At 63.3% G+C, this 46,705-nt stretch carries 45 protein-coding genes (1 of these 45 cut by a window edge); 13 read left to right on the top strand and 32 right to left on the bottom strand.

The genetic code is table 11. The features are described 5' to 3' along the window. Nucleotides 1-240 precede the first annotated feature (240 nt). From Q2M23_RS06110 to Q2M23_RS06040, 15 genes are all read right to left on the bottom strand, one after another. Complete coding sequence (locus Q2M23_RS06110) at nucleotides 241-768, bottom strand: carboxymuconolactone decarboxylase family protein (protein WP_168855695.1); 528 nt, start codon at nucleotides 766-768, stop codon at nucleotides 241-243. A 580-nt stretch (nucleotides 769-1,348) separates the two neighbouring features. Then, a complete protein-coding gene (locus Q2M23_RS06105; protein WP_316394968.1) occupies nucleotides 1,349-1,708 on the bottom strand; it encodes a Zn-ribbon domain-containing OB-fold protein in 360 nt (119 codons plus the stop codon). Continuing rightward, complete coding sequence (locus Q2M23_RS06100) at nucleotides 1,705-2,841, bottom strand: thiolase family protein (RefSeq protein WP_316394967.1); 1,137 nt, start codon at nucleotides 2,839-2,841, stop codon at nucleotides 1,705-1,707. The genes Q2M23_RS06105 and Q2M23_RS06100 overlap by 4 nt, the downstream gene beginning before the upstream one ends. A 57-nt stretch (nucleotides 2,842-2,898) precedes the next feature. Beyond that, on the bottom strand, nucleotides 2,899-4,065 hold the full coding sequence (locus Q2M23_RS06095; RefSeq protein ID WP_229191238.1) for an acyl-CoA dehydrogenase family protein: 1,167 nt from the start codon (nucleotides 4,063-4,065) through the stop codon (nucleotides 2,899-2,901). 11 nt (nucleotides 4,066-4,076) lie between these two features. Then, entirely contained in the window at nucleotides 4,077-5,276 is a 1,200-nt protein-coding gene (locus Q2M23_RS06090) for a CoA transferase (RefSeq protein ID WP_316394966.1), read from the bottom strand. 162 nt (nucleotides 5,277-5,438) lie between these two features. Further along, nucleotides 5,439-5,648 (bottom strand): hypothetical protein, encoded by a 210-nt coding sequence (locus Q2M23_RS06085; RefSeq protein ID WP_057019739.1) that lies wholly within the window; start codon nucleotides 5,646-5,648, stop codon nucleotides 5,439-5,441. 143 nt (nucleotides 5,649-5,791) lie between these two features. Further along, nucleotides 5,792-7,330: a class I adenylate-forming enzyme family protein gene (locus Q2M23_RS06080; RefSeq protein ID WP_316394965.1), complete on the bottom strand. Its 1,539-nt coding sequence runs from the start codon at nucleotides 7,328-7,330 to the stop codon at nucleotides 5,792-5,794. Between the two features lies 1 nt (nucleotide 7,331). Further along, nucleotides 7,332-8,501: an acetyl-CoA acetyltransferase gene (locus Q2M23_RS06075; RefSeq protein ID WP_028344634.1), complete on the bottom strand. Its 1,170-nt coding sequence runs from the start codon at nucleotides 8,499-8,501 to the stop codon at nucleotides 7,332-7,334. A gap of 45 nt (nucleotides 8,502-8,546) precedes the next feature. Beyond that, nucleotides 8,547-9,197 (bottom strand): bifunctional 4-hydroxy-2-oxoglutarate aldolase/2-dehydro-3-deoxy-phosphogluconate aldolase, encoded by a 651-nt coding sequence (gene eda / locus Q2M23_RS06070; protein ID WP_316394964.1) that lies wholly within the window; start codon nucleotides 9,195-9,197, stop codon nucleotides 8,547-8,549. Continuing rightward, nucleotides 9,194-10,150: a sugar kinase gene (locus Q2M23_RS06065; RefSeq protein ID WP_057019736.1), complete on the bottom strand. Its 957-nt coding sequence runs from the start codon at nucleotides 10,148-10,150 to the stop codon at nucleotides 9,194-9,196. Before Q2M23_RS06065 ends, eda begins: the two co-directional genes overlap by 4 nt. A 156-nt stretch (nucleotides 10,151-10,306) precedes the next feature. After that, nucleotides 10,307-11,293 (bottom strand): D-erythronate dehydrogenase, encoded by a 987-nt coding sequence (gene denD, locus Q2M23_RS06060; protein WP_316394963.1) that lies wholly within the window; start codon nucleotides 11,291-11,293, stop codon nucleotides 10,307-10,309. Nucleotides 11,294-11,345: 52 nt separating this feature from the next. Then, nucleotides 11,346-12,269, bottom strand: a complete 924-nt coding sequence (locus tag Q2M23_RS06055) for a carbohydrate ABC transporter permease (RefSeq protein WP_057019735.1) — start codon at nucleotides 12,267-12,269, stop codon at nucleotides 11,346-11,348. Further along, nucleotides 12,262-13,221: a carbohydrate ABC transporter permease gene (locus Q2M23_RS06050; RefSeq protein ID WP_057019734.1), complete on the bottom strand. Its 960-nt coding sequence runs from the start codon at nucleotides 13,219-13,221 to the stop codon at nucleotides 12,262-12,264. The genes Q2M23_RS06055 and Q2M23_RS06050 overlap by 8 nt, the downstream gene beginning before the upstream one ends. Nucleotides 13,222-13,330: 109 nt before the next feature. Further along, entirely contained in the window at nucleotides 13,331-14,650 is a 1,320-nt protein-coding gene (locus tag Q2M23_RS06045) for an ABC transporter substrate-binding protein (protein WP_057019733.1), read from the bottom strand. 76 nt (nucleotides 14,651-14,726) lie between these two features. After that, nucleotides 14,727-15,794 (bottom strand): ABC transporter ATP-binding protein, encoded by a 1,068-nt coding sequence (locus Q2M23_RS06040; RefSeq protein WP_028334988.1) that lies wholly within the window; start codon nucleotides 15,792-15,794, stop codon nucleotides 14,727-14,729. Nucleotides 15,795-16,000: 206 nt separating this feature from the next. On the opposite strand from Q2M23_RS06040, the gene Q2M23_RS06035 reads away from it, so the two are divergent. From Q2M23_RS06035 to Q2M23_RS06020, 4 genes are all read left to right on the top strand, one after another. Then, the gene (locus Q2M23_RS06035; RefSeq protein WP_076826532.1) at nucleotides 16,001-17,029 is read left to right on the top strand and encodes a LacI family DNA-binding transcriptional regulator; all 1,029 of its coding nucleotides are present in this window, start codon (nucleotides 16,001-16,003) and stop codon (nucleotides 17,027-17,029) included. Nucleotides 17,030-17,238: 209 nt separating this feature from the next. Then, entirely contained in the window at nucleotides 17,239-19,077 is a 1,839-nt protein-coding gene (locus tag Q2M23_RS06030; protein WP_141339954.1) for an IlvD/Edd family dehydratase, read from the top strand. 111 nt (nucleotides 19,078-19,188) lie between these two features. Then, nucleotides 19,189-19,923: an SDR family oxidoreductase gene (locus Q2M23_RS06025; RefSeq protein ID WP_316394962.1), complete on the top strand. Its 735-nt coding sequence runs from the start codon at nucleotides 19,189-19,191 to the stop codon at nucleotides 19,921-19,923. Nucleotides 19,924-19,935: 12 nt separating this feature from the next. Next, on the top strand, nucleotides 19,936-20,682 hold the full coding sequence (locus tag Q2M23_RS06020; RefSeq protein ID WP_316394961.1) for an SDR family NAD(P)-dependent oxidoreductase: 747 nt from the start codon (nucleotides 19,936-19,938) through the stop codon (nucleotides 20,680-20,682). Here the strand turns inward: Q2M23_RS06020 and Q2M23_RS06015 are convergent. Then, nucleotides 20,679-21,551, bottom strand: a complete 873-nt coding sequence (locus Q2M23_RS06015) for a LysR substrate-binding domain-containing protein (RefSeq protein ID WP_316394960.1) — start codon at nucleotides 21,549-21,551, stop codon at nucleotides 20,679-20,681. The two genes, Q2M23_RS06020 and Q2M23_RS06015, sit on opposite strands and share 4 nt — an antisense overlap. A 92-nt stretch (nucleotides 21,552-21,643) precedes the next feature. Here Q2M23_RS06015 and Q2M23_RS06010 point away from each other — a divergent pair, with 92 nt between their 5' ends. The 4 genes from Q2M23_RS06010 to Q2M23_RS05995 all read left to right on the top strand — a co-directional run bounded on the left by Q2M23_RS06010 (nucleotide 21,644) and on the right by Q2M23_RS05995 (nucleotide 25,252). Then, entirely contained in the window at nucleotides 21,644-22,546 is a 903-nt protein-coding gene (locus Q2M23_RS06010; protein ID WP_316394959.1) for a DMT family transporter, read from the top strand. A gap of 85 nt (nucleotides 22,547-22,631) precedes the next feature. Then, nucleotides 22,632-23,312 (top strand): site-2 protease family protein, encoded by a 681-nt coding sequence (locus Q2M23_RS06005; RefSeq protein WP_316394972.1) that lies wholly within the window; start codon nucleotides 22,632-22,634, stop codon nucleotides 23,310-23,312. A 102-nt stretch (nucleotides 23,313-23,414) separates the two neighbouring features. Further along, complete coding sequence (locus tag Q2M23_RS06000; protein ID WP_316394971.1) at nucleotides 23,415-23,822, top strand: hypothetical protein; 408 nt, start codon at nucleotides 23,415-23,417, stop codon at nucleotides 23,820-23,822. A 236-nt stretch (nucleotides 23,823-24,058) separates the two neighbouring features. Beyond that, nucleotides 24,059-25,252, top strand: coding sequence for an ABC transporter substrate-binding protein (locus Q2M23_RS05995; RefSeq protein ID WP_410469695.1), 1,194 nt, complete (start codon nucleotides 24,059-24,061; stop codon nucleotides 25,250-25,252). A gap of 139 nt (nucleotides 25,253-25,391) precedes the next feature. On the opposite strand, the gene Q2M23_RS05990 is transcribed toward Q2M23_RS05995, so the two are convergent. From Q2M23_RS05990 to Q2M23_RS05960, 7 genes are all read right to left on the bottom strand, one after another. Next, on the bottom strand, nucleotides 25,392-26,186 hold the full coding sequence (locus tag Q2M23_RS05990; RefSeq protein WP_316394957.1) for a TonB family protein: 795 nt from the start codon (nucleotides 26,184-26,186) through the stop codon (nucleotides 25,392-25,394). Nucleotides 26,187-26,197: 11 nt separating this feature from the next. Then, nucleotides 26,198-26,662 carry a TonB system transport protein ExbD gene (gene exbD / locus Q2M23_RS05985; RefSeq protein ID WP_076826519.1) on the bottom strand — a complete coding sequence of 155 codons (465 nt, stop codon included), beginning with the start codon at nucleotides 26,660-26,662 and terminating at the stop codon, nucleotides 26,198-26,200. A gap of 3 nt (nucleotides 26,663-26,665) precedes the next feature. Continuing rightward, nucleotides 26,666-27,709: a tonB-system energizer ExbB gene (gene exbB, locus Q2M23_RS05980; protein ID WP_316394956.1), complete on the bottom strand. Its 1,044-nt coding sequence runs from the start codon at nucleotides 27,707-27,709 to the stop codon at nucleotides 26,666-26,668. 3 nt (nucleotides 27,710-27,712) lie between these two features. Further along, nucleotides 27,713-28,402, bottom strand: a complete 690-nt coding sequence (locus Q2M23_RS05975; protein WP_076826517.1) for a Fe2+-dependent dioxygenase — start codon at nucleotides 28,400-28,402, stop codon at nucleotides 27,713-27,715. Nucleotides 28,403-28,422: 20 nt separating this feature from the next. Next, the gene (locus Q2M23_RS05970; protein WP_316394955.1) at nucleotides 28,423-30,990 is read right to left on the bottom strand and encodes a TonB-dependent receptor; all 2,568 of its coding nucleotides are present in this window, start codon (nucleotides 30,988-30,990) and stop codon (nucleotides 28,423-28,425) included. Nucleotides 30,991-31,249: 259 nt separating this feature from the next. Next, entirely contained in the window at nucleotides 31,250-31,489 is a 240-nt protein-coding gene (locus Q2M23_RS05965) for a hypothetical protein (protein ID WP_028344615.1), read from the bottom strand. Nucleotides 31,490-31,616: 127 nt separating this feature from the next. Further along, complete coding sequence (locus tag Q2M23_RS05960) at nucleotides 31,617-32,078, bottom strand: MarR family winged helix-turn-helix transcriptional regulator (RefSeq protein WP_016841339.1); 462 nt, start codon at nucleotides 32,076-32,078, stop codon at nucleotides 31,617-31,619. A gap of 182 nt (nucleotides 32,079-32,260) precedes the next feature. Here Q2M23_RS05960 and Q2M23_RS05955 point away from each other — a divergent pair, with 182 nt between their 5' ends. The 3 genes from Q2M23_RS05955 to Q2M23_RS05945 all read left to right on the top strand — a co-directional run bounded on the left by Q2M23_RS05955 (nucleotide 32,261) and on the right by Q2M23_RS05945 (nucleotide 37,190). Next, nucleotides 32,261-33,430: an efflux RND transporter periplasmic adaptor subunit gene (locus tag Q2M23_RS05955; protein WP_076826513.1), complete on the top strand. Its 1,170-nt coding sequence runs from the start codon at nucleotides 32,261-32,263 to the stop codon at nucleotides 33,428-33,430. After that, the gene (locus tag Q2M23_RS05950) at nucleotides 33,427-36,579 is read left to right on the top strand and encodes an efflux RND transporter permease subunit (protein ID WP_316394954.1); all 3,153 of its coding nucleotides are present in this window, start codon (nucleotides 33,427-33,429) and stop codon (nucleotides 36,577-36,579) included. Before Q2M23_RS05955 ends, Q2M23_RS05950 begins: the two co-directional genes overlap by 4 nt. 104 nt (nucleotides 36,580-36,683) lie before the next feature. Then, nucleotides 36,684-37,190 (top strand): invasion associated locus B family protein, encoded by a 507-nt coding sequence (locus Q2M23_RS05945; protein ID WP_225160697.1) that lies wholly within the window; start codon nucleotides 36,684-36,686, stop codon nucleotides 37,188-37,190. Nucleotides 37,191-37,212: 22 nt separating this feature from the next. Here Q2M23_RS05945 and Q2M23_RS05940 read toward each other — a convergent pair whose 3' ends face one another. Further along, nucleotides 37,213-37,620, bottom strand: a complete 408-nt coding sequence (locus Q2M23_RS05940; protein WP_018271115.1) for a GNAT family N-acetyltransferase — start codon at nucleotides 37,618-37,620, stop codon at nucleotides 37,213-37,215. 317 nt (nucleotides 37,621-37,937) lie between these two features. On the opposite strand from Q2M23_RS05940, the gene Q2M23_RS05935 reads away from it, so the two are divergent. Next, nucleotides 37,938-39,761, top strand: coding sequence for a site-specific integrase (locus tag Q2M23_RS05935; protein ID WP_316394953.1), 1,824 nt, complete (start codon nucleotides 37,938-37,940; stop codon nucleotides 39,759-39,761). A 22-nt stretch (nucleotides 39,762-39,783) separates the two neighbouring features. Here Q2M23_RS05935 and Q2M23_RS05930 read toward each other — a convergent pair whose 3' ends face one another. The 4 genes from Q2M23_RS05930 to Q2M23_RS05915 form a co-directional block, all read right to left on the bottom strand. Further along, nucleotides 39,784-41,601 (bottom strand): ATP-binding protein, encoded by a 1,818-nt coding sequence (locus Q2M23_RS05930; protein WP_316394952.1) that lies wholly within the window; start codon nucleotides 41,599-41,601, stop codon nucleotides 39,784-39,786. A 108-nt stretch (nucleotides 41,602-41,709) separates the two neighbouring features. Continuing rightward, nucleotides 41,710-41,910 carry a hypothetical protein gene (locus tag Q2M23_RS05925; RefSeq protein ID WP_316394951.1) on the bottom strand — a complete coding sequence of 67 codons (201 nt, stop codon included), beginning with the start codon at nucleotides 41,908-41,910 and terminating at the stop codon, nucleotides 41,710-41,712. A gap of 2 nt (nucleotides 41,911-41,912) precedes the next feature. Then, nucleotides 41,913-42,215 (bottom strand): hypothetical protein, encoded by a 303-nt coding sequence (locus Q2M23_RS05920; protein ID WP_316394950.1) that lies wholly within the window; start codon nucleotides 42,213-42,215, stop codon nucleotides 41,913-41,915. Nucleotides 42,216-42,370: 155 nt separating this feature from the next. Next, on the bottom strand, nucleotides 42,371-42,712 hold the full coding sequence (locus tag Q2M23_RS05915; RefSeq protein WP_316394949.1) for a hypothetical protein: 342 nt from the start codon (nucleotides 42,710-42,712) through the stop codon (nucleotides 42,371-42,373). A 248-nt stretch (nucleotides 42,713-42,960) separates the two neighbouring features. Here Q2M23_RS05915 and Q2M23_RS05910 point away from each other — a divergent pair, with 248 nt between their 5' ends. Then, nucleotides 42,961-43,164, top strand: coding sequence for a hypothetical protein (locus Q2M23_RS05910; RefSeq protein ID WP_316394948.1), 204 nt, complete (start codon nucleotides 42,961-42,963; stop codon nucleotides 43,162-43,164). A gap of 462 nt (nucleotides 43,165-43,626) precedes the next feature. Here Q2M23_RS05910 and Q2M23_RS05905 read toward each other — a convergent pair whose 3' ends face one another. The 4 genes in view from Q2M23_RS05905 to Q2M23_RS05890 are tightly spaced (at most 59 nt apart) and all read right to left on the bottom strand, a layout consistent with a single transcriptional unit that may run on beyond the window. Then, nucleotides 43,627-43,977: a hypothetical protein gene (locus Q2M23_RS05905; RefSeq protein ID WP_316394947.1), complete on the bottom strand. Its 351-nt coding sequence runs from the start codon at nucleotides 43,975-43,977 to the stop codon at nucleotides 43,627-43,629. 59 nt (nucleotides 43,978-44,036) lie between these two features. Beyond that, the gene (locus Q2M23_RS05900) at nucleotides 44,037-46,169 is read right to left on the bottom strand and encodes a hypothetical protein (protein ID WP_316394946.1); all 2,133 of its coding nucleotides are present in this window, start codon (nucleotides 46,167-46,169) and stop codon (nucleotides 44,037-44,039) included. Further along, a complete protein-coding gene (locus Q2M23_RS05895) occupies nucleotides 46,150-46,494 on the bottom strand; it encodes a GTA-gp10 family protein (RefSeq protein ID WP_316394945.1) in 345 nt (114 codons plus the stop codon). The genes Q2M23_RS05900 and Q2M23_RS05895 overlap by 20 nt, the downstream gene beginning before the upstream one ends. Beyond that, nucleotides 46,487-46,705, bottom strand: partial view of an HK97-gp10 family putative phage morphogenesis protein gene (locus Q2M23_RS05890; protein ID WP_316394944.1) — the 3' portion only. The gene runs 189 nt beyond the window's last position; the window shows 219 of its 408 coding nt (coding positions 190-408); its start codon lies off the right edge, out of view; its stop codon occupies nucleotides 46,487-46,489. Before Q2M23_RS05890 ends, Q2M23_RS05895 begins: the two co-directional genes overlap by 8 nt.

Raw genomic sequence — 46,705 nt, 5'->3', positions numbered from 1 at the left:
CAGAAAAGACCGATTTGCCTCGGTCCTGCCGAGCATGCACCGCGACACAGTGAATCATTCCCCGGACACCCCTGCGCCCTTCGCGGGGAGAGGGTCGGGGTGAGGGGCTGCATCCGCAAAATAACTTCGAGTTAGACTCGCGGAGATTCCCCCTCACCCGGACCACATTCCGCTTCGCTGCATGCGCTCCGGCCTCTCCCCGCAGGCGGGCGAGGCGAAGGACTCCGCGACGCGATCCGCTCAGCTTACCACTTCCGTCACCGGCTGCATGTCGATCTCGAAGGTCTCGAGAAATTTCGACGTCATGATGTAGAAGCCGACCGAGAGTTGCAGCTCGATCAGCGCGGCCGGCGTCAGCTTCGCCGCGATGGTCTTGAAGGTCGCGTCGGTCGGCTTCTTGAGCTTGACGATCTCGTCGGTGAAGGCGAGCGCAGCGCGCTGCACCTCGTTGAAGCAGGTCGCGGACCGCCAATCCTCGAGCGCGGCGTTCTGCTCGTCGGTGACGCCGACATTCTTGCCGATCCGCTTGTGCGCGACGATCTCGTAGGGCGCCTCGCAGAGAATGCCGGTGCGCGTGATCGCAAGCTCGCGGACGACGGGATCGAGCTCGCCCTTGTGGCGGATCGCGCCGCCGAGCCGGCAATACTGTTCAAAGTAGCTTGGCGAATGCGCCATCATGCGAAAGATATTGGCGTTGCGGTTCTTGTCGAGGATCTCGCGGGTCCGCGGGCTTGCCTTCGCGGGATCGGAGTAGTCGATACGGGCCATTTCCTAACCTTGATCTTGCTGTCGTTTCTATCGGGTTCCGAAACACTAGAGCCTTTTCCGTTCCGATGAAATCGGAACGGGGCTCTAGATCCTTGTTTTGACGCGTTTTCTTCACGCGAACCGGCGTCCACTTCGCTCGAAAACGCTCTGCACGGGCTGCTGTCGCAGGAGCAACACGCGCGAGTCAAATTGCCGCCGCATTCCCAGACAACGCTGTCACAGTCGATATTCGCTGAGTGGGGACTCGTCAAAAGCGAATACTTGACGCGGGGTGTTCCGAGTAAAAAATCCGGCCGTCTTGCGCGCAATTCGCGCAACGATGAGTCACGCCCAAGTCTAGGGGAAACGCATGAAGGAAGCCACCAAGAGGGCGGCCTCGGAAGCGCTTGCGCAAATGCTGGCGGTGACGGCAATGCTCGTCATCGCCAGCTTCATCTTTTATTGGCACTGAGGCATGATCCGGAAAAGTGTGTAGCGGTTTTCCGAAAGATCATGCCCAAACAGGTTATCCGCAAACTATGAGGGGCAAGAGCGAACCTGTTCAGCCTGGTCTTGCGTTCTGATTGGATCGTTCAGCCCCTCATTTCGCCTTTGCGAAATACGGAACCAGCCGTCCCGCGAATTGCGTGAAGCGCGCCGCGACCTTGTCGCCGATGGCAAGGTCGTTGTCGCCATGGGCCATCATGCGAAAGCCCTCGTCGGCATCGACAAGCACGATGTTGTAAGGCACATGCGCCCGCGTCTCCGGCGTCGCGGCGCGGCAGACCAGCGAGGTCGCATACACCGTCCCTGCCCCACTGGCGCGATGCTCGGCAAGATCGGGCGAACCGCATGCGGCGCAAAAGCTGCGGCGGAAATATTGCCGCGCGCCGCAGCCGTTGCAGGACAGGTAGACGATGGCTTCCGCGCCCTTGGTCCAGTCGGCGATCGGTCCGCTCATCGCACGCGCTCCAGGAACATGCTGACATGTGACGACAGCACCCCGCCGTCGCCGTGCAGCAGCGCCACCGAGGCGTCGCGCACCTGACGATTTTCGGCGCGGCCGGTCATCTGCAGATGGGTCTCGACCAGGTGCGCCATCGCGCCGCCGACGCCGCAATGGCCATAGCTGAGCAGGCCGCCATGGGTGTTGAGCGGCATCTCGCCATCCTGATTGAAATAGCCGGCGCGCACCCGCGCCGCCGCCTCACCGCGCCCGGCAAGGCCGAGATCCTCCAGCAGCATCGCGAGCGTGATCGTGAAGCTGTCATAGACCGCGGCGTAGCGCACGTCGGGGATCGCGACGCCCGCCGCCTGCTTCGCTTTCGCGATCGAAATCTCGGCGCCGAGTTCGCTCAGCGCAGGCGCTGCGGTGACGTGTTGATGGGTGTGTGCCTGGGCGCAGCCGCGGACGCGGACCTGCCGCTCGCCGGTCGGCTCGCGGCTGATCACGCAGGCCGCACCGCCGTCCGACACCGGGCAGCAGTCGAGCAATTTGAGCGGCATCGCCACCGGCTTGGAGGCCATCACGTCGGCAACCGTGATCGGCTCGTGGAATTGCGCGCCGGGATGCGTCAGCGCGTGCTTGCGCATCAGCACCGCGAACTCGGCGAGGTCTTCCTGCGTGAGGCCGTATTCATGCATGTAGCGCGCCGCGACCAGGCCGTAATAGGCCGGGATCGTCGGCCCCAGCGTCACCTCGTAGTCGGGATGCCCGACCTGGGCCAGCGCCTGGATCGAGGCGTCGCGGCTCTGCCCGGTCAGCCGGTTCTCGCCGCCGACCACCAGCACGTGTTTTGCAACACCGGCGTCGACCAGGTGATGCGCCAGCATGGTCATCGCAAGCCCGGTGGCGCCGCCGACCTGAACGGCGTGCGCATAAGACGGGCGAATGCCGAAGTGCTCGGCGAAGACCGTGGCCAGCATGATATGCGGCGAGACCGTGGAGTAGCCGCAGAGGATGCCGTCGATCTCGGAGCGCTTCAGCCCGGCATCCGAGATCGCAAGCTCGGCCGCCTTGCTCATCAGGTCGAGCGAGGACAGGCCCTCATGCTTGCCGTAGGACGTGAGGCCGACGCCGGTCACGAAGCTCATTTCAGCGCACCTATTCGGACCATCCCGGAATGACGACCTACAATGACTTGCGTCATCTCAATACGACTTCGGAAGGCCGAGCACCTTCTCGCCGATGAAGCTGAGGATCAGCTGTGGACTGATCGGCGCGATGCGCGGGATCAGCGATTCCCGCAAGTAGCGCTCGACGTGGTACTCCTTGGCGTAGCCGAAGCCGCCATGGGTCATCACTGCCTGCTCGCAGGCACGGAAGCCGGCTTCCGCCGCGAGATACTTTGCGGAGTTCGCCGCGGGGCCGCAGGGCAGGTTCTGGTCATACTGCCAGCCGGCGCGCAGCACCATCAGCCAGGCTGCCTCCAGTTCCATCCAGCACTTCGCCAGCGGATGCTGGATCGCCTGGTTCATGCCGATCGGCCGGTTGAACACGATGCGGCCCTTGGCATATTCCGACGCCCGCTTCAGCGCGATCTGGCCGAGGCCGACCGCTTCAGCCGCGATCAGGATGCGCTCGGGATTCATGCCGTGCAGGATGTATTCGAAGCCGCGGCCCTCCTCGCCGATACGGTCTTCGACCGGGATCTCGAAATTCTCGAAGAACAGCTCGTTGGAATCGACCGGCTTGCGGCCCATCTTCTCGATCTCGTGCACGGTGACGCGCTTGCGGTCGAAATCGGTGTAGAACAGGCTGAGGCCATGGGTCGGGCTGCGCACCTCCTCCAGCGGCGTGGTGCGCGCGAGCAGCAGGATCTTGTTGGCGACCTGGGCGGTCGAGATCCATACCTTCTGGCCGTTGACGATGTATTTGTCGCCCTGGCGCACCGCCCGGGTCTTGAGCTGCGTGGTGTTGAGGCCGGTGTTCGGCTCGGTCACCGCGAAGCAGGACTTGTCGCGGCCGTCGATGATCGGCGGCAGCATGCGCTGGCACTGCTCCTTGGTGCCGAACACCACCACCGGATTGAGCCCGAACACGTTCATATGCACCGCGGACGCGCCGGACATGCCGGCACCGGATTCGGAGATCGTGCGCATCATGATCGCGGCATCGGTGATGCCGAGCCCGGAGCCGCCATATTCCTCGGGGATGCAGATGCCGAGCCAGCCGGCATCGGCCAGCGCGCGGTGGAAGTCGGCCGGATAGCCGCCCTCCTTGTCCTTCTTCAGCCAGTAGGCTTCGTCAAAGCGCGAGCAGATCTTGGCGACGGCATCGCGGATCGATTCCTGGTTGGCGGAGAGTGCGAAATCCATCTGTCGTGCTCCTATGCCTGCACCGCTTTGGCCGCGCCGTCGCGCACCATCGCCGCGATCTCCTCGGTGGAGAAGCCTGCCTCCCGCAAAATCTCCGCGCTGTGCTCGCCGAGCCGTGGCGCCAGCCGGCTCGGCTCGACCTTGGTCTCCGACCACCGCGCCGACGGCGTCATGCTGCGGATCCGCCCCTCGGTCGGATGATCGACCACGGGGAAGACGCCGGTCGCGACCATATGCGGGTCCTCCAGCAGGCTCTCGAGATCGTGCATCGGCATTACCGGCACGTCGGCCTTTTCGAGGATCTCGTTCCACTCGGCTGTCGTCTTGGTCTGCAGGATGCGCGCGAGCTCGGCGTAGACGACATCGATATTGGTGGCGCGGCCGGCGAAGGTCGCGAATTTCGGATCGCTGCGCAGATCGTCGCGGCCGGTCGCCTTGAAGAAGTTCTCCCACTGCTTGTCGTTGTAGACGATCACGCAGATATAGCCGTCGAGCGTCTTGTACGGCCGCCGGTCCGGCGACAGATGGCGCGCATAGCCGCCCTTGTCGAGCGGCGGATCGTAGGTCAGGCCGCCCATGTGATCGCCCATGACGAAGCCGGCCATGGTCTCGAACATCGGAATATCGACGCGCTGGCCCTGCCCGGTGCGGTCGCGATGCACGATGCTCGCACAGATCGCGCCGACCGCGGTGAGGCCGACGATGCGATCCACCAGCGCGTTCGGCACATAGCGCGGCACGCCGTCCGAGGTTTGCGCCATCAGCGCAGGCAGCGCGGTCGCGCCCTGGATCAGATCGTCATAGGCGGGCTTGGCGGCATAAGGTCCCTCCTGGCCAAAGCCGAACACGCCGGCATAGATCAGCCGCGGGTTGACCTTGGAAACGACGTCATAGCCGAGCTGCAGCCGCGCCATCGCCTGCGGGCGCACATTGTAGACCAGCACGTCGGCCTTCGCGATCAGCCGCAGCACCGCCTCGCGCCCCGCCGGCTTCTTCAGATCGAGGCAGACCGAGCGCTTGCTGCGATTGGTGTTGAGGAACACCGGTCCCATGCCGGGATGCCGCGTCGGACCGATCTGCCGCGTCACGTCGCCGTCGGGGGATTCCACCTTGATGACGTCGGCGCCGTAATCGCCCAGCATCTGCGTGGCGTAGGGTCCCATCAGCACGGTCGTCATGTCGACGACCTTGATACCCTGCAGTGGTCCCATCGTCTTGTTCGCTCCCGGATGTCGTGGTTATGGAGCTAGTAACGGGAGCTTTTCAAAGAGATCAAGCTGCGCCGGGCGTATGGGCGTATGCATGGCTGCGGCCGGGCCGCTTCCGTGCGGCGGAACGCGGCTGGGCAAAACGAAGCGTATTCACCGCCGCCCTTATGCCGGCGACTGCCCCGTCATCACCTCGCGCGCCTTCAGGAGCTTTTCCAGTTCCGCATTCTGCTGCTCGAGCCGCTCGGCGATGCGCTCCTCGACTTCGGCGCCGGCTGCGCCTGCGGCCTGCTCGATCAGCTGCCTGATATTGTCCCGGAGGATCGCGATGCGATCGTTCACTTCCGACAGCGACAGAGACGTCTCGATTCCCATGGTCCGTTCTCCCGGTGACAAGCACAGGCAGCTTAGCGCGGCGGGAGGTCCGGGCATATCCCTTAACCGCCTTAGTGACCCCAATCCCTACTGTGCATGGGGTTGTCTTCGATGTTTTCGATTCAACCCAGGCTCGCCCCGCTTTAGCCCATGCCTTTGGCCAGCATCTCCCGCAGCGCGGTCTTCAGCACCTTGCCGTAATTGTTCTTCGGCAGGGCATCGAGATAGACATAGCGCTTCGGCCGCTTGAAGCGGGCGATCGAGGCAAGGCAATGCGCGTCGAGCTTGCCGTCGTCGGCGGCGGCGCCGTCCGCGAGCACGACGCAGGCGACGACGATCTCGCCCCATTCCGGATCCGGCACACCGACGGCCGTGACCTCGCTGACATCGGGATGGGTCAGCAGGGCTTCCTCGACCTCGCGCGGATAGATGTTGGTGCCGCCGGAGATGATCACGTCCTTGGAGCGGTCCGACAGCGTGAGGAAGCCGTCGGCGTCGAGCCGGCCGACATCGCCGGTGCGCAGCCAGCCGTCCTTCAATGTCTCGGCATTGGCCTTCGGATTGTTCCAGTAGCCGAGCATCACGGTCGCGCCCTTGACCTCGATCTCGCCGGTCTCCCCGGGAGGCAGCGGCGTGCCGTCCTTGTCGGTGATGCGCACGGTGACGACGCTCTGCGCCAGCCCGACTGAAGCCAGCCGTTCGAGATAGCGCGGATGATCGCTCCGGGCGTGCCAGCCGCGCGACAGCGCCGTGATGGTCATCGGCGACTCGCCCTGGCCATAGATCTGCACGAAGCGCTGGCCCATCGTCGCCATCGCATCGGTGATGTCGGCCGTGTACATCGGACCGCCGCCATAGATGATGGTGCGCAGCCCCTCGCCGTTCTCGCCGCGCTTCTTCGCGGCATCGACGAGGCGGCGCACCATCGTGGGGGCCGCGAACATCACGACATTGTCAAGCTGGCGGCCGAGGTTGAGCACCTCGTCAGGATCGAAGCCGCCGGACTCCGGCACGACGTGGCGGCCGCCCATCCGGACGTGCGGGAAATTGTAGAGGCCGGCGCCATGCGAGATCGGCGCGGCATAGAGCGAGGCATCGTGCGGCGTCGCCGGATCGACGTCGGCGAGATAGCACAGCGACATCGCGACCAGATTGCCGTGGCTGAGCATCACGCCCTTGGGACGGCCCGTGGTGCCCGATGTGTAGAACAGCCAGGCGAGATCGTTGTTTTCGCGCGGCAGCGGTGCAGGTGGCCCCTCGCCGCTTCGCATCGTCTTGTAAGCGTCGCTGTCGACCGACAGCGTGGTCATGCCGGCGGGGCAGTCGTCCTTCGCCTTGTTCAACGCACCGATCGTGTCATCGGAGACGAAGGCGAGCTCGGCACCGCCATTGCCGCAGATCCACGCCGCCTCGCGGCCGTGCAGCTTGGCGTTGATCGGGATCGCGGCGGCGCCGATCCACCAGATGCCGTAGAGGCATTCGAGATATTGCGTGCAGTTCGACGCAAACAGCGCGATGCGGTCGCCGGCGGCAATGCCGTGATCGCGCGCCAGCGCCGCCCCGATCGAGGCGGCGCGGCGGGCAAAGGTGGCGTAGTCGGCGTCGAGATCGAAACCGGTCAGCAGCGCCGGCGCGTCGGGACGCGCCCGTGCCGTCGCCGCCAGCCATTCGGCAATGTTCAAGCTACTTCGCCGGCTCGAGGATCGAGACGTAGTTGGCGACCGCGGCGCCGCCCATGTTGAAGATGCCGCCGATCTGCGGGTTCTTGAGCTGCATGCCCTCGGGCGCTTGCCCCGTGAGCTGCATCGCGCTCATCACATGCATGGAGACGCCGGTGGCGCCGATCGGGTGGCCCTTGGCCTTGAGGCCGCCGGACGGATTGACCGGCAGCTTGCCGTCCTTCTGGGTCCAGCCTTCCATGATCGCGCGCGCGCCCTGTCCCTTCGGCGTCAGGCCCATCGCTTCATATTCGATCAGCTCGGCGACGGTGAAGCAGTCATGGGTCTCGACGAAGGACAGGTCGGAGAGCTGCAGGCCGGCCTTCTGCAGCGCGCGCTGCCAGGCGGTGGTGCAGCCTTCGAACTGCAGGATGTCACGCTTGGACATCGGCAGGAAATCCTGCGCATGCGCGGTGGCACGGATGTTCACCGCCTTGCCCATGGTCTTGGCGGTCTCGGCATCGGTCAGCACCAGTGCGGCGGCGCCGTCCGAGACCAGCGAGCAGTCGGTGCGCTTCAAGGGACCGGCGACGAACGGGTTCTTGTCGCTCTCGGCGCGGCAGAACTCGAAGCCGAAATCCTTGCGCATCTGCGCATAGGGATTGGCGACGCCGTTCTTGTGGTTCTTGGCGGCGATCATCGCCAGCGCATCCGACTGGTCGCCGTATTTCTGGAAATAGGCCTGCGCGATCTTGCCGAACACGCCGGCAAAGCCGCCGACCGTGTCGCCGTCCTCGGGTAGATACGACGCCTTGAGCAGGTTCTTGCCGATCTCCGGGCCCGGCGTCTTCGTCATCTGCTCGACGCCGACCACCAGCACGATCTTCGCGGCGCCGGCTTCGATGGCGCGAATGCCCTGATGCACGGCAGCCGATCCGGTGGCGCAGGCATTCTCGACCCGGGTGGTCGGCTTGAAGCGCAGCGCCGGATTGGCCTGCAGTACCAGCGAGGCCGTAAAATCCTGCGGCGAGAAGCCGGCGTTGAAATGACCGAGCATAATTTCGTCGACATCGGACGCGGCGATGCCGGCGTCAGCCAGCGCCTCGTTGGCGACCTTGACCACGAGACCCTCGACGGTCTCCGCGTCGAACTTTCCGAATGGCGTGTGCGCCCAACCCACGATGCTGGCGGTCATGGCTGTATCTCCCTGTTCCTGTTCGGAGAGTTATGTAGCGTATCTTCAGGCGGCTTTCAGCGTTTTCATCGCCGTCGCGCACATGGCGGTTATGCCCGCCCAATTGGCGGCGCGGATATCGGCCGCGGGGCACAGCCAGGAACCGCCGACTGCCAGCACATTCGGTTCGGCGAGCCAGGTCACCGCATTGGCCTCGCTGACCCCGCCGGTCGGGCACATCCTGACCTGCGGAAATGGCCCGGCCAGAGCCCGCAGTGCCTTGATACCGCCCGCCTGCTCGGCCGGGAAGAATTTGACGACGTCGAAGCCGTGGGCCAGCGCCTGCATCAACTCGGAGGCGGTCGCGATCCCCGGCGCGAAGGGCAGCTGGCTGGAGGCTGCCGCCGCCAACAGCTCGGGCGTCGCACCCGGGCTGATGCCGAATTTGGCGCCCAGCGCCTCGGCGCGCATCAGGTCGTCACCATTGAGGATCGTGCCGATCCCGACGATTGCCTCCGGCACACCGGCGATGATGGCCCTGGCCGCGTCGACCGCGACCGCCGTCCGCAGCGTCACCTCGAGCGTCCGCACGCCGCCGGCGACCAGCGCCTTTGCAAGCGGCACCGCGTCCTCGAGCCGCTCGATGGTCAGCACCGGGATCACGGTGGCCTGACGGATCAGCTCGGCGATCCGGTCCTGCTTCGATGTCGTTGTCATTGCGAGGCCTTACGGGATGGTGGGAGACGAAGCGCCTTTTTCGGCGGCATGGCGTAGCGCGGAATGATCGCGCCGGGATAGCACACCACGACACCGGCCAGCCGATGGCCGGCGCGCGCCGCCTCCTCTGGCTCGGCGCCGCCGAGCCGCGCGGCGAGATAGGCGGCGGCAAAGCTGTCGCCGGCCGCGGTGGTATCGACCACCGGCTTGGTAAGCTGCTCCGCCTTCACCTCGCGCGTTCCGCCGGCCGAGCGCACGATGCAGGCCGGCTCGGCCAGCTTCAGCACCACCTCGGGGCTCGAGATGCCGGCCAGCAGCGCCGTGTTGCTCTCGCCGGGATAAAGCGGCGCCAGATCCTCGGTCGAGGCAAGCACGATATCGGCCGTCTCGAACGCGCTGCTGAAGACCTTCCGCGCGACGTTCAGGTCCGGCCAGCCGCGGGCGCGGAAATTGGTGTCGAACGCAAACCGCGTCCCCAACAGCCGCGCACGCTTCAGCGCCGCCAGCAATCGCTCCTGCCCGTCCTCGCGCAGGATCGAGAGCGTGATCGCCGAGAGATAGACGACGTCATAGGTCGCGAGTGAGTTCAGGATGTCTTCCGTTTCGGGCAGATCCATCAGGTCGCGGGCGGCGGCGCTGTCACGCCAGTGGAAGAAGCGCCGCTCGCCCTTGTCGTCGGTCTGGATCAGATAGAGGCCGGGCAGCTTGCCCGCCGATCGCGCGACATGCTTGGTGCCGATGCCTTCGCTCGCCCAGCCCGCGATCATCTCATCGCTCAGCGCATCATCGCCGAGCGCCGTGAAGTAATCGACGTGGATGCCGAGCCGGGACAGATAGACCGCGGTGTTGAGCGTGTCGCCGCCATAGGAGCGCGAATACAGCCCGCCGAGCTGGCCGCCAGGAGCCTGGCGCAGCTCGATCATGCATTCGCCGATGCTGGCAACTCTGGTCATCTCAAGCGCCGCGCTAAAGCGCGATGAAGCCTGGTTGAATCATCATCGCGTCTTAGCCCCTTGTCTGAGCATGATCTTCGCGCAAACGCGTTCCGCGTTTGTCGCGAGGGAAACCGCTTCGCACTTCTCCGGATCATGCTTTGGCTCGGACGTTGCTCAGGCGGCGAACTTGCCGCCGAGTTCGTCCTCGATATGGATCTGGATGATGTCGTCGAACGTCTTCTCGGCCGTGGTGAAGCCGAGCTTCAGCGCGCGGTCGGTGGCGAAATCGCGCGGCCAGCCCGAGACGATGCTGATGATGGTCGGATCGGGCACCCGCTTGATCCGCGCGGTGACGTTCTTGCCGGCGACGCGCTCCAGCGACGCGATTTGCTCGCCGACGGTGACGGACATCCCGGGCATGCTGAGATTGCGCCGCGGCCCCATCGCATTGAGATCCATCGTGCCGGCGTGAACCAGAAAGCCGACCGCCGATTTCGGCGAGGCGTGCCAGTGCCGGACGTCCTCGGAGACCGGCAGCACTGCCTCCTCGCCCGCCAGCGGCTCGCGGATGATATTCGAGAAGAAGCCGGACGCCGCCTTGTTCGGCTTGCCCGGACGCACGCAGATTGTCGGCAGGCGGATCGAGATCCCGTCGAGCAGACCCTTGCGGGTGTAGTCGTTGATCAGGAGCTCGCAGATCGACTTCTGCGTGCCATAGCTCGTCAGCGGCGTATGGAAGAACTCGTCGCCGATCTTCTCGGGGAACGGCGCGCCAAACACCGCGATCGAGGACGTGAACACCAGCCGCGGCTTGTAGCCGCCGCCGACGGCACGGATGGCGTCGATCAGATAGCGGGTGCCGTCGAGGTTGATCCGGTAGCCCTTGTCGAACTCGGCCTCGGCCTCGCCCGAGACGATCGCGGCGAGATGGAAGATCACCTCGGGACGCTCGGCGATCAGGGGCGCCGCGGCGCCGGCATCGGCGAAATCGGATGCGACCACATTGACCGGGATCGAGGCATTGGCGGGCTTGGCCGGCGCGACCACGTCCTGCAGCGTCATCCGGGTGATCTCTTGCTTGCCGAGGCGGCCCTCGCGCAAGAGACGCTCGGTCAGCTTGCGGCCGACCATGCCGGCGGCGCCCAGAATCAGAATGTGCACGACCCTGCTCCTTTTCTTGTCTTGTTCGAATTCAGCTGCGGGCCTTGCGCGCTCATTCCTTCACGGCACCCGTCATCGCCGAGACATAATGCTCTACGAAGAACGCGTAAAGAATAACCAGCGGTAGCGAGCCGCATAGCGCCCCTGCCATCAGGGACCCCCAGCGATAGATGTCACCGTCAACGAATTCGTTGACGATGGCGACCGGCACGGTCTTGTTCGGGGTCGATTGCAGGAACGTCAGCGCATAGATGAATTCGTTCCAGCACAGCGTGAAGCAGAAGATGAAGGCCGAGATCAGGCCGGGGACGGCGAGCGGCAGCACGATCTTGATCAGTATCTGCCAGCGGCTGGCGCCGTCGATCAGCGCGCATTCCTCGAGCTCGAACGGGATGGTCTTGAAATATCCCATCAACAGCCAGGTCGAGAACGGAATCAGGATCGTCGGATAGGTCAGGATCAGCGCCAGGGGCGAGTCGAACAGGCCGTACTGAAACACGACGGTCGCGAGCGGAATGAACAGGATCGACGGCGGCACCAGATAGGCCAGGAAGATCAGGCCGCCGACGACGTTGGCGCCCTTGTAGCGCAGCCGCACGATCGCATAGGCCGCGAGCACGCTCGCGATGATCGACAGCACGGTGGCGCCCACCGCCACATACATCGTGTTCCAGAGCCAATGCGGATAGTAGCTCTCGAACAGCAGCTTGTGGACGTGCTTGAAGGTCGGATTCCAGGTCCAGAACGGATTGTACTTGTCGAGATCGAGCAGTTGCTCGTCCGGCTTGATCGCCGTCAGCCCCATCCAATAGAACGGGAACAGCAGGATGATCACGATGATCGACAGCGGGATGTAGAGCGTCACGATCCGCCGCGGCACCGACTGCAGGTAGCTCATGCCCTCGCTGTTGTCGACGCGCGACGGCGTCGACAGGATGCTCTTGAGGTCGACCTTGGAGGCGGGAAGATCAGTCATTGCTCTCTCCCTGCTGCCACTTCCTGCGTTGCAGGCCGAACCATGACACCATGATCGCGGCGAGCAGGAACGGGATCATCGCGCTCGAGATCGCAGCGCCCTCGCCCAGCTGCCCCGCGATGATCGCGCGCTGATACGACAGCGTCGCCATCAAATGAGTGGCGTTGACCGGGCCGCCGCGCGTCATCGCCCAGATCAGCTGGAAGTCGGTGAAGGTGAACAGCACCGAGAACGTCATCACGACGGCGATGATCGGCGTCAGCAAGGGATAGGTGATGTAGCGGAACATCTGCCAGCGCGAGGCGCCATCCAACGTCGCCGCCTCATACAGCGACGGCTGCACGGTCTGCAGGCCCGCCAGCAGCGTGATCGCCACGAACGGTACGCCGCGCCAGATATTGGCGAAGATCACGCAGATCCGGGCCCAGGTGGTGTCGCCGAGGAAATTGATGTTCTGGGTGATCAGGCCGAGATGCTTGAGCGACCAGGAGATGATCGAGAACTGGGAATCGAAGATCCACCAGAACGCCAGCGCCGACAGCACGGTCGGCACGATGAAGGGGATCAGCACCGCGGCCCGCAACAGCGCCTTGAACGGCATGCGCTCGTTGAGCAGCAGCGCCAAATAGAGTCCGACCGCGAACTTCACGGCGCTCGCGATGAAGGTGTAGAGCAGCGTGTTGAAGACCGACAGCCAGAAGATGGCATCGTCCCACAACCATTCATAGTTCTCAGTGCCGATGAAATGACCGACGCGGCCGATGCGGGTGTCGGTGAAGGACAGCCAGATGCCGAGCCCGAGCGGATAGGCCAGGAAGAAGATCAGGAACGCCATCGCCGGCAACATGAACCAGAAGCCGAGCCAGTTCTTGTTGTGGCGGAGCTGATCCCAGGTGGTCGCTTCGCGGATTTCGGTTTTCGCACGTCGCGGCGCAAGGGCGATGTCAGCCATAGGCGATGTCCCGATTGCTCAACGGATTGAGCATGACTACGCAATATTCCAATGATGGCATTCCAATGATGACGCGGGCGGCGGCTCTCCGCCGCCCGCGGCCATCACATCAGCGATAGATGCGCTTCAGCTGCCGTTCGGCTTCCGCCATCGCGGCCTTGCCGTCCTTGGCACCGGTGCAGTAGTTCGCGAACATGTCGACCACAATGAAGTCGGCGATCGCGGTCGCGGCCTTCTCGCCGGGCGTACCGATGCCGGAGGCCGGCAGCGCGCGCTTCGAGGCCTGGCCGAACACCGCGTTCTTCGGATCGGCGGTCCACACCGGAGCCGAGTCGTAGGCATTGAGCGTGTGGGTGAGATAACCCCGCGCGCCCGACAGCCACTTCTCGAAATTCTCCTTCTCCAGCATGAAGGCGATGAACGCCTTTGCCGCGTTCGGATATTTGCAGAAGTTGAAGGCGAGGATCGGAACCGCGAGTTGCAATTCGGTCGGCTTGCCGATCGAGCCGACCGGCCACAATGCGTGGTCGATGTCCTCGGCGAGCTCCTTCTTGCTCGGATCGTCCTTGGCCGCGACGTAGATCGAGATGCCGTTCGAGGTCAGGAACAGCTCGCCGGACAGGAAGGCCTTGTTGTTGGAGGAGTCGTTCCAGGACGCGACACCCGGAATGAAGGTCTCCGACAGCGCCTTGGCATATTCCAGCGCCTTCATCGTCTCCGGCGAGTTTATGATGACCTTGTCGTCCTTGTCGACAGTCCAGGCGTTGTGGCCCCAGAGGATGTTGTGCACCCAGGCATTGGCGTCGCCGGTGGCGTGGCCGAGCGCGAAGCCGGCCGGCGTGTTGTTCTTCTTCAGCGCCTTGCACAGTTCGAGATAGGCCGGGAAATCGGACGGCACCTGCTTGAAGCCGGCCTTCTCGACCGCCGACTTGCGATAGGTCAAATAGCCGCCGATGGTCGCGACGGGAATGCCGAGCCAGTCATTGCCCTGCTTGCAGGTTTTGGCCGCGGCTTCGGTCCAGCCGCCATACTTGTTGCCGAGATAATCGGCAACGTCGTTCATCTTGAGAACCTTGGTCGGGAACAGCTGCGGCAGCGTGTGCAGGCCCCAGGCGAGGTCGAGACCCGAGCCGGTGTTGGCGGCGACCGAGGCCTTCGGCTGCACGTCCTCGAAGGACTCGCTGAACACGTTCATCTCGGTGCCGGTTGCCGACTTGAAGGCCGCGACCATGGCGTTGAATGCATCGTCTTCCGCGGGCACGAAGCGCTTCCAGCGCATCACGGTGAGCTTGGCGCCGGGCTCCGCCTTCCAGGGCGCGCTCTGCGCCCAGGCCTTGGCGAAGTCAAACAGCGCCGGCCCGGTGAGCATGCCGGTTGCAGCCAGCGCCGTGCCGCCCTGAAGTAGCGAGCGGCGAGTAAAATCGTGCATCGTCCTTCTCCCTATGATTGTGTTTTTGTTGTTTTTGATCTGGCCTGTTGGTCGGCCATTAAGATCGATCGGTCCGTCAGCTGTTCAGTCGCTTCCCCGTCGAATCGTCGAACAGATGGACCAGCGACGGATCCGGCTTGAGCCGAACCTTGTCGCCCGGGTTGAACAGATGGCGCTCGCGGAACACGGCGACGACCTGCTCGCCGCCGAGCTTGGCGAACACCTGGGTCTCCGACCCGGTCGGCTCGACCACCACGATCTCGGCCTCGGCGCCGTCATCGGCGATGGTGAAATGCTCGGGCCGCACGCCGTAGACCGCGGGCTGGCCGTCGGAATTGGCCGGCGCCGATTTCAGCGGCAGCTTGACGCCGTTCGGTCCCTCGAAATAGGCGGCGCCGTTCACCTTCACATTGCCCTTGAGGAAATTCATCGCCGGCGAACCGATGAAACCGGCCACGAACTGGTTCGCCGGCGTGTCATAGAGTTCGAGCGGCGAGCCCATCTGCTCGACGATGCCGTCATGCATCACGACGATCTTGTCGGCCATCGTCATGGCCTCGATCTGGTCGTGGGTGACGTAGACGGTCGTGGTCTTCAGCCGCTGGTGCAGCTCCTTGATCTCGGTGCGCATTGCAACACGCAGCTTGGCGTCGAGGTTCGACAGCGGCTCGTCGAACAGGAACACCTGGGGATCGCGCACGATGGCGCGGCCCATCGCGACGCGCTGGCGCTGGCCGCCCGAAAGCTGGCGGGGATAGCGCTCGAGCAGCGGCGTAAGCGCAAGGATTTCCGCGGCGCGCTTGACGCCGGTCGAGATCTCCTCGGGCTTGGCGCCGCGCAGCTTGAGCGAGAAGCCCATATTGTCGGCGACCGTCATGTGCGGGTAGAGCGCGTAGTTCTGGAACACCATTGCAATGTCGCGCTCTTTGGGCTGGACATTGTTGACGACGCGGTCGCCGATCGAGATCGTGCCGGAGGTGATGTTCTCGAGCCCCGCCAGCATGCGCAGCAGGGTCGACTTGCCGCAGCCGGAGGGGCCGACCAGAACGACGAACTCGCCGTCCTCGATCGGGATCGACACGCCGTGCAGGACCTCAAAATTGCCGAACGATTTCCGCACGTCGCGAATCTGGACCGACGACATCCACTTCCCTCCCTCAAGTTCCCGACGACGTACGACGAGTGCCGCCACCGCTCTGTTTTGTTCCGGCCGCGCTGGGTGCGCGGCGCTGTTGGACTGACGTTATTGTCCGCAGTTTATCCGGTTTTGGCAATCGTTCGATTAGCAATCGCTTGGTAGCGCTGTCAATATCAGTTTGTCTGCGACGAACGTCGTGATATGAGCGGCAAATGGCCCGAAAGCGCATCACGCCAGGCAAGATCCGGCTCGCCGAAGTCGCGAAGCTCGCCGGTGTCAGTCCCATTACGGCCTCACGGTTCTTCAGGAATCCGGAAGCACTTTCGGCCGGCAAGCGCGCGCGGGTCGATAGTGCGGCAAAAGAACTCGGTTACGTGCCCAATCTCGCGGCACGCGCGCTTGCGTCGCAGCGCACCGAGGTGATCGGTGTCCTGATCCCGTCGCTGACCAACAACGTGTTCTCCGACGTGCTGCGCGGCATCTATGACGCGCTCGACGGCAGCCGCTACAGCATTCAGCTCGCCAACACCCGCTACAGCATCCTGCAGGAAGAGCGCCTGCTGCGTCTGTTTCTGGCACAGAAGCCGGCCGGGCTGATCATTACCGGCATCAACCAGACCGCCGATTCCCGCCGCATCATGGAGACGGTCGATTGTCCGATCGTCCAGATCATGGAGGTCGGTCCCTCCCCGATCGACATGATGATCGGATTCTCGCATTTTGACGCCGCAAAAGCCGCCATCGCCCACCTGCTGGCGCAGAGCTACCGGCGGATCGGATTCCTCGGCGCGCGGATGGATCCGCGGGTGCAGCGCCGGCTCGACGGCTATCGCTCCGCGATGACCGACGCTGGGCTGTTCGATCCACAGCTTATTGTGACAACGGCGATCCCGACCTCGGTCACGCTCGGCGGCACGCTGTTTGCCGACCTGCTCGCCAAGGCGCCCGACATCGACGCCGTGTTCTGCGTCAATGACGACCTTGCGCTCGGCGCGCTGTTCGAATGCAAGCGGCGGCACATGGCAGTGCCGGAGCAGATGGCGATCGTCGGCTTCAATGACCTCGAATTCATGGCGTCGAGCGAGCCGACCTTGAGCAGCGTGCGTACCAACCGCTACGAAATGGGCAGAAACGCTGCCGTGATGGTGATCGAGACGCTGGAAGGGCGCCGGCCGACCGAACCCGTCGTCGATCTCGGCTTCAGTGTCATGGAACGGCAAAGCTCGGCGCGACGCAATTGACGTCGCCCGGCAGCTGCCTGTCATAAGGGACGCGAAAATGATAAAATGATAGCGCAACCAAGACCCTTCAACTAAGGTCCAATCCATCACACGAAACACCTGTGCGTGATCGGTCGGGTTTGTAATGCATGACGATTTGCGCAAGGTAGAAACGACCTTGAACCAGAGCCCTTGAATGGGCCCACAAGTTTGCATTGCGGGAGAAACCAATGACAAAACCCCCCACCAACGGGCACGACGCCGCAGGCGCGACCAGCAAGGGCAAGGGCCGCAGGCTCCGCTCCCAGGAATGGTTCGACAACCCGCACAATCCGGGCATGACCGCGCTCTATCTCGAGCGCTATCTCAATTACGGCCTGACGCGAGAGGAATTGCAGTCGGGTAAGCCGATCATCGGCATCGCGCAGACCGGCAACGACCTCTCGCCCTGCAATCGGCATCACCTCGAGCTCGCACACCGCGTCCGCGAGGGCATCCGCGCCGCCGGCGGCATCGCGATGGAGTTTCCGACCCATCCGATCCAGGAGACCGGCAAGCGCCCGACTGCGGCGCTCGACCGCAACCTCGCCTATCTCGGCCTGGTCGAGGTGCTGTTCGGCTATCCGCTCGACGGCGTGGTGCTGACCACCGGCTGCGACAAGACCACGCCGGCCTGCATGATGGCGGCGGCGACCGTCAACCTGCCGGCGATCGTGCTGTCGGGCGGCCCGATGCTGAACGGCTGGCACGAGGGCCAGCGCACCGGCTCCGGCACCGTGGTGTGGAAGGCGCGCGAACGGCTCGCCGCCGGCGAGATCGACTATGAGCAATTCATCGAGATCGTGGCCTCTTCGGCCCCCTCGGTCGGCCACTGCAACACGATGGGCACCGCCTCCACCATGAACTCGCTCGCGGAAGCGCTCGGCTTCTCGCTGCCGGGCTGCGCGGCGATCCCGGCGCCGTATCGCGAGCGCGGCCAGATCGCCTACGAGACCGGCAAGCGCATCGTCGACATGGTCTGGGAGGATTTGAAGCCGTCGGACTTCCTGACGCGCGAGGCGTTCGAGAACTGCATCGTGGTCAACTCCGCGATCGGCGGCTCGACCAATGCGCCGATCCATATCAATGCGTTGGCGCGCCATGTCGGCGTCGAGCTGTCGATCGACGACTGGCAGAAATACGGCCATGACGTCCCGCTGCTGGTGAACATGCAGCCGGCCGGCTTCTATCTCGGCGAGGAATATCACCGCGCCGGCGGCGTGCCCTCGGTGGTGCGCGAGCTGATCAAGCACAAGCGCATCCACGAAGGCGCCCTCACCGTCAACGGCCGCACCATGGGCGAGAATTGCAAGGAAGCACCTGCGCCCGACGGCGACGTGATCTGGGGCTACGACAAGCCGCTGGTGAAGGACGCCGGCTTCATCGTGCTGCGCGGCAATCTCTTTGATTCCGCGATCATGAAGACCAGCGTGATCTCGAAGGAATTCCGCGACCGCTATCTGTCCAACCCGAAGGACCTCAATGCCTTCGAGGGCCGCGCCATCGTGTTCGAGGGGCCGGAGGATTATCACAACCGTATCGAGGATCCCGCGCTCGACATTGATGAGCACTGCGTCCTGTTCGTCCGCGGCACCGGCCCGATCGGCTATCCCGGCGGCGCCGAGGTGGTGAACATGCAGCCGCCCGCCGCGCTGATCAAACGCGGCATCCTGTCCCTGCCCTGCATCGGCGACGGAAGGCAGTCCGGCACCTCGGGCTCGCCCTCGATCCTCAACGCCTCGCCCGAGGCCGCCGCCGATGGCGGGCTCGCAATCCTGAGGACTGGCGACAAGGTGCGCATCGACCTCAACAAGGGCAGCGCCAACATCATGATCTCGGAGGATGAGCTGCGCACCCGCCGCGCCGAGCTGAAGGCCAAGGGCGGCTTCCCGCATCCGGCCAACCAGACGCCGTGGCAGGAGCTCTACCGCAAGACCGTCGGCCAGCACGCGACCGGCGCCTGTCTCGAGCTCGCGACGCGCTACCACGACATCGCCGGCAAGGTCGGCGTGGCGCGCGACAATCACTAGGACGCAAACCGTCATTGCCGGGCGCGGCCCGGCAATCCATCGTTCTTCGAAAGATGGATGCGCGGGTCAAGCCCGCGCATGACTGCCAATCGCCAAAGAAGGAAGAAACGCATGTCAGACCGCCTGAAGGGCAAACGCGCATTCGTAACCGCAGCGGCCGTCGGCATCGGCCGCGCCTGCGCGCTGGCCTTTGCCCGCGAGGGCGCGAGCGTGTTCGCGACCGATATCGACGAAGGCAAGCTTGCGCTGCTCAGGCAGGAAGGCGCCGCCGATGTTGCGAAGCTCGACGTGCGCGACACCGCAGCGGTCGAGGCAATCGCAAAGCGCGCCGGCAAGACCGACATCCTGCTCAATGCCGCGGGCTTCGTGCATCACGGCACGGTGCTGGAGTGTTCGGACGACGACTGGGACTTCTCCTTCGACCTCAACGTCAAGTCGATGCACCGCACCACGCGCGCTTTCCTGCCGGGCATGCTGGCGCAGGGCGGCGGTGCCATCGTCAACATCGCCTCCGCCGCCGGCGCGGTGAAGGCGGCGCCGAACCGCTACGTGTATAGCGCCACCAAGGCCGCGGTCGCGGCACTGACGCGCTCGGTCGCGGCCGACTTCATCACCAAGGGCATCCGCTGCAACTGCATCTGCCCCGGCACCATCGAGACGCCTTCGATGCTTGAGCGTGCGGCGGCTGCCGGCCCGCAGGGACGCGAGATGTTCGTTGCGCGCCAGCCGATGGGCCGGCTCGGCACCGCCGAGGAAATCGCCGCGCTCGCCGTCTATCTCGCCAGCGACGAAAGCTCGTTCACCACAGGCGTCGCCCATGTCATCGACGGCGGCTGGACACTCTAATCGGGAGGCAGCATGAACAAGATCGATCTCAACGGCCGCTATGCCGTCGTCACCGGCGGCGCGCAGGGATTTGGCCGCGCTATCACCGAGCGCTTTGTCGCGTCGGGCGCCAAGGTCGCGATCTGGGATTTCGACCAGCCGCTGGCCGAGAAGACCGCGCGGGCGATCGGCGAGAACGTGATCGCGATCAAGACCGACGTCACCAATCCCGACGCGGTCGACGCCGCGCGCGATCAAACGCTGCGGGCGTTCGGCAAGATCGACATTCTCGTCAACAACGCCGGCATCACCGGAGCCAACAAGCCGGTATGGGAAACCGATCTCGACGACTGGCGCAGGGTGATGCGCATCAATCTCGAGGGGCCCTTCATCTGCTGCAAGGCGATCGTGCCGACCATGATCGGCCGGAAGTACGGCCGCATCGTCAACATCGCCTCGATCGCCGGCAAGGAGGGCAATCCAAACGCCGCGCATTATTCGTCGTCGAAGGCGGGCCTGATCGCGCTCACCAAATCGCTCGGCAAGGAGCTCGCGCAGCACGACATCCTGGTCAATGCGGTGACGCCGGCCGCGGCGAAGACCGCGATCTTCGACCAGATGACCCAGCAGCACATCGATTTCATGCTGTCGAAGATCCCGAAGGCCCGCTTCGTCCAGGTCGAGGAGCTCGCCTCGATGGTGGCATGGCTGGCGTCGGAGGATTGCGCCTTCTCCACCGGCGCGGTGTTCGACATCTCCGGCGGCCGCGCGACCTATTAAACCGCCGCTCGCCTCGCCGGCTCCCGAAGCGCCGCGACGAGATGATCGGCCAGGAGTGACGCCGCGTGCGGCAGGTTTTGCGCGCGATGCAGCCGTATCTCGGCCCGCGGCAGCAGGGGCATGCCGTCGCGCGCGGTCAGCCGACGCAGCGTCGGCGGAAACGTCCCCGACTTGACCACGGTCACGGCGAGACCCTGCGCCGCGATCGCCTCGACCGCGGACAGGCTGTGGCTGACAAAGGCGAGCCGCCACGGCCGGTTCGCCTCGTCCAGCGCCTGCATCGCCCAGTTCCGGAACAGGCAGCCCTGCGGATAGAGCGCGACCGGCAGCGGATCGAGCTCCTCGACGCGATGCTCAGCGCTCGCGGCCCACACCGCCTGCTCGGTGCGCAGCAACTCGCCCTCGCCGCGTCCCTCGGGGTGCATCGCGATCACGAGGTCATAGGCTTCGCCGAGCCGATCGGTCATCGTCGACGTCAACCCGGTCTCCATCTCGAGATGGATCAGCGGATAGCTGGCGATGAAGTCCTTGAGCAGCGGCGGGACGATCATCGTCCCATAGTCGTCCATCACGCCAAGGCGAACCCGTCCATCCGTGCCATGCTCGCGCACCCGGCCGACCGCCTCCGCGTTGAGGCTCAGGATGCGGCGGGCATAACCGAGCAATCCCTCGCCGGCTGCACTCAGGTCGACACTGGACGTGCTGCGGTGAAACAGTTCGGCCTGCAGCCGCTCTTCCAGCCGCTTCACCTGCATGCTGACGGCGGATTGGGTCCGGTTCAGCGCTGAGGCCGCGCGGGTGAAGGAGCGATGCTCCGCCACCGCGATAAAGGCCTGCAGAAGATCCGGGTCCAGGATGGGCGCGCTCATAACGATCCGTGATTTAGTCGATCAAATCTATTCCATTTCCTGATTATGTCCCCGTCCCTAGATTGCGCAAGCAAAACCAAGGGACGGACGGAATGGGCGAGATCTGGGGGGTGTTGGCGGCGGTGGCATCGAGCGCGCTCGGCGGCACCTCGATCGGGGCGACGCGGTTTCTGGTCGGCGCCATCGACCCGCTGGCGATCGGCGCGTTCCGCTTCGGCATCGGCGTCCTGCTGCTGCTGCCGCTGGCACTGCTGCAACGCCGGAACTGGCCGACGCGGCACGATTGGCTCGGCGTTGCCGGCCTCGGCCTGCTGTTCTTTGCGGCGTTTCCGGTCCTGTTCAATGCCTCATTGATCTTCACCACCGCCGCGCGCGGCGCACTCGCGCTGTCGACACTGCCGCTTCTGACCATGCTGGTCGGCGCGGTGCTGGGCGCCGAAGCGCTCACCGCGCGCAAGACCGCAGGCGTCCTGATCACCATCCTCGGCGTCTCGATGGCGCTGCTCTCCGGCCTCGCCACGGCGCCGCCTGGTGCCTGGCGCGGCGACCTCTTGATGATCGCAGCCGCGCTGTGCATGGCGCTCTACAGCATCTGGTCAAAACCCTATATCCGCCGCGCCGGCCCGATCCCCTTCACCACGCTCGCGATGGCCGCCGGGGCGGTGGTGCTCATTGTCGCCTCGCTGCTGCGCGGCAGTTTTGCGCCGGTTGCCGATTTCGGCGCGCCGCAATGGTCCGGCGCGATCTATCTCGGCGCCTTCGGCGCTGCGCTTACCTTCTATCTCTGGGCCTTCGCGCTGGAGCGGACGACGCCGACCCGGGTGGCGATCTCGGTCACCGTCAATCCGATCGCGGCATCGCTGGTCGGCGCAGCCCTGCTCGGCGAGCCGCTGAGCTGGAATCTTTTGGCCGGCATCGTCACCGTGTTCGCCGGCATCTGGATCGCGACCACCCAGCCGCCTCTGGCGCACGCGGTCGCCCCCGACATGCGCTGACCTGCGGCAACGCTCGCCAGCAAGGCCTTCCGCGAATCCGTGCTAGCCTGAGGTCCGGTCCCAGCGAACCCGAGGCGGCATGCCATTGAACATCTCCCTCTATGACATCTCCGTCTGGGTATTGCCGGTGGTCATTGCGATCACGTTTCACGAAGCCGCGCACGGCTTCGTCGCTCATCGGCTCGGCGACGACACCGCCTGGCAGCTCGGCCGCGTCAGCTTCAACCCGCTGAAGCACATCGATCCGTTCGGCACGCTGATCCTGCCTGCAGTGCTGCTGTTCGCGCATTCGCCGTTCCTGTTCGGCTACGCCAAGCCGGTGCCGGTGAACTTCCGCAAGCTCAATCATCCCAAGCTCGATATGGTGTGGGTGGCGCTGGCCGGCCCGGCCACCAACATCATCCTGGCGATCGCCGCGGCGCTGGCATTCCACGCAGTGCCATTGGTGCCGGCCGATGCCGCAAAATGGACCGCGGACAATCTGAAAAACGCCTTCCTGATCAATATCGTGCTCGCGATCTTCAACATGATGCCGATCCCGCCGCTGGACGGCGGCCGGGTCGCGGTCGGGCTGTTGCCAAGGCCGCTGGCGATCCCGCTCGCCCGGCTGGAGCCCTACGGCATGCTGATCCTGATCGGGCTGTTGATCCTGCTGCCGGTGATTGGCCAGCAAGTCGGCCTAAATCTTGATGTTATTTCAACGATACTGCGAACTCTGACCGGCTATGTAATCAACGCCCTTCTCCTCATTACCGGAAACACATAGCCTTGATCTGCGCACGACCCGACCGAAAACCGGTAGCCATTTTTCCGGGTCGCGCGTTGAGGACAGGAACGCTTCGAGGCCATGGTGATCAAAGCTGCCGATATGCTGATTGCACGACGCGCCGACACCCGAGCGCGGGCCGACTTTGCGACCTGGAAGATGATGGCCAAGCTGAACGGCGCCTCCGCCTTGCCGCCTGAGGCGCAGAATTTCCTGGCCATTTACAACAAGCTGCTGGGACAGATGAGCGAAGCCGACGCCGGCGAGGCGACCATCCAGGAGATGTACCGCACCTACTATGTCGAGATGGGCGGCGCCGGCAAAGCGCCGGAGGTTCCGGCGCGCGCGCGCGAGCCGGTCGCCGACAATGGCAACGTCACGACGTTCCGCCGCCTGCCCCCCAAGAAGACGAGCACCTCCGACCCGAACGCCAAGCGTTCGATGCCGGTGGCACTGATCTTCGCCTGCCTCGTCGTGATCTACGTCGCGATCCGGTACTACTGGAAATAGCGCCGTCCGCGCTTCACCCTATCCGCGTCTGATGATCGAACTCCGCGCACCGCGGCATCCCGTCGCGCGTCACCGGCTGCGCAATCGCCGCGGCGCGGAATATAGCGCACGATCAAACGCGCCGGCGCTCTAGGCGATGCACCCGATGCCGGGCATAATCCGGAACTCAAAAGCAAAATCATACTGGAGGGAAGATGAAGCGTTCCATTGCAGCCTCGGTCACGACGGCCTTGGTCATGGCCACGAGTCTTGCGTTCTGCGGCGGTGCGTCGGCGCAGACGATGGACAAGATCGCCAAGGTCGGCGCGCTCGGCGATCAGTCCGGCCTCTATCAGGATATCGGCGGTCCCGGCTCGACGGTGGCGGCGCAGATGGCGATCGAGGATTCCGGGCTGCTGGCGAAGGGCTGGAAGATTGATCTGATCTCGGCCGATCACCAGAACAAGCCCGATGTCGCAGTCAACATCGGCAAGCAATGGATCGATGTCGAGAAGGTCGACGTGTTCGTCGACCTCGCGGCCTCCAATGTCGGACTCGCGATCGCCAACCTCTCGAAGGAGAAGAACGTCGTCAACCTGAACTCGGGCTCCGCCTCGTCCGACCTCACGGGCGCGCAGTGTTCGCCGAACACGGTGCACTGGGTCTATGACACCTACATGCTCGCCAACGGCACCGGCAAGGCGCTGGTCAAATCCGGCGGCGACACCTGGTTCTTCCTCACCGCGGACTATGCGTTCGGCCAGGCGCTCGAGCGCGACACCTCGGCGGTGGTCACCGCGAATGGCGGCAAGGTGCTCGGCAGCGTCAAGCATCCGCTCAACAACGCGGACTTCTCCTCCTTCCTGCTGCAAGCACAAAGCTCGAAGGCCAAGATCGTCGGGCTCGCTAACGCCGGCGGCGACACCACCAACGCGATCAAGCAGGCCGCGGAATTCGGCATCGTCTCGGGCGGCCAGCGGCTTGCCGGCATGCTGCTGTTCATCACCGACATCAACGCGCTCGGCCTCAACGTCGCGCAGGGGTTGAACTTCACCGAGACGTTCTACTGGGACATGAACGACCAGACCCGCGCCTTCTCCAAGCGCTTCATGGAGCGCTTCAAGAAGAACCCACCGACCATGGTGCAGGCCGGCGTCTATTCCTCGCTGATCCACTATTTCAAGGCGCTGGAAGCGCTCGGCGGCAATCCGCATGACGGTCGCGCCGTGGTCGCCAAGATGAAGGAGATGCCGACCGACGATCTCCTGTTCGGCAAGGGCTCGATCCGCGTCGACGGCCGCAAGATCCACCCCGCCTATCTGTTCGAGGTGAAGAAGCCGTCGGACTCGAAATATCCGTGGGACTATTACAAGCTGGTCGCCACCATCCCCGCGGACGAGGCCTTCCTCCCGCTCGAGAAGAGCGTCTGCCCGCTGGTGAAGAAGAGCTGAGGCAACGTCGTTCCGGGCCGCGTGAAACGGCGAACCAGGAATCGACCAGCGGCACATTCAATGGAGAAATGGATTCCGGGTTCGCGACTTGTCGCGCCCCGCAATGACGCCGGGTCTGATCGCAGCCAGCCGCGGCGCGCTACTTCTTCGGCTTGTTGTAATTGACGTCGAGGCTGAACGAGAACTGATCGTCGGTCAGGTCGGCCGGCGGCGCCGGGACCGGATCGGACCGGTGGACCATCGAGATCGCCGCGTCGTCAAAGGCGGCATCTCCGGACGATTCCAGCACGGCAACCGACAGCACCTTGCCCAGACGATTCAGCACCAGGGCGACCTTCACCTTGGCCTCCTTGGCCTTGCCCTTCTCTGGGAATTTCTTGTGCAGGTCGAGATAGGCGCTGATCTTCTTGCCCCACTTGGCGGTCAGCAGCAGCTTGTCCTTGCCGATGCCTGGGTTGGGTGCCTTGGTGGTTTCCGACTGACGCGCGTCCTCCAATTTGGTCGGCGCGGCCGCCTCCGAGGCCTGCTGCGCTTCCTGCGCGTTGGCCTCGACCTTGGCGACCTTGGCCTCCTCCTCCTTCTGCTTCTTGGCAGTGTCTTCCGTCACGATGCGATCGGGGTCGTCGGACTCCACCGGCTTTTCCTGAGGCAGGTCGGTGTCCTTCACCTCGGCCTTCTGCTGCGCCATTTCCTGCATAGCCTGCTGCTCGTCAGCCAGCGGTCCAGGCGGTAGGGCCTCTTCGGTCGCATCCGCGGAAGCCAGCTCGACGGCGTACTCCGCGCCGGCAGCGCCGAGCCCCTCGTCGCCGTCGTCGCCGCGCAAATTGGTCAGTGCCAGCGCGGCACCGCCCAGATGCAGCCCGACTGCCGTCACGGCGGCGATCACCCAGAGCCGCTTCGAGGTCCGCAGATCGAGATCGGGGTTGGTGGACATCGCGTTCGCCGTCAGGGTTTGGCAGGATCGGCCTGCGCCGCCGCGGGCGCTCCCGGAACGCCCTCGAGCGCGACCAGCTTCACGTGCGTGTAGCCGCCGGCGCGCAGCAGCTCCATCACGCCCATCAGCTCGCCATAGGGTACCATCCGATCGGCCCGCAGGAACACGTATTTGTCCCGGGTCATGTCGGGCACAGCATCCAGCGAATTGACCAGGTCGACGCGCTTCACCGCGTTCTCCCCGATCGCCAGCGTCAGATCCGGCTTGATGCTGAGATAGGTCGGCTTGTCCGGCTTCTTCTGCGGCGTCGCGCTGGAGGTCGGCAGATCGATCGGCAAATCGACGGTCGAGAGCGGTGCCGCCACCATGAAGATGATCAGCAGCACCAGCATGACATCGATGAACGGCGTGACGTTGATCTCGTGGGATTCCGCGAAATCGTCGTCGCCATCGTTCTCGGAGATCGAGACTGCCATCGCCTACTCCGCCGCTGCGGCGCGCGCATGCGCGTTGCGCGGAACGTCGCCATGGGTGCGATCGAGATCGCGCGACAGCAGCCGTCCGGCGGCGCCCGAGGCTCGGTTGACGAGCTCGAGATAGACCTTCGTGACGCGCGAGAAGTGGTTGTAGATGATCACGGCCGGGATCGCCGCGACGAGGCCGATCGCGGTCGCGAGCAGCGCTTCCGCAATGCCCGGCGCCACCACGGCAAGGTTGGTCGTCTGCGACTTCGAAATGCCGATGAAGCTGTTCATGATGCCCCAGACGGTGCCGAACAGGCCGACGAAGGGCGACGTCGCGCCGATGGTCGCGAGCAGGCCCATGCCGATGCGGATCTTGCGGGCTTCGGCGCGCACGATCTCGGCGAAGCTCGACGCCGCGCGCTCCTTGATGCCGCTGTCGCTCGAGATGCCCGCCGACAGGCGCCCCTCCCGCATCGCAGCAGCGATGAACGACGACAGCACGCTACCCTTGGCACCGAGCGCGAACTGCGCTTCGGCCAGCGAGCGCGATTCAGCGATCTTGGCCAGCGCGCCACGCAGCTTGCGCTGCGCCACCGTCAGCTCGACCATCTTGGCGATGAACACCGTCCACGTGACGAGCGACGCGAATGCCAGACCGAGCATCACCGCCTTCACAATGATGTCGGCGTTCAAGAACATGTTCCACGGCGACAATTCGTGCAGGCCGGTCGAGGTCGACTTCAGCGACTTGCTGTCGCCGCTCGCGGGCGCAGCCAGGGACGCCTCGTTCGCCGTCGGTGCCGGAGCCGCCGCGGCAGGGGCCGGCGCGGCCTGAGCCTGCGGCGCCGCTTGTACCGGCTGGGCGGCCACCGGCGCGGCCTGGGCAGCCGCCGCAGGCTGGGCCGCCGCCGGCTGGGCGGGTGCGGCCTGAGGCCGGGTCACGGGTGCGGGCTGCGCTACAGGCGCCGTTTGCTGCTGCGCCGAAGACGGCGCGGCCAGCATCAGCATCGCCAGCGAGGCGATCATGGCGGATGCAGCGGGGAACTTGAATGTCATCATCAGTTACACTTCAGCCCAGTGACGGATCAGGTTGTGATAAATCCCGGTCAATTTGACCGTTTCGGGGTCATCGCGCCCCAGCCGCTCCACCAGAGCCTGGATCGCGGTATCGAGATCAAAGATCAGGCTGCGCCCGTGTGCATCCCGTATCATGCTCTGCAGCCAGAAAAAAGACGCTACCCGGGTCCCCCGCGTGACCGGCGTGACCAGATGCAAGCTGGAAGCAGGATAAACTACGAGATCGCCCGCCGGCAGCTTGATTTCATGGGATCCGTAGAGGTCTTCGATGACGAGCTCGCCGCCATCGTAGTCCTCCGGCTCCGATAAAAACAGCGTGACCGAGAGGTCGGTGCGGATCCTCATGCCCGTCAGCCTGTCGCCGCGCACCGCATTGTCGACGTGCAGGCCGAAATGGTGCCCGTCACTGGCGGCATAGCGGTTGAACAAGGGTGGAAAGATTCTAAGCGGGATCGCCGCCGAGATGAAGCGCGGGCTCGCCGACAGCGCCGACAGGATGCGGTTGCCGAGCTGCCGCGCGACCTCGCTGTCGGGCGGCAGCTGCTCGTTGCGCTTGACCATCGCGGACGCGGCGCCGGCGGTCGAGCGGCCGTCCTCCCATTCGGCTTGCGCCATGATGCGGCGGAAGTCCGCCACATCAGCCTTGCTCAATACGTTGGGAACACAGACCAGCATCTCGTGCCGCGAAGCCTCCGTCAGTAACGCGCAGAAACAACCAGATACGCGGCGCGTCCCGGCGCTTCGAGCACGAACGGCGCCGCGCTCTGGTACAGCGCATCGTAGTAGCGCTTGTCGAAGATGTTGTTGACGAACAGCTTCATGGTCCAGTGCTTGTCGATCTTAGCTTCGGCAAAGGCGTCGAAGCGCCAATAGCTCGGGATCGAGGTGCCCTGGTTGGCCGCGAGCAGCGTGCCGCCATAGACCTTCGAGCGATACACCGCCTGCCCGCCTAGCTCCCACATGTCGGTGAGCTGGTACTTGGTCAGCATGCTGAACGACTGGTGCGCGACGTTGGCGAGCGGCAGTCCGACATTGCTGGAGTACAGGATGGTGTTGGCCGGCGGCGCCAGCGACCTCGTCACTGCCGACTGCATCAGCACGAGACCGCCGAACACGCTCCATTTGTCGGTGATCTTGCCGCCGACGCCGAGATCGATGCCGCGGATGCGGTAGGCCGCGCCCGCGGTGATGCAGGAGATATTGCCGGTCGTCCCGGTCGGATAGGAGCAACCGAGCGCTGCCGCCGCGGTGGCGTTGTTCACGTTCTGCGATTCGCGCGCATTTTCCTTCTCGGTCTGGAACAGCGCCGCCGTCACCAGCAGATGACGATCGAACAATTCCCACTTGGTGCCGACTTCGATCGCCTTGTTCTTTTCCGGCCCGAAGATCTGGGTATTGCCGCCGTTCAGCACCGGAGACAGGCCGCCATACGCCGTGCTGGTGCCGTCGAATTCGGCGCCGACCGGGTTGGATGAGGTCGCATAGGCCGCATAGACGCTGCCGTTCGGCAACGGCTTCAAGGTGAGGCCGAGGTTGAAGTTCGGCATCCCGAAGTCGGCCGACTGACTGCCGAATGTGGTCCTGCCGCCCGAAGTCAGATAGCCTGACGTGTTGATCTTGTAGTCGTCGTAGCGGATGCCGCCATTGAGGATCACGAAGTCATTGTAGTTCGCGGTATCCATGATGTAGCCGCTGGTGGTGTCGATCCCGATCTTGGTCGGCAGCCCGGACAGCCCCGACGGAATCGGGAACGGAATGTTGGTGTATTGCGGATTGAACACGCTGACGCCGGAGAGCGATCCGCTTCCCGTGAATGCCGATGTGCCGGTCGTTATTTCCGAGCTCAGGCCGAGATATCTGTCGATCGACGACCGCTCGTTGTCGTATTCGACGCCGGCCGTCGTCGTGTGCTTGAAGCCGAGGCCGTCGACCGACTTGTAGGTCGCCTCGGTCTGGTTGGCGAACACGTCGGTGACCTGGTAGCGGCTTTGCGGATTGGCGCTCAACGTATACGCCGTGAACGGAGCGCCGGCGGCAAGCGTCGGCGCTTCCGGCAGCGTGCCGATGTAGTTCTGGGTCGAACGCGATTCCCGGATCTTGTTGCTGACCACGAGGTCCGGCGTGATCTGCACCTCGGCATTGATCGTGCCGATGTCCTGCCCGGTCCTGAAGAAGTCGCGGTTGACGAAGCCGTAGAAATTGTTGCGGTTGACGCCGAAATCCGGGAACGGACCGCCGGCCGTGCTCGCGGTGCTCGGCCGATAGTACGGCACGCCGAAATCCGGGAGTCCGGTCAGTTCGGTGTGGATGTAGTTGCCGGTGATCTTCACCGCATCGACCGGCTTCCATGTTCCGGCGACGAACGCGCCGTTGCGGTCGTCGGTGACGTAGCTGCGGCCGGCGACGCCGGCATCCTGGAACAGGCCGCCGGCGCGGATCGCCAGCGTCGGGCTGATCACCTGGTTGACGTCGAGCGTCACGCGCTTGGTGCGATCGGTGCCGAACGTGGTGTCCATGTTGTAGAAGCTGTTCTGCGTCGTCGCCTGCTTGGTGACGATGTTGATCGCGCCGCCGGTGGTGCCGCGGCCGGCAAAGGACGAGCCCGGGCCGCGCAGGATCTCGACCTGCTCGGTGAAGAAGTTCTCGCGGACGCTGACGCCGGAGTCGCGCACGCCGTCGATGAAGATGTCGTTGCGCGCATCGAAACCGCGGATGAAGAAGCGGTCGCCGAAGGCATTGCCGCCCTCGCCCGTGCCGAGCGTGACGCCGGCGGTCGACAGGATCGCCGACTTCAGCGATGTGGCGTTCTTGTCTTCGAGCACGTCCTTGGTCAGCACCGTGACCGATTTCGGCGTGTTCAGGATCGGCTCGGGATATTTCCCGGACGACTGCAAACGGTCGCCCTTGTACGGCGCGGCCGGATCCGCGTACGGATCGCGGTCGGCGGGAAGACCGCCGGCGTTGGGAAACGGCACCGGCGCTTGCTGTGCCTGCTGGTTGTTACGGCGCGCGGCGCGGCGCAGCGCGTTGCGGGCGCGGACCTGGTCCGCAGTGGGCCTTGACGTCACGGGCCGCGGGCGAGCGACCGGGGCATCGACATTCACCGGCGGCAGGTTGGATTGCTGCGCTTCAGCCCCCGAAAACGACGCCACCGCGATCAGGCTCGCGACTGCGGAGACCTTCGTGACGGAATAACCGGTGTCATCAGCCGAACCGATCGCTGCATCAAAGCGCAGCGATCTCGGCGCCTTCACATTGCTCATGTCTTGCTCGCCCCAGAAAAATCAGCTCGTTCGCGAAATGAAGCTGCGACGAACTGTCTCCATCGGTTATCGAGCGTGACCTTTTTTATCAATGCGACGAGCGCAACAGTCGGCTTGAATCGCCCCAATTCAAAGCGATTCTAATCTACGGTTTGAAATCGTTCTAAACTGTAGTTTTTAAGTGTTCTAATAATCGTTCTAAATCGATGCCGCCCGTCATTGGCTGCCGCGTGCGGGCGCTGTCCATGCGACCACGCGATTACTCGGCGCTTGGCGGCTTCATCAGCGAAAACAGCTCGTCGATCGTCCGCTGCGCGACCTGCCGCACGCGGTCGCTGTTCTCGAGGCCGGCGATGTTGACGCCGTTGACGACCGCTTTGATCTCGTCGCGGAAGTCGGTGAGAAAGCGCAGCGGGTCGCGCTGCTCGTTGGCGACGCGCGCGATCAATCCGGTAACCAGGATCTGGCATGCCATCATGCGCCCGTTCAACTCATCCATCGCAGCCCTCGTCCTCTCGCATCGTCGCTGCGCGATATGGACGACATCCCGCGACGATTCAACCGGCTCGCGCACGCTGCAACGGGTGAATGGATGGAGCGAAGGAATCTGCGCACGATGAGATGCGCTATTTCGCAGCGATGCGCTCCGCCTCCTCGCCGAGCGCCTTGATGCGATCCTTGACCTCGCGCAGCGTGGCGAGGCCGCTTTCGACATGCTTGTCCGAGACGTCGCGCAGCACATCGCCGGCGATCGCGTCGCGCAGGCTGTCGAGATCGTCGACGAGGCGGCGCCCGCTCCTGGTCAGGAACAGGCGATTGGCACGGCGATCCCTGGGATCGGGACGGCGTTCGAGCAGGCCATGCTCGACGAGGCGGTCGAGCAGCCGCACCAGCGAGATCGGCTGCAATTCGAGGACGTCGGCGAGATCGACCTGGGACAGTCCCTCCTGCTCGCGCAGGCGGAACAGCACGATCCATTGCGCACGCGTGGTGCCTCGCGCCTTGGCGCGATGATCGATATAATTGCGCAGCAGCCGGGAACTCTCGACGAGCTGCGCGATAAACTGGCGTTTGAGATCGAGCGACATAGGGGTCCTCGGTGCGTTTCCCAGGCGAATTGTTTCTGCTCGTTTCTGACCTAAACCTTTCCAAATGTTTAGGATTCTCAAGCCTTGGTGTGTTTACACATTAAGTGCACGCATATTATATCCGCAAGCTCTGTGAACCGTTTCGATCAGCCTTTATTGTTACGTCGAACCCAAGAGTCCGCATGTCAAAGTCACGCACCATCGGTTGGGTTTTAGTGATCGCTGCGGTCGGCGCCGCCGGTTATTTCGGCTGGCAGAAACACACGAGCAACCAGCAGGCGATCGAAGCCGCGCAGAAGCGATCCGCCCAACGCCCGGCCGTTCCGGTCAAGATCTCGCCGGTCGAGAAAGCCGACTTCCCGGTCTATCTCACCGGCCTCGGCACCGTGCAGGCGTTCAACACGGTCCAGGTCCGCACCCGGGTCGACGGTCAGATCACCAGGATCGCTTTTAAGGAAGGCCAGTTCGTCAAGGCAGGGGACACGCTGGTCGAGATCGATCCGCGGCCCTATCAGGCGACGCTCGACCAGGCCAAGGCCAAGAAGGCCCAGGACGAAGCCAATCTCGCCAACGCCAATCTCGACCTGCAGCGCACCACCAGGCTCGGCGAGTTCGCGACACGCCAGCAGCTCGACACCCAGCGCTCCACGGTGGCGCAGCTGACCGCCCAGATCTCGGCTGACGAGGCCGCCATCTTCAACGCCCAGACCCAGGTGGACTACACGACCGTCAAATCCCCGATCGACGGGATTGTCGGCCTGCGACTGGTCGATATCGGCAACATCGTCAATGCCTCGGCCCAGACCGGCATTGTCACGATCACCCAGATCGAGCCGATCACGGTGATCTTCACCGCGCCGGAAGACCAGCTGCCGGATATCAAGGCGGCGCTGGCCGTGGCGCCGCCCAAGACCATTGCCCTGACCACCGACGGCAAGCGGGTGCTATCCACGGGAACCCTGGCGCTGATCAACAATCAGGTCGACACGTCAAGCGGGACTGTCCGGCTGAAGGCGGTGTTTGATAACAAGGACCACGCGCTGTGGCCGGGCCAGTCGGTCTCGACCCGCCTTCTGGTCAGGACCTTGAAGGATGCCACCGTCGTCCCGGATGACGCAGTGCAGCATGGCACCGATGGCCTCTACGCGTATTCAGTCAATCAGGAGAACAAGGCCGAGCTTCGCAAGATCAAGGTCAGCCAGTCGATCGACGGCAAGTCGGTGATCGACGAGGGCCTGTCGCCCGGACAGCAGGTGATCACCGCGGGGCAGTACAAGGTCTCGCCGGGAACCCCGGTGACAACGGCAGTGGCGAGCTCGGATCCGTCCCAGTCGAAGGTTGCGCAGGAATGAGCGTCGGCGCCGGAATTTCCGCACCATTCATTCGTTTCCCCATCGGCACCTCGCTGCTGATGGCGGGCATCCTGTTCGTTGGTCTCGTCGCCTATCCCCTGCTGCCGGTCGCGCCGCTGCCGCAGGTCGACTTCCCCACCATCCAGATCACTGCGACCCTGCCCGGCGCCAGCCCGGAAACGATGGCGACATCGGTCGCCCAGCCGTTGGAACGCCAGTTCGCGCAGATCCCCGGCATCGCGCAGATGACCTCGACCAGCTATCTCGGCACGGCGGCGGTCACCATCCAGTTCGACCTCAACCGCAGCATCGACGGCGCCGCCAACGACGTGCAGGCCGCCATCAACGCGGCCAGCGGCCAGTTGCCGAAAACCCTTCCCTCGCCGCCGACCTACCGCAAGGTCAACCCGGCGGACTCGCCGATCATGCTGCTGTCGGCGACATCGGACACGCTGCCGCTGACGACGGTCAGCGATGCCGTCGACGCCCAGCTGGCGCAGCAGATCAGCCAGATCTCGGGCGTTGCGCAGGTCATCATCGGCGGCCAGCAGAAGCCGTCGGTTCGCGTCCAGATCGACCCCGCCAAGCTCGTCGCCAAGGGCCTGTCGCTGGAGGACGTCCGCGCTGCGATCAACATCGCCACCGTCGACAGTCCGAAGGGCAACATCGACGGCGCCACCCGCGCCTATACCATCTACGCCAACGACCAGCTGCTCACGGCGAGCCCGTGGAACGACGTCATCATCGCCTACCGCAACGGCGGGCCGCTGCGGATCCGTGATATCGGCCAGGCCGTCACCGGGCCCGAGGACGCCAAGCAGGCCGCCTGGGCCAACGGCAAGCGCGGCGTATTCCTGGTCATCTTCAAGCAGCCCGGCGCCAACGTCATCGACACCGTCGACAAGATCAAGGCGGCGCTGCCCCGACTGGTCGCCGCGATCCCGCCGGCGATCAAGATCGACGTGATCAGCGACCGCACCACCACGATCCGCGCGGCGGTCGAGGACGTCCAGTTCACCCTGCTGCTGACCATCTTCCTGGTCGTGATGGTGATCTTCGTCTTCCTGCGCAGTTTCTGGGCGACCGTGATCCCGACGGTCACGGTGCCATTGGCGCTGCTCGGCGCCTGCGCGCTGATGTGGGTGTTCGGCTACACGCTCGACAATCTGTCGCTGATGGCGCTGACGATCGCGGTCGGCTTCGTGGTCGACGACGCCATCGTGATGCTGGAGAACATCAGCCGCTACATCGAAGAGGGCGAGAAGCCGATGGCTGCCGCCTTCAAGGGCTCGCAGGAAATCGGCTTCACCATCGTTTCGATCAGCATCTCGCTGGTCGCGGTGCTGATCCCGCTGCTCCTGATGGGCGGCATCATCGGCCGCCTGTTCCGCGAATTCGCGGTCGTGCTCGCGATGACCATCTTCGTCTCGATGTTCGTGTCGCTGACGCTGACCCCGATGATGGCCTCGCGCTTCCTGCGCGCCCACAATGACGAGAAGCACGGTCGGTTCTACCAGCTCAGCGAGCGCGGCTTCGACGCCATGCTGCGCGGCTATCAGAGCGTGCTCGACCTCGCGTTGCGCTGGAAGTTCACGACGCTGATGATCTTCTTCGGGACGCTGGCGCTGTCAGTCTACCTGTTCGTCGTCATCCCGAAGGGCTTCTTCCCGCAGCAGGACGTCGGCCTGATCACCGCGACCTCGGAAGCCAACCAGGACATCTCCTTCGCCGACATGAAGCGGAAGCAGGAGGAACTCGGCAAGATCGTGCAGCAGGATCCCGCGGTGGCGACGGTGGCGATGGCGATCGGCGGCAGCGGCCGCGCCGGCAACAACGGCGCGATGTACATCACGCTGAAGCCGCTGAAGGATCGCGACGCCAACGCGCAGCAGGTCATCGCCCGGCTGCGGCCGAAGCTGGAGAAGGTCGAGGGTGCCCGGCTGTTCATGCAGGCGGCGCAGGACGTCCGCCTCGGCGGCCGCCCGACCCGCACCCAGTTCGAATTCACGCTGCAGGATGCCAACCTCGCCGAATTGAACGAATGGGCGCCGAAGATTCTCGGCAAGATGCAAACGCTGCCGCAGCTGCGCGACGTCGCCACCGACCAGCAGACCAACGGCACCACGCTCGAATTGAAGATCAACCGCGACACCGCCTCGCGCTATGGCATCCAGCCGCAGCTGATCGACGACACGCTCTATGACGCGTTCGGCCAGCGCCAGGTGACGCAGTACTTCACCCAGCTCAACAGCTACCACGTCATCCTCGAGGTGTTGCCGGAGCTCCAGGGCGCGATCGACACGCTGAACAAGATCTACATCAAGTCTCCGCTGACCGGCGAACAGGTGCCGATCTCGACCTTCGCGACCTGGACCAGCGTGCCGGTACGGCCGCTCTCGATCAGCCACCAGGGCCAGTTCCCGGCGATCACCATCTCGTTCAACCTGGCGCAGGGCGTTGCGCTCGGCCAGGCGACGGAAGCGGTGCAGAAGGCGATGGTCGACCTCGGCGCGCCGCCGACACTGAGCTCGAGCTTCCAAGGCACCGCGCAGGCGTTCCAGCAATCGTTGTCGACCGTGCCGCTGTTGATCCTCGCGGCGCTCGTGGTCGTCTACCTGATCCTCGGCATTCTCTACGAGAGCTACATCCACCCGATCACGATTCTGTCGACGCTGCCGTCGGCCGGCGTCGGCGCGCTCGCGATCCTGATGGCGGCCAGCTTCGACTTCTCGCTGATCGCGCTGATCGGCATCATCCTTTTGATCGGCATCGTGAAGAAGAACGGCATCATGATGGTCGACTTCGCGATCGCGGCCGAGCGCGACCAGCACATGGAGCCTGTCGCGGCGATCCGCCAAGCCGCCCTGCTCCGCTTCCGCCCGATCATGATGACGACGATGGCCGCCTTGCTCGGCGGCGTGCCGCTGATGCTAGGGACCGGCACCGGCTCGGAAATCCGCCAGCCGCTCGGCTACGCCATGGTCGGCGGCCTGATCGTCAGCCAGGCGCTGACGCTGTTCACGACGCCGGTCGTCTACCTCTATCTCGACAGGCTCTCGAATGCGTTTGCGAACTGGGGCCGCTCGCCGCGCACCGACCACGATGCTGACGACGACGAGCATGGATCGGTCAAGGAGGCCGCCGAGTGACTTGACTTTGCTGGCATCCCGGCACATCCGAAAGATGTCCATTCGGAGCCGGTACCGTGAAGATTGTCGCCAAGTCGCTCTTCGTCCTGCTGACCGCGTTCGGCATGGCCCACTCTGGCCACGCCCAGACGGCCAAGAGCAAGAACGCGCCCGCTCCGGCAGCTGCGCCCGCGGCTCCTCAGGGTGATACAGCAGCCCCCAACAATTCCGGCTGGATTGCGCGCTGCACCAGTGCGAGCCGCGACGCTCCGCTCGAATGCGCGATGGAACAGACCGCGGTGCTCACCAAGACCGGCCAGCTCATCGTGCTGGTCAATATCCGCGTTCCCGGCGACACCCGCACGCCGGTGGCGCTGATCCAGCTTCCACTCGGATTGAACCTGCCGGTCGGCGCCAAGCTGCAGGTCGACGACGGCAAGGCCGTCGACGTGCCGATCCAGACGTGCGAGGCACGCGGCTGCTACATCAATACGCCGATCGCCGCCGATGTCCTGACCCAGCTGAAATCGGGCAAGCAGCTCAAAGTGTCGTTCCAGAATCTCGGCAAGGAAACCATCTCCATCCCGATGCCGCTTGCGGACTTCGCGACGGTCTACGACAAGATCAAATAGCGCCGCGCAGCGTAGCCGTCCGCTATCGCTCCCGCTTGTAGAGGAACGCGTTGTCCGGCTGCGGCATGCCGATGGTCTTGTAGAACCCGATCGAGTCCGGCGCCGACAACAGCAGGCACATCGATTCAGGTCCGGCGAGGCGCCGCGTTTCCGCGATCAGACGCTTGCCGATGCCATGTCCCTGGTATCCGCGATCGACCGCAAGGTCCGACAAATAGCAGCAATAGGCGAAATCGGTCAGCGCGCGCGACACGCCGACCAGCTTGCCCGCCTTCCGCGCCGTCACGATCAGATTCGCATTGGCGATCATGCGCTCCATCCGGTCGGTATCCGCCAGCGGTCGCCGCTCGCCGAGGCCCGACTGCCGCAGCACCTCGATGAACTCATCGACGCCGATCGACGCTTCGCGGGCATAGAGAATTTCGTCCATCAGCCTAAACCTCTGTTGCAACGAGCCGGACCACACGCGCGAGACCATGGTGGATTACGCCGGACCAATCCACCCTGCCGTGATGGCACACATACGACTGGTCCTCCGTCGGCAGCTGCAGCCGGCTATCTCGTCGGGATTTGAGAGGATGATCACGCCACCGAGGCGGATTGGCTGGGGAACCTGGACGCTTTAGGATTCTCTGCGAAGGGATCGGAAAATCTTTTCACGCCAGATAGTTATTATCTTGGAGCAACTTAGCGGCTAGGCGCTATATTCATGGGTGTTACTAAAACCCGTTACGAGCACCCGCGAAAATGTCCCTCTCGACCAACATCGTCAAGCGTCCCGGCTCAGCCATGTATTACGCGCGCATCGGCATCCCGCCCGATCTCCAGCGCTACTATCCATCCAAGGGCGGCAAGCAAAAGCATCGGATCGAGCTCTGGAAGTCGCTCGGCACCCGCGACCCGAAGGCGGCGCGGGATTTGGTCCTGCCGGTGTTGAGCGAGTGGCGCCGGGAGTTTGCGATCTTGCGGGCGCGCCGCGAGCCGAGCACCACAGACATTCAGGCGGCCGTCTGGGCGCACTATGAGGGCGAGCTTGATGCTGATCTCCAGCGCCGGGCCACCATGCCAACTGGAGAGCAGATTGACGCCGCACAGCACCAGTTGACCCGCGATATCGAGGCCGGTCGGAAGCCGTGGTCTAACGATCCTATCGTCCAGTTGAGCAGCGCGATCGAGGTGCTTGTCATGCGTAGCGCGGCGAAGATGGACCGCCAGCGACGGGCGATCCAACTGGAGACCCTCAGGGAGCATTTGGCGACCGGCGAGACGGCCCTGATCCACTGGGCGGCCGACGACCTAATCGAGCGCGAGAAGCTGTTGGTCGAGAAAGGCAGCCCGAAATACCGGGAGATTTGCCATCGGCTCCAGCGTGCCCAGGTCGAGGCGTTGGAGCGCGCGGCCGAGCGCGACGCCGGGAACTGGGCTGGTGTGCCGACCGACCCAGACGTGAAGCCTGTGGATCCGACGATGGGCAAGCAGTTCGCGGCGCCCGGCGAGACAATCATGGAGCTCTACGACAGGTTCAAGGCAGAGCGCTATGGCGCGACCCGGCCCGACACGTGGAACCAGAACCGCGGGATTGTGAAGCTGTTCGCCGAGTATGTCGGCGAGACCTCGCACGTCTCCGTGATCACGCGGAAGGCGGTCCGCGACTGGAAGCACCAGTTGTCACGCTGGCCAGTCAAGGCCGGCGAGACTGCGGCGTTCAAGGGTATGTCCTTCCGGAAGGTCATCGAGGCCAACGCCACGGTCGGTAAGCCGACGATCAGCAACACAACGGTGAACAAGTATCTGGCAGCGGTCGGCAGCTTTTCGACCTGGCTGCTGCAGAGCGATTTCATCGGCAGCGATGTCATGGCCGGGCAGTATCTGGTGCGGGACAAGCGGAAAAAGAATCGCTTCCCGTTCACTGCTGACCAGCTCAAGACGATCTTCAATTCGCCCCTCTTCACGACCTGCATGGGGGACGATCGGGAGCACGAGCCCGGCAACGTCGCGATCCGCGACTGGCGCTATTGGATTGCATGGATCGGCCTCTACACCGGCGCGAGGTTGGGCGAGATCGCCCAGATGGCGACCCGCGACCTTCGCCAGCAAGACGATGTCTGGATTTTCCATATCACCGAGAATGGCGAGCTCGACGACGATGGTGCGTCGATCAAGTCGACCAAGACAGCGGGATCACAGCGCGTGGTGCCGGTGCATTCGCGGTTGATAGAGTTGGGCTTGCTCGACTATCACGCTGCCGTGGTCGCGCGGGGCGAGACGCAACTGTTCCCGGAGATCAAGCCGGACACGCGCGGCTTCTTCTCTGGCATGCCCTCGGCCTTCTTCAATGACTACTTCCGGGCCATCGGCGTGAAGGTCGACCGTAGGGTCAACTTCCATAGCTTCCGGCATGGCATCGCCGACGCCTTGCGTGCGGCCGGCTATATGGACGAGGAATTCGGCGTGCTGCTCGGCCACGTCAAGGCGAGCACGACCGGAAAATATGGCATCCTGCCCCAAGGCATCTTGAGCAAGCGAGTTGAGATGGTGGAGTCTGTGCGCTTCCCAATTGCGCAGCCGTAACGTGCGCACATCATCTTGACCACTATCGCGTTCTCTCGGCCAACTCCGCTACGTGCGCCCCTAGTTCGGAAAGCGTCTCGGGTTTGTGCTCGATGAGCCATTCAGTCAAGAATTTGGAGTGAGAGGTCTTATCGAGAGGATCACCAGGACCCGCGAGCTCATTCAGCAGAGCATCCAAAAGGCTCGGCGCGTGAACCTTCCGGAGCCACTCCTGATCGCCTATGTCATCGCTCCATTTTGTGCCGGAGATGAATTTGCCGCCGTTTGACTTCAACCACGCCGCCACCTCCTCAGAAGTTGCAGGTTTTTCGTCCTCACGGGGCAAAGAATTCAATAAGGATGCGATGGCATCCGGGTCGATTAAATAGTTCTCATAAGTCAGGCGAGACATGAAGCAGGCGCGCCCCTTCGATTGAAGCTTGAGCCTTTCGATATCAGCTTCCGACCGATCTTCACGATCGAAGCTAAATGACACGGCAGCCGGTAGCAGCAAAGCACCCGAGCTAAGCTTCTCGTAGATGTCCCAGATCAGCTTCTTGCGGTCTCGTTTCTTTTCAAAATCTCCAGTTGCGCGAACGGCAACAAATATAAGGCCGAGTTCAACCCGTTGCAGCAAGCGCTCAAGCAATATTGGGAAGCAAATCTCCTCTGTTGCGCCCTCGACCCATACCGCCCGATCATAACCGAACACGTCTGAGAAACTTACGCCTATCTCCGTCAGCACGGTCCTAAGGTCGTCAACCTTCGCGGCGTCGATTTTTTCAATCTTGCTCTCTCCGCCTGTCCAACTGATGAGATGCATGACGTCCGGTTGAGCCGTTGAGATCAGCTCAGCAGAATGAGTCGCCAACACATATTGGTGTCGCTCGTATCTCCTTAGAATTTGAACTAGCTTCTTGGCCGCGCCCGGGTGGAGGAATGAGTTTGGCTCGTCGATTACAATGACGCCGTTCGGAACGGTCATCACGACATACAGAATAGCAAGGACTTGACCTACACCCGTTCCACTCTCACTGAGTGGTATAGCGAGATCCTCTCGCTCGGTCTCTGGAGCGACGGACCAAAGCCTCACCTCGAACTCATCCCCGATAGTAAAAACCGAAACGCGTTGTATGGCGGGGAATACCTCCCTCACATGCTCATTGTATTTGTCAAACCGCACGTGATTTGCCTGCAATGTTCCGAGCACCGCAGCTAAGTTCGAGGCATTGGTTTCAAGCTTTGTCGCCTGCGATGCGCGCACCCGACCTATATTCAGCCGCTGTGGCTTAAAGACATAGATTGCGTCGGGATATGCTAGTTGGGCAATCTTCGGTAGCGAGTCGCTGTTGCTTTGGATTATAGACTCAGCGACCGAGAACCACGGTTGCTCACGCTTCGCGGTGACTCTGAGGCAGGTTCTGTCCAGCCCTGCCTTAAACAAGCCATGCGAAGGGTATTCCAACGGACGAAACTCGTTGCCAGCGACTTGAATATCTAGCTTCAGAGTCTCATTCTCAAATATCGAGAGAGCGGACTGCTGCATAACGGCGAGGTTATTGTCGGGCTTCACCGGTATTTCGCACTGGTCGCCAAGAGCCAGCATCGCATGATGAAGTTCTTCGCGCGTTAACGTAAGTTCGAATTCAATCACAGGATTTGGAGTCAGGGGCATCCCCCGAGGACTTGTCGGCGATCTATGCGGGTGTGAGCCCATGCCAAGTAGGTTGAATGCCTCCAGAAGCGCTGTTTTGCCGGAGTTGTTCTTGCCTATCACTACCGTGAAGTTAGGAGAGAACTCCAGCCAACCGGACGACCTAAACCCTTTATAGTTGCCAAGTTTAAACTTCAGAAGCTTCAACTTCAGCCTCATTTTCTAAGGCGCGGCCAACACGGGCCGACACCACGTGTTCCCCCGCACAATCTAAGCGCGAGGGAACCATCTGGGCAAGTTGCTTATAGGGGAGGCTTATTCCCCGAAGTCGAAAAGCTGCCTTTCTGAGAGACGAATGTAGGACTCGAACTCACCGGTATTGTCGATCGCTGCCGCAGTCACCACCTGGGCGATCGCTCCAACGCAAGAGTTCCGATCTGCGCGCCCCGCTTTGTAGGCGTCGAGGACGGTCTCCAAAAAGCGGTCGAGGGCATCAGCGTTTGGTGTGAACGCCATTGTCACGCCTCCACAACGGATTCGTCGTGAGCGAGAACGCCAGCGTCGCGGCACCAATCGTTCACTGCATCTATGCCGCCCCAATCGGTGAAGAAGTTGTTCTCGCAGATGGCGTATTCAGCGCCGTTCATAGAAAGCATTGAGCCTCGCGACAGCTTGCAGATACTTGCCCCTCGCTTGCGCTCAAAACGGCGGCGTGCCGCGGAGAACGTGACGGTGCGCAGCGATTTGGCTTGCCGCGCCATTTCGAGAACAAGAGGGTTGATGGTGCCACGCAGGGCCGCAGAAACGGCTTCGTTAGACATTGGGTGTCTCCATACGAGTTGATGAGGACTGCTCACCTAGAGCAGCAAAAATAGGAATTCTATTGGCGATTTTGCACGTCTCGCGCGAAGGCGCCGGAAAAGCTGCAACTTGCAAGCGGCTTGCCATGGAATGCCATGGCAACGCCGGAAATAGCTCAATGAGAACGGCGCCTTGTGCGGGCAGAGTCTTGCGTTGCTGAAGCGCTACACCGTCGAAGTTTCTCTTCGTGCTCCCAATCTGCGGCAAGGACGTGCGCGTAGATCGACTGCGGCCACACGTTGCCGTGCTCGCCCAGAGCGACCTTCACCTGGTCGTCGGTCATCTCGCCGGTCACTGGGCACGGATCGAGATCAGCGACGCGTTCGGCCAGCCCAGGGCGGTCGGCGAGCAGCGGCCCCATTGCGAGGTGGATCAGATCGACGTCGTGCTGGCCTGCGACAAGGCGCACGCGATCGACATAGCTGTCGTAGAGAGCGCGGGGAAGATATTCGGTCATTTCGACTCCGGGTGCTGATGCGAGTGACGATCGACTCGCACGACCAGAATCACGCCGCAAGACGCTTGGCGTGTTTAATTTCTAGTTTTCTAGAAATTAAATGCATTCCGAACACGCTTGCGGACCAAAAAGGTCACGCAAGGTTTTCGACGCCCGCTATAATCACACATGATGAAGAACTGCGCCCCACGTTCTGGGACACAGCATAGCGGCTCCAAAACGACGGTAAGGCGGTCACAACGCCTGCTATGAGCCTGCCGCAGGCGAACGGGTATCGGATCAAGCGCTCCCCTACGGAGAACGTAGGACGCCTTGGTAAGGTTGGACCGGACGATCGCAAGATCGTCGAACGCGCCAAAAAAGATGAAGGCAATGCCTCGCGGCATCCTTCACCAACCGCGCTGTTGATGGATATCTGGCAGACGGTTGGGCGTCCGGCTTCGGTCGGATAACCGCATGATTGCTTGCAATCGAGAAACGGAGTTTACGGCGTGGGTTCGGGATGCCACCTCGCCGCGTTTGTTCATCACAGACGCTACGCTCCAGATTAACCTTCGGTGGAATGAACCCCTCGAACTTCTCTCCCTTCGGGATAGGCGCTTAGGGCTTGCTCTAGGTGTCTATCTCTGGAGGGAGAAAGTTTCCCTTGGAATGGTAACTGTGAATGGATGTTGATTGATTGGTTTGATGATCAAGACGACGATGCACAAGCCAGCGCGAAGCGCTGCCGAGCCGGAGGCGAGGATCACAGTGCCTACCGGTTGCACTGGTGCAAGTAGTTGGAAGAAAGATGCGTCAAACCTTCGCGTGGACGCTATAATAGAAGAAGGCACCTGTTTCAGCCGCAGGGCGTCTTCATCAGGGAAAGCCTCCGGGACTTCACTCACCCCGGGGGCTTTTCTCTTGCCGGGGTGTCAGGAGAGAATTTCCCAGAACTCCACCGGCTCGCGACCGTTATGCCAACCGGCATCCTCTACGCTGCGAGCCATCTTTAGGATATGCATTAGGTATTCGGCGTGCTCATGTTTGGCCTCCACGAACTTATCGAGCAGTGACTTCATGTCGTTCCAGTTGACCTCGACTTCGTAAGTGCGAGGATTCTGGCCAGCGCCGAACCGATCGAAATGAACGATGACCTGTGAATCGACATTGCGTCGGCGATCGTTATCCGGATGCTCCCTGAAGTCAAAAGACGGCTCAGTATAAGTCTCGTGTGGTTTATCTTCTTGGCCAAATCCCGGCTGGTGAATGTGCGTTAGCTTCATCTTTCACCTCCTGTTGAGGCTCGACAGATAAACGTCCGGGCTCTCGCGAGCAACTTCGATCAGCGCTTCAGCAAGCCTCCAGGTTTCATCTGGGTGCGCATCTCGCGCGCGACCATCCTTTGTGCGGCGTCGGTAACGGCCGCATGGACCTGTCTCGCAAGGTCTTCGTTCTGGCTCTTGCCGCCGGCCGAACCATTGACGTTGACCGTGACGGCCGGCGCCATGGTGATGGCGGTGTTGTTGACCATACCGCCGCCCGAACCGGCGCCGGTAGCGCTGGCGAGGTCACGCGCCATCTGCGCCGAGACGTGGTTCGGAATGACCTTGCTTCCTTTTGGCAGACTGACCAGTTCCGGACCGCGCTCGCCGACCAGCGCAAGACCACCGGGAGCGATGCCGCCATCGGCGAAGGCCGGGATGAGAGATCCACCGCCGCCGAGGCCAAACCCTCGCAAAAGCGGCGCGACGATGGCTTGCTTGATCACGACTTCCTCGATTGACCGAATGATCGACTTCGCCATCGAGGCGAAGGCGTCGCCGGCCGATTTTGTGCCGTCGATTAGGTCGGCCAGTCCGGTAGTGAGCGAATTGGACACCGTGTTGCTAATCTCCCGCAGTGCTTCATTGGTCCGCATACCTGCGGCCTCGACGGAGTTGAGGGCATCCGCGACGTTCGGATAGATAGACTTCAGACGCTCGGCGATTTCCACGTCGCGGGGATCGAACAACGCGGTCTGCCGGCCGCGCCGGACGTCATTGCCGATCCGCGCCTTCGCCAGTGCGTCGGCCGCAGCGCCGACCTGCTCTTTGAGTTTGGCGAACTGCGCGGCCTGCTCTGCGGTCTCTTTGCCGCCGTTCGCCTGCACCGCTGCCGTCTCGGCGGCCTGTGCCCGGAACCGCGCCAGTGCGGCGTCGCCAAGACCAACAGCGGCCGTGTCCGCTTTCGTCACCTCAATGTGGCGCTGCAGGCTGCTGATCGCGCGGTCAACGGCGTCGGTGTCATCGGTCGCAGTCTTCACGCCGGGCATCTTGGACGTGTCACCGCGCACGGCATCCGCCACGGTGCTTGTTTCTTGCATGGCTCGCCGCGTATTGGCGGGGTTCAGCATTGCCGCCCCGAGCCGGTTGGTCGCGTCGAGGCGTTGGACATTGACGCCGGTCTCAAGCCCTTCCGGAACCGAATTCAACCCCAGCCGATCGCTTAAGTCGGTCAGCTTCTTCCAGATGGACGCGTTGCCCATCGCCGCGAAGGCGTTGGGGATTTCCTTCACCATCGCATAGAGACGATCCGCCAGCCCGACAAGCTGGGCGAACGTGGTGACGACTGAGGCCCAGTTGGCCCGCGCATTGAGGCCCAATTCGGCCATATCGCGCTGAACGGGCTTCCACTTATCCGCGAGAATCTGTTGGGCCTCATTCATTCGGTCCCGAAGCTGGATCACGCGGCCGATGTCATCCTGGCTCACGATCTCGGCCTTCGACATAGCGTCGGTCTTCCGAAGCACTTGGTCGAGATAGTTATTGTCAGCCTGCAAAGCCGCCCGCACAGGTTCACCGAAGGCCTTGCCCGCGATGTCCAGCGCCGCCATCTGCTGGCCCTTTTGCATGGCCTGATCGATTAAGCTGACGATGGCACGGAGGCGCTGTTCGGTGTTAGACGCACCAGCGAAAGCACCTACGCCGGTGTTGCCGGCGAAGTTGCCAGCCTTCACAAGTTCGTCAATCCGCTGCTGGAGCTCGCTGCCGCCCAAGCGATCGGTGGAAGCTTGGCTGAACCGCTGCAACGCCTCCGTAACCTGATCAATGGACATGATGGCGCTCGGGGCGGACTTCGTGAACCGCTGCCAGAAGTCCGTCGAGACGCCGGACGAACTCGCCTTCGCGGCGATGTTACCGAACGCTTCGATCTCTTGGCCCGCAAGCTCGATGCTCTTCTTTAGGAACTCGAACGTATCCACGACAGCGGTGACGCCGAGCGCAACGGGTCGCAGGACGCTCAGCATCTTGCCGAAGGCGAGTGTCGCCGCGCCGGCCGCGCCCTGTGAGGCAAGAAACCCGGCCGACATTTTGATGGTCTGGGCGGTGACCGCGCGCGCGGCATTAGCTGCCGTCACGTTCATCTCGTTCATGTTCTTCTTGAAGCCGTCTAGACCGACGACCTTGATGGGAATGTTAAGCGCTGGCGTCGGCATTGGGCTTTCCTGCATAGAGGGCGAACAAAACGGCTGCAGCAGCCCCTGCGTTCTCGGCGATGGGTTTGGTGCGGACGTGATCGTTCAAAAGCTGATCAGCCTCGCGTTCGGAGGTGCCGGCGCCGATCAGTCCTAGCTCTAGGATGCGTTCAACATCCTCGATGGTGTAGCTGCCCGTCTCAAATCCGAGCAGTAGCGTCGCCGGTGGCTTCCCATTGACGCCAGCGTAGCTCAGGACGCGACGAACCCACGTGTGATTGAGATTCAAGGCATAGGTTCGATCGCCCCACCTGATGTCTAGGGCGCAGGGGTCAAGTTCAGTCATTGATTACCTCGTTAACAGCGTTTTGAAGTGCTTCGTTGATGTCGTCTTTTCGGGCGCGGTAGGTCGGCCAGAAAAATGGTCGCGCTGGCTGGTGCGAAGAGCCGAACTCAAAGGCCTCGCTATAGTCATAGGGCACGCCGGAGCCCTCTCTCACCTCGCCGGTCGTCAGATCCCCACCAGCAACCACGACCCATTCGGTCGGTTCGTTGCC

It is taken from the genome of Bradyrhizobium sp. 33ap4 (assembly GCF_032654765.1).
Classification (GTDB): Bacteria; Pseudomonadota; Alphaproteobacteria; order Rhizobiales; family Xanthobacteraceae; genus Bradyrhizobium; species Bradyrhizobium australafricanum.
This window is presented reverse-complemented; position numbering and strand designations above follow the sequence as displayed.

Coding starts and splice junctions, on each gene's coding strand:
- Q2M23_RS06110 (WP_168855695.1), bottom strand. CDS start 768: ATGGCCCGTATCGACTACTCCGATCCCGCGAAGGCAAGCCCGCGGACC.
- Q2M23_RS06105 (WP_316394968.1), bottom strand. CDS start 1,708: ATGAGCGGACCGATCGCCGACTGGACCAAGGGCGCGGAAGCCATCGTC.
- Q2M23_RS06100 (WP_316394967.1), bottom strand. CDS start 2,841: ATGAGCTTCGTGACCGGCGTCGGCCTCACGTCCTACGGCAAGCATGAG.
- Q2M23_RS06095 (WP_229191238.1), bottom strand. CDS start 4,065: ATGGATTTCGCACTCTCCGCCAACCAGGAATCGATCCGCGATGCCGTC.
- Q2M23_RS06090 (WP_316394966.1), bottom strand. CDS start 5,276: ATGGGACCACTGCAGGGTATCAAGGTCGTCGACATGACGACCGTGCTG.
- Q2M23_RS06085 (WP_057019739.1), bottom strand. CDS start 5,648: ATGGGAATCGAGACGTCTCTGTCGCTGTCGGAAGTGAACGATCGCATC.
- Q2M23_RS06075 (WP_028344634.1), bottom strand. CDS start 8,501: ATGACCGCCAGCATCGTGGGTTGGGCGCACACGCCATTCGGAAAGTTC.
- eda (WP_316394964.1), bottom strand. CDS start 9,197: ATGACAACGACATCGAAGCAGGACCGGATCGCCGAGCTGATCCGTCAG.
- Q2M23_RS06065 (WP_057019736.1), bottom strand. CDS start 10,150: ATGACCAGAGTTGCCAGCATCGGCGAATGCATGATCGAGCTGCGCCAG.
- Q2M23_RS06055 (WP_057019735.1), bottom strand. CDS start 12,269: ATGACTGATCTTCCCGCCTCCAAGGTCGACCTCAAGAGCATCCTGTCG.
- Q2M23_RS06050 (WP_057019734.1), bottom strand. CDS start 13,221: ATGGCTGACATCGCCCTTGCGCCGCGACGTGCGAAAACCGAAATCCGC.
- Q2M23_RS06045 (WP_057019733.1), bottom strand. CDS start 14,650: ATGCACGATTTTACTCGCCGCTCGCTACTTCAGGGCGGCACGGCGCTG.
- Q2M23_RS06040 (WP_028334988.1), bottom strand. CDS start 15,794: ATGTCGTCGGTCCAGATTCGCGACGTGCGGAAATCGTTCGGCAATTTT.
- Q2M23_RS06035 (WP_076826532.1), top strand. CDS start 16,001: ATGGCCCGAAAGCGCATCACGCCAGGCAAGATCCGGCTCGCCGAAGTC.
- Q2M23_RS06030 (WP_141339954.1), top strand. CDS start 17,239: ATGACAAAACCCCCCACCAACGGGCACGACGCCGCAGGCGCGACCAGC.
- Q2M23_RS06025 (WP_316394962.1), top strand. CDS start 19,189: ATGTCAGACCGCCTGAAGGGCAAACGCGCATTCGTAACCGCAGCGGCC.
- Q2M23_RS06020 (WP_316394961.1), top strand. CDS start 19,936: ATGAACAAGATCGATCTCAACGGCCGCTATGCCGTCGTCACCGGCGGC.
- Q2M23_RS06015 (WP_316394960.1), bottom strand. CDS start 21,551: ATGAGCGCGCCCATCCTGGACCCGGATCTTCTGCAGGCCTTTATCGCG.
- Q2M23_RS06010 (WP_316394959.1), top strand. CDS start 21,644: ATGGGCGAGATCTGGGGGGTGTTGGCGGCGGTGGCATCGAGCGCGCTC.
- Q2M23_RS06000 (WP_316394971.1), top strand. CDS start 23,415: ATGCTGATTGCACGACGCGCCGACACCCGAGCGCGGGCCGACTTTGCG.
- Q2M23_RS05995 (WP_410469695.1), top strand. CDS start 24,059: ATGGCCACGAGTCTTGCGTTCTGCGGCGGTGCGTCGGCGCAGACGATG.
- Q2M23_RS05990 (WP_316394957.1), bottom strand. CDS start 26,186: ATGTCCACCAACCCCGATCTCGATCTGCGGACCTCGAAGCGGCTCTGG.
- exbD (WP_076826519.1), bottom strand. CDS start 26,662: ATGGCAGTCTCGATCTCCGAGAACGATGGCGACGACGATTTCGCGGAA.
- exbB (WP_316394956.1), bottom strand. CDS start 27,709: ATGATGACATTCAAGTTCCCCGCTGCATCCGCCATGATCGCCTCGCTG.
- Q2M23_RS05975 (WP_076826517.1), bottom strand. CDS start 28,402: ATGCTGGTCTGTGTTCCCAACGTATTGAGCAAGGCTGATGTGGCGGAC.
- Q2M23_RS05970 (WP_316394955.1), bottom strand. CDS start 30,990: ATGAGCAATGTGAAGGCGCCGAGATCGCTGCGCTTTGATGCAGCGATC.
- Q2M23_RS05965 (WP_028344615.1), bottom strand. CDS start 31,489: ATGGATGAGTTGAACGGGCGCATGATGGCATGCCAGATCCTGGTTACC.
- Q2M23_RS05960 (WP_016841339.1), bottom strand. CDS start 32,078: ATGTCGCTCGATCTCAAACGCCAGTTTATCGCGCAGCTCGTCGAGAGT.
- Q2M23_RS05955 (WP_076826513.1), top strand. CDS start 32,261: ATGTCAAAGTCACGCACCATCGGTTGGGTTTTAGTGATCGCTGCGGTC.
- Q2M23_RS05950 (WP_316394954.1), top strand. CDS start 33,427: ATGAGCGTCGGCGCCGGAATTTCCGCACCATTCATTCGTTTCCCCATC.
- Q2M23_RS05945 (WP_225160697.1), top strand. CDS start 36,684: ATGGCCCACTCTGGCCACGCCCAGACGGCCAAGAGCAAGAACGCGCCC.
- Q2M23_RS05940 (WP_018271115.1), bottom strand. CDS start 37,620: ATGGACGAAATTCTCTATGCCCGCGAAGCGTCGATCGGCGTCGATGAG.
- Q2M23_RS05935 (WP_316394953.1), top strand. CDS start 37,938: ATGTCCCTCTCGACCAACATCGTCAAGCGTCCCGGCTCAGCCATGTAT.
- Q2M23_RS05925 (WP_316394951.1), bottom strand. CDS start 41,910: ATGGCGTTCACACCAAACGCTGATGCCCTCGACCGCTTTTTGGAGACC.
- Q2M23_RS05920 (WP_316394950.1), bottom strand. CDS start 42,215: ATGTCTAACGAAGCCGTTTCTGCGGCCCTGCGTGGCACCATCAACCCT.
- Q2M23_RS05915 (WP_316394949.1), bottom strand. CDS start 42,712: ATGACCGAATATCTTCCCCGCGCTCTCTACGACAGCTATGTCGATCGC.
- Q2M23_RS05910 (WP_316394948.1), top strand. CDS start 42,961: ATGAGCCTGCCGCAGGCGAACGGGTATCGGATCAAGCGCTCCCCTACG.
- Q2M23_RS05905 (WP_316394947.1), bottom strand. CDS start 43,977: ATGAAGCTAACGCACATTCACCAGCCGGGATTTGGCCAAGAAGATAAA.
- Q2M23_RS05900 (WP_316394946.1), bottom strand. CDS start 46,169: ATGCCGACGCCAGCGCTTAACATTCCCATCAAGGTCGTCGGTCTAGAC.
- Q2M23_RS05895 (WP_316394945.1), bottom strand. CDS start 46,494: ATGACTGAACTTGACCCCTGCGCCCTAGACATCAGGTGGGGCGATCGA.